53 protein-coding genes (2 of these 53 cut by a window edge) are annotated in these 55,523 nt (G+C 69.0%); 31 read left to right on the forward strand and 22 right to left on the reverse strand.

Going from position 1 to position 55,523, the window contains the following annotated elements; all coding sequences use genetic code 11:
• From E6C70_RS09385 to E6C70_RS09400, 4 genes are all read right to left on the reverse strand, one after another.
• A protein-coding gene (locus E6C70_RS09385; RefSeq protein WP_136424266.1) for a lysophospholipid acyltransferase family protein crosses the window boundary here: on the reverse strand, positions 1–273 show its beginning. The gene continues 522 nt to the left of window position 1, outside the view; the window shows 273 of its 795 coding nt (coding positions 1–273); the start codon lies at positions 271–273; its stop codon lies off the left edge, out of view.
• A 699-nt stretch (positions 274–972) separates the two neighbouring features.
• Positions 973–1,443 carry an NUDIX hydrolase gene (locus E6C70_RS09390; RefSeq protein WP_136424267.1) on the reverse strand — a complete coding sequence of 157 codons (471 nt, stop codon included), beginning with the start codon at positions 1,441–1,443 and terminating at the stop codon, positions 973–975.
• A 572-nt stretch (positions 1,444–2,015) separates the two neighbouring features.
• Positions 2,016–2,648 (reverse strand): alpha/beta hydrolase family protein, encoded by a 633-nt coding sequence (locus E6C70_RS09395; RefSeq protein ID WP_136424402.1) that lies wholly within the window; start codon positions 2,646–2,648, stop codon positions 2,016–2,018.
• Between the two features lie 101 nt (positions 2,649–2,749).
• Positions 2,750–3,034 carry a DUF1905 domain-containing protein gene (locus E6C70_RS09400; protein WP_136424268.1) on the reverse strand — a complete coding sequence of 95 codons (285 nt, stop codon included), beginning with the start codon at positions 3,032–3,034 and terminating at the stop codon, positions 2,750–2,752.
• Positions 3,035–3,171: 137 nt separating this feature from the next.
• On the opposite strand from E6C70_RS09400, the gene E6C70_RS09405 reads away from it, so the two are divergent.
• The 5 genes from E6C70_RS09405 (at position 3,172) to E6C70_RS09425 (ending at position 7,877) form a co-directional block, all read left to right on the forward strand.
• Positions 3,172–3,966 (forward strand): transglutaminase-like domain-containing protein, encoded by a 795-nt coding sequence (locus E6C70_RS09405; protein WP_136424269.1) that lies wholly within the window; start codon positions 3,172–3,174, stop codon positions 3,964–3,966.
• A 217-nt stretch (positions 3,967–4,183) separates the two neighbouring features.
• A complete protein-coding gene (locus tag E6C70_RS09410; RefSeq protein ID WP_235833368.1) occupies positions 4,184–5,200 on the forward strand; it encodes a Gfo/Idh/MocA family protein in 1,017 nt (338 codons plus the stop codon).
• 391 nt (positions 5,201–5,591) lie between these two features.
• Positions 5,592–6,053: an SRPBCC family protein gene (locus E6C70_RS09415; RefSeq protein WP_207670083.1), complete on the forward strand. Its 462-nt coding sequence runs from the start codon at positions 5,592–5,594 to the stop codon at positions 6,051–6,053.
• Positions 6,046–7,509 (forward strand): phytoene desaturase family protein, encoded by a 1,464-nt coding sequence (locus E6C70_RS09420; RefSeq protein ID WP_136424272.1) that lies wholly within the window; start codon positions 6,046–6,048, stop codon positions 7,507–7,509. Before E6C70_RS09415 ends, E6C70_RS09420 begins: the two co-directional genes overlap by 8 nt.
• Positions 7,510–7,577: 68 nt before the next feature.
• Positions 7,578–7,877 (forward strand): DUF4190 domain-containing protein, encoded by a 300-nt coding sequence (locus E6C70_RS09425; RefSeq protein ID WP_168770903.1) that lies wholly within the window; start codon positions 7,578–7,580, stop codon positions 7,875–7,877.
• 60 nt (positions 7,878–7,937) lie between these two features.
• On the opposite strand, the gene E6C70_RS09430 is transcribed toward E6C70_RS09425, so the two are convergent.
• Together E6C70_RS09430 and E6C70_RS09435 are read right to left on the reverse strand one after the other, a co-directional pair.
• Positions 7,938–8,447 (reverse strand): hypothetical protein, encoded by a 510-nt coding sequence (locus tag E6C70_RS09430; protein ID WP_136424274.1) that lies wholly within the window; start codon positions 8,445–8,447, stop codon positions 7,938–7,940.
• Between the two features lie 119 nt (positions 8,448–8,566).
• Positions 8,567–9,124 (reverse strand): YceI family protein, encoded by a 558-nt coding sequence (locus E6C70_RS09435; RefSeq protein WP_136424275.1) that lies wholly within the window; start codon positions 9,122–9,124, stop codon positions 8,567–8,569.
• A gap of 146 nt (positions 9,125–9,270) precedes the next feature.
• Here E6C70_RS09435 and E6C70_RS09440 point away from each other — a divergent pair, with 146 nt between their 5' ends.
• Complete coding sequence (locus E6C70_RS09440) at positions 9,271–9,840, forward strand: arsenate reductase/protein-tyrosine-phosphatase family protein (protein WP_136424276.1); 570 nt, start codon at positions 9,271–9,273, stop codon at positions 9,838–9,840.
• 32 nt (positions 9,841–9,872) lie between these two features.
• On the opposite strand, the gene E6C70_RS09445 is transcribed toward E6C70_RS09440, so the two are convergent.
• Positions 9,873–10,718, reverse strand: a complete 846-nt coding sequence (locus tag E6C70_RS09445) for an NAD-dependent epimerase/dehydratase family protein (protein WP_136424277.1) — start codon at positions 10,716–10,718, stop codon at positions 9,873–9,875.
• A gap of 109 nt (positions 10,719–10,827) precedes the next feature.
• On the opposite strand from E6C70_RS09445, the gene E6C70_RS09450 reads away from it, so the two are divergent.
• Positions 10,828–11,691 carry a phytanoyl-CoA dioxygenase family protein gene (locus tag E6C70_RS09450; RefSeq protein WP_207670084.1) on the forward strand — a complete coding sequence of 288 codons (864 nt, stop codon included), beginning with the start codon at positions 10,828–10,830 and terminating at the stop codon, positions 11,689–11,691.
• 37 nt (positions 11,692–11,728) lie between these two features.
• On the opposite strand, the gene E6C70_RS09455 is transcribed toward E6C70_RS09450, so the two are convergent.
• The 3 genes from E6C70_RS09455 to E6C70_RS09465 are packed head-to-tail and all read right to left on the reverse strand — an operon-like array spanning position 11,729 to position 15,462.
• Complete coding sequence (locus E6C70_RS09455) at positions 11,729–12,271, reverse strand: hypothetical protein (protein ID WP_136424278.1); 543 nt, start codon at positions 12,269–12,271, stop codon at positions 11,729–11,731.
• Positions 12,272–12,274: 3 nt separating this feature from the next.
• Positions 12,275–13,789, reverse strand: coding sequence for a leucyl aminopeptidase family protein (locus tag E6C70_RS09460; RefSeq protein ID WP_136424279.1), 1,515 nt, complete (start codon positions 13,787–13,789; stop codon positions 12,275–12,277).
• Positions 13,786–15,462: an MFS transporter gene (locus tag E6C70_RS09465; protein WP_136424280.1), complete on the reverse strand. Its 1,677-nt coding sequence runs from the start codon at positions 15,460–15,462 to the stop codon at positions 13,786–13,788. The genes E6C70_RS09460 and E6C70_RS09465 overlap by 4 nt, the downstream gene beginning before the upstream one ends.
• A gap of 102 nt (positions 15,463–15,564) precedes the next feature.
• Between E6C70_RS09465 and E6C70_RS09470 the strand changes: the two genes are divergently transcribed.
• From E6C70_RS09470 to E6C70_RS09495, 6 genes are all read left to right on the forward strand, one after another.
• The gene (locus E6C70_RS09470) at positions 15,565–17,151 is read left to right on the forward strand and encodes an SLC13 family permease (protein WP_268895951.1); all 1,587 of its coding nucleotides are present in this window, start codon (positions 15,565–15,567) and stop codon (positions 17,149–17,151) included.
• 60 nt (positions 17,152–17,211) lie between these two features.
• Positions 17,212–18,681: a phosphatase PAP2 family protein gene (locus E6C70_RS09475; RefSeq protein WP_207670085.1), complete on the forward strand. Its 1,470-nt coding sequence runs from the start codon at positions 17,212–17,214 to the stop codon at positions 18,679–18,681.
• 440 nt (positions 18,682–19,121) lie between these two features.
• Positions 19,122–19,511 carry an ArsR/SmtB family transcription factor gene (locus E6C70_RS09480; protein WP_136424406.1) on the forward strand — a complete coding sequence of 130 codons (390 nt, stop codon included), beginning with the start codon at positions 19,122–19,124 and terminating at the stop codon, positions 19,509–19,511.
• Entirely contained in the window at positions 19,508–19,987 is a 480-nt protein-coding gene (locus tag E6C70_RS09485) for an SRPBCC family protein (protein WP_136424281.1), read from the forward strand. Before E6C70_RS09480 ends, E6C70_RS09485 begins: the two co-directional genes overlap by 4 nt.
• 328 nt (positions 19,988–20,315) lie before the next feature.
• Complete coding sequence (locus tag E6C70_RS09490) at positions 20,316–20,756, forward strand: VOC family protein (RefSeq protein WP_136424282.1); 441 nt, start codon at positions 20,316–20,318, stop codon at positions 20,754–20,756.
• Between the two features lie 42 nt (positions 20,757–20,798).
• Positions 20,799–21,683, forward strand: coding sequence for a PhzF family phenazine biosynthesis protein (locus E6C70_RS09495; RefSeq protein WP_136424283.1), 885 nt, complete (start codon positions 20,799–20,801; stop codon positions 21,681–21,683).
• Positions 21,684–21,868: 185 nt separating this feature from the next.
• Here the strand turns inward: E6C70_RS09495 and E6C70_RS09500 are convergent, their stop codons facing one another.
• Positions 21,869–24,358, reverse strand: a complete 2,490-nt coding sequence (locus tag E6C70_RS09500; RefSeq protein WP_136424284.1) for a phosphoketolase family protein — start codon at positions 24,356–24,358, stop codon at positions 21,869–21,871.
• 191 nt (positions 24,359–24,549) lie between these two features.
• Here E6C70_RS09500 and E6C70_RS09505 point away from each other — a divergent pair, with 191 nt between their 5' ends.
• Both E6C70_RS09505 and E6C70_RS09510 read left to right on the forward strand, forming a co-directional pair.
• Positions 24,550–25,284 (forward strand): DUF1353 domain-containing protein, encoded by a 735-nt coding sequence (locus E6C70_RS09505; RefSeq protein ID WP_168770904.1) that lies wholly within the window; start codon positions 24,550–24,552, stop codon positions 25,282–25,284.
• A gap of 59 nt (positions 25,285–25,343) precedes the next feature.
• Positions 25,344–25,562 carry a hypothetical protein gene (locus E6C70_RS09510; protein WP_136424286.1) on the forward strand — a complete coding sequence of 73 codons (219 nt, stop codon included), beginning with the start codon at positions 25,344–25,346 and terminating at the stop codon, positions 25,560–25,562.
• A gap of 28 nt (positions 25,563–25,590) precedes the next feature.
• Here the strand turns inward: E6C70_RS09510 and E6C70_RS09515 are convergent, their stop codons facing one another.
• The gene (locus E6C70_RS09515; protein ID WP_136424287.1) at positions 25,591–26,568 is read right to left on the reverse strand and encodes an EamA family transporter; all 978 of its coding nucleotides are present in this window, start codon (positions 26,566–26,568) and stop codon (positions 25,591–25,593) included.
• A 289-nt stretch (positions 26,569–26,857) separates the two neighbouring features.
• Here E6C70_RS09515 and E6C70_RS09520 point away from each other — a divergent pair, with 289 nt between their 5' ends.
• From E6C70_RS09520 to E6C70_RS09545, 6 genes are all read left to right on the forward strand, one after another.
• Entirely contained in the window at positions 26,858–30,901 is a 4,044-nt protein-coding gene (locus tag E6C70_RS09520; protein ID WP_235833370.1) for an ExeM/NucH family extracellular endonuclease, read from the forward strand.
• A 389-nt stretch (positions 30,902–31,290) separates the two neighbouring features.
• The gene (locus E6C70_RS09525) at positions 31,291–31,893 is read left to right on the forward strand and encodes a hypothetical protein (protein ID WP_136424289.1); all 603 of its coding nucleotides are present in this window, start codon (positions 31,291–31,293) and stop codon (positions 31,891–31,893) included.
• Positions 31,894–31,979: 86 nt separating this feature from the next.
• Positions 31,980–32,690, forward strand: a complete 711-nt coding sequence (locus E6C70_RS09530; RefSeq protein WP_136424290.1) for a YcnI family copper-binding membrane protein — start codon at positions 31,980–31,982, stop codon at positions 32,688–32,690.
• A gap of 3 nt (positions 32,691–32,693) precedes the next feature.
• A complete protein-coding gene (locus E6C70_RS09535; RefSeq protein WP_136424291.1) occupies positions 32,694–33,404 on the forward strand; it encodes a copper resistance CopC family protein in 711 nt (236 codons plus the stop codon).
• 9 nt (positions 33,405–33,413) lie between these two features.
• On the forward strand, positions 33,414–34,049 hold the full coding sequence (locus E6C70_RS09540; protein ID WP_136424292.1) for a GNAT family N-acetyltransferase: 636 nt from the start codon (positions 33,414–33,416) through the stop codon (positions 34,047–34,049).
• Positions 34,050–34,083: 34 nt separating this feature from the next.
• A complete protein-coding gene (locus E6C70_RS09545; protein WP_136424293.1) occupies positions 34,084–35,586 on the forward strand; it encodes a flavin monoamine oxidase family protein in 1,503 nt (500 codons plus the stop codon).
• Here the strand turns inward: E6C70_RS09545 and E6C70_RS09550 are convergent.
• Positions 35,525–36,205: a Pr6Pr family membrane protein gene (locus E6C70_RS09550; RefSeq protein WP_136424294.1), complete on the reverse strand. Its 681-nt coding sequence runs from the start codon at positions 36,203–36,205 to the stop codon at positions 35,525–35,527. The genes E6C70_RS09545 and E6C70_RS09550 overlap by 62 nt on opposite strands.
• A 59-nt stretch (positions 36,206–36,264) precedes the next feature.
• Entirely contained in the window at positions 36,265–37,620 is a 1,356-nt protein-coding gene (locus E6C70_RS09555; RefSeq protein ID WP_235833371.1) for an MFS transporter, read from the reverse strand.
• Positions 37,621–37,675: 55 nt separating this feature from the next.
• Between E6C70_RS09555 and E6C70_RS09560 the strand changes: the two genes are divergently transcribed.
• Both E6C70_RS09560 and E6C70_RS09565 read left to right on the forward strand, forming a co-directional pair.
• Positions 37,676–38,662 (forward strand): ArsR/SmtB family transcription factor, encoded by a 987-nt coding sequence (locus E6C70_RS09560; RefSeq protein ID WP_136424296.1) that lies wholly within the window; start codon positions 37,676–37,678, stop codon positions 38,660–38,662.
• Positions 38,659–39,966 (forward strand): low temperature requirement protein A, encoded by a 1,308-nt coding sequence (locus E6C70_RS09565; protein WP_136424297.1) that lies wholly within the window; start codon positions 38,659–38,661, stop codon positions 39,964–39,966. Before E6C70_RS09560 ends, E6C70_RS09565 begins: the two co-directional genes overlap by 4 nt.
• A gap of 27 nt (positions 39,967–39,993) precedes the next feature.
• On the opposite strand, the gene E6C70_RS09570 is transcribed toward E6C70_RS09565, so the two are convergent.
• The gene (locus E6C70_RS09570) at positions 39,994–41,382 is read right to left on the reverse strand and encodes a cryptochrome/photolyase family protein (RefSeq protein WP_136424298.1); all 1,389 of its coding nucleotides are present in this window, start codon (positions 41,380–41,382) and stop codon (positions 39,994–39,996) included.
• A complete protein-coding gene (locus E6C70_RS09575) occupies positions 41,375–42,394 on the reverse strand; it encodes an NADP-dependent oxidoreductase (RefSeq protein WP_235833372.1) in 1,020 nt (339 codons plus the stop codon). The genes E6C70_RS09570 and E6C70_RS09575 overlap by 8 nt, the downstream gene beginning before the upstream one ends.
• Before the next feature lie 91 nt (positions 42,395–42,485).
• On the opposite strand from E6C70_RS09575, the gene E6C70_RS09580 reads away from it, so the two are divergent.
• Complete coding sequence (locus tag E6C70_RS09580; RefSeq protein WP_168770905.1) at positions 42,486–43,160, forward strand: Pr6Pr family membrane protein; 675 nt, start codon at positions 42,486–42,488, stop codon at positions 43,158–43,160.
• Here E6C70_RS09580 and E6C70_RS09585 read toward each other — a convergent pair.
• A complete protein-coding gene (locus E6C70_RS09585; protein WP_136424299.1) occupies positions 43,103–43,948 on the reverse strand; it encodes an alpha/beta fold hydrolase in 846 nt (281 codons plus the stop codon). The genes E6C70_RS09580 and E6C70_RS09585 overlap by 58 nt on opposite strands.
• A gap of 32 nt (positions 43,949–43,980) precedes the next feature.
• Positions 43,981–44,541: a YqaJ viral recombinase family protein gene (locus E6C70_RS09590; protein WP_235833385.1), complete on the reverse strand. Its 561-nt coding sequence runs from the start codon at positions 44,539–44,541 to the stop codon at positions 43,981–43,983.
• 372 nt (positions 44,542–44,913) lie between these two features.
• Here E6C70_RS09590 and E6C70_RS09595 point away from each other — a divergent pair, with 372 nt between their 5' ends.
• Positions 44,914–45,222, forward strand: coding sequence for a DUF3311 domain-containing protein (locus tag E6C70_RS09595; RefSeq protein ID WP_136424300.1), 309 nt, complete (start codon positions 44,914–44,916; stop codon positions 45,220–45,222).
• On the forward strand, positions 45,219–46,919 hold the full coding sequence (gene mctP, locus E6C70_RS09600) for a monocarboxylate uptake permease MctP (RefSeq protein ID WP_136424301.1): 1,701 nt from the start codon (positions 45,219–45,221) through the stop codon (positions 46,917–46,919). The genes E6C70_RS09595 and mctP overlap by 4 nt, the downstream gene beginning before the upstream one ends.
• Before the next feature lie 134 nt (positions 46,920–47,053).
• Here mctP and E6C70_RS09605 read toward each other — a convergent pair whose 3' ends face one another.
• Complete coding sequence (locus E6C70_RS09605) at positions 47,054–47,722, reverse strand: ABC transporter ATP-binding protein (RefSeq protein WP_136424302.1); 669 nt, start codon at positions 47,720–47,722, stop codon at positions 47,054–47,056.
• A 29-nt stretch (positions 47,723–47,751) separates the two neighbouring features.
• Positions 47,752–49,305, reverse strand: coding sequence for an ABC transporter permease (locus E6C70_RS09610; protein ID WP_136424303.1), 1,554 nt, complete (start codon positions 49,303–49,305; stop codon positions 47,752–47,754).
• Between the two features lie 164 nt (positions 49,306–49,469).
• Here E6C70_RS09610 and E6C70_RS09615 point away from each other — a divergent pair, with 164 nt between their 5' ends.
• From E6C70_RS09615 to E6C70_RS09625, 3 genes are all read left to right on the forward strand, one after another.
• Entirely contained in the window at positions 49,470–50,012 is a 543-nt protein-coding gene (locus tag E6C70_RS09615; RefSeq protein WP_207670086.1) for a DoxX family protein, read from the forward strand.
• A gap of 84 nt (positions 50,013–50,096) precedes the next feature.
• Positions 50,097–50,846, forward strand: a complete 750-nt coding sequence (locus E6C70_RS09620; RefSeq protein WP_136424305.1) for a response regulator transcription factor — start codon at positions 50,097–50,099, stop codon at positions 50,844–50,846.
• The gene (locus tag E6C70_RS09625) at positions 50,846–52,354 is read left to right on the forward strand and encodes a sensor histidine kinase (RefSeq protein ID WP_136424306.1); all 1,509 of its coding nucleotides are present in this window, start codon (positions 50,846–50,848) and stop codon (positions 52,352–52,354) included. Before E6C70_RS09620 ends, E6C70_RS09625 begins: the two co-directional genes overlap by 1 nt.
• A 72-nt stretch (positions 52,355–52,426) precedes the next feature.
• On the opposite strand, the gene E6C70_RS09630 is transcribed toward E6C70_RS09625, so the two are convergent.
• Together E6C70_RS09630 and E6C70_RS09635 are read right to left on the reverse strand one after the other, a co-directional pair.
• On the reverse strand, positions 52,427–52,870 hold the full coding sequence (locus E6C70_RS09630) for a MarR family winged helix-turn-helix transcriptional regulator (RefSeq protein ID WP_168770906.1): 444 nt from the start codon (positions 52,868–52,870) through the stop codon (positions 52,427–52,429).
• A 10-nt stretch (positions 52,871–52,880) separates the two neighbouring features.
• Positions 52,881–54,575 carry an MDR family MFS transporter gene (locus E6C70_RS09635; protein ID WP_136424409.1) on the reverse strand — a complete coding sequence of 565 codons (1,695 nt, stop codon included), beginning with the start codon at positions 54,573–54,575 and terminating at the stop codon, positions 52,881–52,883.
• 300 nt (positions 54,576–54,875) lie between these two features.
• Between E6C70_RS09635 and E6C70_RS09640 the strand changes: the two genes are divergently transcribed.
• Positions 54,876–55,415 carry an RNA polymerase sigma factor gene (locus tag E6C70_RS09640; protein ID WP_136424308.1) on the forward strand — a complete coding sequence of 180 codons (540 nt, stop codon included), beginning with the start codon at positions 54,876–54,878 and terminating at the stop codon, positions 55,413–55,415.
• Positions 55,412–55,523, forward strand: the 5' portion of a protein-coding gene (locus tag E6C70_RS09645) for a hypothetical protein (protein ID WP_136424309.1). The gene runs 656 nt beyond the window's last position; 112 of the gene's 768 nt are visible here — the first part of the coding sequence; its start codon is at positions 55,412–55,414; its stop codon lies beyond the right edge, outside the window. The genes E6C70_RS09640 and E6C70_RS09645 overlap by 4 nt, the downstream gene beginning before the upstream one ends.

Genomic DNA, 55,523 nt, shown 5'->3' on the forward strand with positions numbered 1-55,523 from the left:
GTGCATCCCGCGCATGAGCGAGCCGACCACGGGCTTGTCGAACACGCTCTTCTTGGCCATGAAGCGCACGCGACGCTTGTTGGCGAGCCACGTCGTCCACTCCACGAGGGCGAAGTCCCAGTACCCGAAGTGCGTCATCGCGAGCACGGCCCCGCCGGTGGTCGGGATGTTCTCGACGCCGGTCACCGAGCGCTTGAGGCGCAACGAGCCGAACAGGGTTCGGCCGGCGACGATGGCCGTGCTATAGACGGGCTCGCTTCTGCGGGTCTTCATGGCATCAGGGTAAAGGGAGCGCCTGCACAGGAACTGCATATATCCCGCGCGATGACCGCATGCGCCCGGGGTGAGGGGGAGCGCGTCGGATGCCGTCGCCCGCCGGGGGTGCCTTGCGGTCGCGGGGTGCGCCCCGGCCGGGTGGGAGCAGATCCGACTCGGTCGCTCACCGGGTGTGCCTTGTGCGCCCCGGCTACGAGGGTGCAGACCCGACTCCGTCGCTCGCCGGGTGTGCCTTGCGGTGGCGGGGTGCGCCCCGGCCGGGTGGCACCCGAAGGTGAGGGCGCGAGCGGAAGGGCCAGCTGCCTACGATCGGAGTGCACGAGCGCGGCGCCCTGGGCTGCGCTCGTGCGCTCTATTTTCGGGAGTGCGGTTCCGGTTGGTGACCCGTCGGCTCGGCCGTCCGGGTCGCTCGGGTCCATCCGTTCGCCGTTCAGTCGAGTCGTACGGTCGGATCGACCTGTAGGTCGATCCTGTCGTTCGCGGGGCAGGGCGCTCAGCCCGTCGGGTCGGTGAGCGCCGCGTGCCTCCGTGCGCCCAGGCCGAGTGCTCAGTCCACGTCCGTGCGCCGAGGCCGTGTGCTCAGTCCGCATCCGTGCGCCGAGGCCGTGTGCTCAGTCCGCATCCGTGCGCCGAGGCCGTTTGCTCAGTCCGGTTGGTCGGTGAGGCGGCGTGCATCCGTTCAGCGAGGCCGTGAGCTCAGTCCGCTCGGTCGGTGAGCGCGGCCTGCAGTGCCGCCAGGATCGCGACCTGCCCGGCGACCAGCTTCTCGGATGCCACCTCGATCGGGAACCAGTCGGCCCGATCCACCTCGGGAAAGCTCTGCATCCGTCCGCTGCGTGGGGGCCATTCCGTCTCGAACGTGTTGCTCGAGACGGGCGGGAGGACGGCATCCGTCTCGCCCGCGAACGCGATGACCGTCTTGCCCGACGCATAGCGGAAGCCGCCGAGCTCTGTCAGTTCGATCGGGGGGAGGGGAGAGCCGGTCTCCTCGGCGAACTCGCGCAGGGCGGCGTCGCGGGGATACTCGCCCTCCTCGATGATTCCCTTGGGGATCGACCAGGCCCGAGCATCCTTGCGCGCCCAGAACGGCCCGCCCATGTGGGCGAGGTAGACCTCGAGCTGGGGTTCTTGGCGATACAGGAGGATCCCAGCGCTCACGACGGCCATGATGCGACGTTACGCCACACGGTGCGGGTGGGTTCGTCGCCCCCGATGCGCGTTATGGCACTGTTCCGCGCCAGGATGCGCGTTATCGCACTGATGCGGATGAGCGTGCGCGGGTCTCCCTTCTCCGGATGTGCGTTATGGCACTGTTCGGCGACGAGATGCGCGTTATGGCACTGTTCGGCGACGGGATGCGCGTTATGGCACTGGTCCGGTCGGCATGCTGTACGACACCGTTCCGGTCAGGCGCCCGCAAGGCTCATTCCTCCGGATGCGCGCTACGGCACTGTTCCAGTCGGGCGGTCGCGGGCCTCGCGTCTCGGGATGCGCGTTGTGGCACTGTTCGGCGCCGGGATGCGCGTTATGGCACGGATGCGGATGAGCGTGCGCGGGTCTCCCTTCTCCGGATGCGCGTTATGGCACTGTTCGGCGCCGGGATGCGCATTATGGCACGGTCGCGGCTGAGCCTCCGGAAGGTTCACCTCTCCGGATGCGCGTTTTGGCACTGTTCGGCGACGGGATGCGCGTTATGGCACTGTTCCCGGGGGGCTCGTAGCAGCGGCAGCGCGGCCGGGTCAGTGGGCGCGCACGTAGGCCGCCACCCGGGGTGCGAGGGACGCGCCGTTGACATCCGCCGGTCGGCGCGCGCCCGCGATGGCGAACGAGTGGTCGCCGCCCTCGATCCAGTCCAGGCGCGCGTTCGATCCGATACGGGAGACGACATGATCGAGCAGGGTCCCGGTCGCGAACGTGTCGTTCCGGCCCTGCAGGAACAGCATCGGCACCGTGATGCCGTAGAGGTGCTCGTCGCGGATCTTCTCGGGCCTGCCCGGCGGGTGCAACGGGTATCCGAGAAGCACGATTCCGGCTGCCGGCATCCCCTCCGCGACGGCCATGGTCGCCATCCGCCCGCCGAACGACTTGCCCGCCGCCCAGACGGGCCCGGAGCTGCGAGCGGACGCCGCCTGCATCGCCGCACGCCACGCGGCGATCGCGGCGGGCGGACGATCGGGCATCCGCCGTCCGGCCTCGGTGTAGGAGAAGTTGAACCGCAGAGACGACACACCCTCGTCGGCGACGGCCTCGGTGAATCCCACGAGGAACGGATGCCGCATGCCCGCGCCGGCGCCGTGCGCCACGACGATCGTCGGGGTCGCCATACCTTCAGGCCGTGCAGGCCCGCGCGCTGCCGTCCACTCGCCGGTGATCGTGCCCGCGCTCGCCGGTTCGGCGCCAGCAGCACCGGGCGCGTTGGATCCGTCGAGCTCGATCGAGATCACCTCGGCGGTGTCGACCACCCTCTCTGAGCTCACTCCAGCACGTCCAACACGACTGTGACCGTGTCGCTCTCGGAGATGCCTTCCGCGACGCGCACCGCCTTCTTCAGCGGAAGCACGTAGCTCTCGCCCGACGGGAAGATCGACGTCGTCCACGTGGTGGAACCGATGCGCGCCCGCACCTTGACGGCCCCGAATCCACGCCGCATGCGCGGGACTTCGGCGACATCCGCAGCCAGCTCCTCGGGCATCGAGACGAAGAACCAATTGGCCTGAGCCTCCCACTCGAACAGCTCGGCGTCGAAGGTGAAGTGCATGGCTGGAATGCTATTCCTCACCACCCACCCGCGGAGTGATAACGTCGCCGCATCGCGACTCGGCGTCGAGGTCTGCCTGCGCGAGGCATCCGTCATCTGGAGTCGCTCATGAGGCGTCCATCCCGAGGAGAACCCCCATGCAACGACACGTCAGCGCCCACCTCGAGCTGACCGTGAGCGGCCCGGCTCAGCTCGCGTTCATCGTCGAGGTGGCGCGCGGCTACGCCGTCACCGAGTCGCTCTCGATCACCCGCGATGGGCGGGCCGTCACCGTCCCGGAGTGGGATGACGTGCACGGCGCCCGCATCCGCTCGCTGGACACGGATGCCGCCAAGGTCGTGCTCGACTACACCGCGACGGTCACCGACTTCGCCGAGACGGTTCCGGCGACGGATGTCGAACTGCTCACCTACCTGCGCCCGAGCCGATACTGCGAGGCCGATTCCCTCTTCCCCACGGCCCGTGCGGAATTCGCCGGGCTCGCGGCGGGTCCCGAGTTGCTCGCGGCCGTGAGCTCATGGGTGGGGACCGAGCTCAGCTACGTTCCGGGGTCGTCGCTGCCCACGGACGGGGCCGTCAACACGCTGCTCGCGCGCCAAGGCGTCTGCCGGGACTACGCGCACCTGGTGATCGCGTTGCTGCGAGCGCTCGACGTTCCCGCGCGGCTCGCCGCCGTCTACGCGCCCGGGCTCGACCCGATGGACTTCCACGCCGTCGCCGAGGCCTGGGTGGAGGGGGCGTGGCACGTGGTCGACGCGACGACCCTCGCGCCGCGATCCACCCTCGTGCGCATCGCGACGGGACGGGATGCCGCCGACACCGCCTTCCTCTCGAACTACGGGGCGAACGTGCGACTGGACAACCTGTGGGTGACCGCGGTCGCCGACGAGCTCCCCGGCGACGACGTGACGCAGCTGGCGCGCATCCACTGAGCACGCATCCGCTGAGTACGTTCGCTCGGCTGACACGTCGGCCAGGCCCCGGATGCCGCATCCGTTGGGCAGTTGATGTCGAGCGGAGGCGCGCCCGAGGACATCTACTGCCCAACGGACTGGGGGGTCGGGAGTCCGTTGGTCAGTTGTTGTCGCGCGGAGGCGCGCCGAGGACATCTACTGCCCAACGGCGAGAATGAACGGGCAGACTGGGCGGATGAGCGCCATCCGCACCGCCGTCATCGGATTCGGAACGTCCGGCCGGGTGTTCCATGCCCCGTTCGTCGCGGCGGACCCCGACTTCCGCCTCGACGTCATCGTCACCGCCAACCCCGAGCGCGCCGCCGAGGCGAGACGCCTCCACCCGGACGCCCGGGTCGTCGACAGTGCCGAGGACGCGATCGCCGCCGACGTGGACCTCGTCGTGGTCGGCTCACCACCGGCCACCCACGCTCCGTTGGCTCACGCCGCCCTCGACGCCGGGCACGCGGTGCTGGTCGACAAGCCCTTCGCCGTCACGAGCGCCGAGGGCCGTGAACTCGTCGAGAAGGCCGATCGTCTCGGCCATCCGCTCACCGTCTTCCAGAACCGACGCTGGGACGGGGACTACCTCACCCTGCAGCGGCTCGTGCGCGACGGCGCGCTCGGCGAGGTGCGGCGGTTCGAGTCGCGATTCGAGTGGTGGAAGCCGTCGCCGCCTGCGAGTTGGAAGGCGGAGAGCCCCGTGGGTGAGGGCGGCGGGATCCTGTTCGACCTCGGTGCCCACCTGATCGACCAGGCCCTGAAACTGTTCGGCCCGATCGACGACCTCTACTCCGAGGTGCGCACGTTGCGGCCGGGAGCGGCGGCGGATGACGACGCCTTCCTCGCGCTCCGGCACACCTCGGGCACCATCTCGCATCTGTGGATGAACTCGCTCGCGCCGCAGTTCGGCCCGCGCTTCCACGTGCTCGGATCGGCTGCCGGCTACACGAGCTGGGGCCTCGATCCGCAGGAGGCGGCGCTGAAGGGCGGGGGCCTCCCCTCCGACCCGGGTTTCGGTGAGAAGCCGGCGGATGAGTGGGGCGAGTTCGGCCTGCAGGGTTCGCTCGAGCGTGTGCAGACTGATCGCGGCGATTACGCCGGGTTCTACCGGGCGCTCGCGGGCGCGCTGCTGCGCGGACAGCCGGTTCCGGTCGATCCGCGCGACGCGGTGACGGTGCTCGAGATCATCGAGCGGGTGCGAGCCCGCTGAGCGTCAGGCAGGCGCGCTCGCACCGAGCGCTGCCTGATCCGCCGCAGAACGCAGGACCACAGCGCCGATGGCTGCGATATGCGGCTATGCGCGATCTCATCCTGCGTTCTGCGTTTACCGAACGCTGACGGTTGCGCGGCGGCTGGCGCCCCATCGGCGTCCAGTCGGCGGACGCCACGAGCGACACGCCGTGCGCTGAAGGCCGGGCACGGCGCGTCGGCTACCGCCATCCGCCGACTCGGTTGCCGGCATGCCGCTAGGGCCGGCGCATCGCTGTAATCCCGCGCGCCGACGGACCCAGACCGGCGACGCGTATGCGTCGCGACCCGTCAAGCCCTCGTGCCGGGATGCGGTCGACCTCTACGCTCGGAAGCGACGATCGGAGGCACCTGTGTCGCTCAATGTGCGCGCGTTCCACTGCCCGCCGGCTGCGGTGTTCGAGGTCCTCGCTGACGGCTGGCTCTATCCGGTCTGGGTGGTCGGAGCATCGCGGATGCGCGACGTCGACGACGCCTGGCCCGAGGCCGGGGCCGTGCTGCAGCATTCGGTGGGCGCATGGCCCGCCCTCCTCAATGACGAGACCGTGAGCCTCGAGTGGGAACCCCCGCATCGGATGGCGATGCAGGCGAAGGGCTGGCCGATCGGGGAGGCCCGCGTCGTGCTCGACGTCAAGCCGCGAGGGAACGAATGCGTCGTGCGCATCCAGGAGCAGGCGCAAGAAGGTCCGGGCCGGTGGTGGATGCCGCGGCTCGTCCGTGAGCTGATCCTCTACGCCCGCAACCGGGAGACCCTGCAGCGTCTGGCGTTCCTCGCGGAGGGTCGTTGGCGCAACGGGGAGCGAACGATTGGCTGAACTCGACGCGGTCGTCGTCGGGGCCGGACCGAACGGGCTGGCCGCCGCCATCACTCTCGCCCGGGCGGGCCTGCACGTCCGCGTGTACGAGGGCGAGCCGACCATCGGAGGGGGCGCGCGCACCGCCGAGCTCACTCTTCCCGGGTTCTTCCACGACGTCTGCTCCGCTGTGCATCCGATGGCGCTCGCCTCCGCCTTCTTCCGCGAGTTCCAGCTCGAGCGCCGCATCGAGCTCCGGCAGCCCGAGGCATCGTTCGGGCATCCGCTCGACGGCGGCCGCTCGGGCATCGCCTACCCGTCGCTCGATCGCACGGTTTCCGAGCTCGGCATCGATGGCGCAGCGTACGACCGCATCATGCGGCCGCTCGTCGACCACACGGATGCCGTCGCGTCGCTCACCGGCCACCAGCTGTTGCGTGTGCCGGAGCATCCCGTCGCAGCGCTGCACTTCGCCCTCATGGTCGCCGAGCAGGGCACGGCGGCCTGGAACTCGCGATTCGACGACGACCTCGCGCCCGCCATGATCACGGGCGTCGGAGCGCACGCCATCCTGCCGATGCCGAGTCTCGCCACGGCCGGCGTCGCGCTTACCCTCGGCAGCTTCGCGCACGCGCGGGGGTGGCCCATCCCGGTCGGTGGCAGTCAGGCGATCGTCGACGCGTTGGCCGCCGAGATCATCGCGTGCGGCGGCGAGATCGTGACGGATGCACCGATCGCCTCGCTCGACGAGCTGCCGAGTGCTACCGCGACACTGCTCGACGTCACTCCCCGCGCGCTCGTTGCGCTGGCGGGCGACCGCCTGCCGCCGGCCTACCGTCGCCGACTCGAGGCATTCCGCTACGGGAATGCGGTCGCGAAAGTGGACTTCGCCCTCTCCGAGCCGGTGCCGTGGACGGATGCGCGACTCGCCTCAGCGGGGACCGTCCACGTGGGCGGCACCCGAGCCGAGATCGCGCACGCCGAGAACACGGTCGCAGCCGGCCGCCACGCCGATGCGCCCTACGTCCTCACCGCGCAGCCGACCGTCGTCGACGCGAGCCGAGCACCGGATGGGCGGCACGTCCTGTGGGCCTACACGCATGTGCCGCGGGGATCGCGCATCGACCAGACCGAGGTGGTCACCCGAGCCATCGAGCGCTTCGCACCCGGCTTCCGCGACGTGGTGCTCGCGACTGCGAGCCGCACCGCCATCGAGGTCGAGGCGCACAACCCGAACTACGTGCTCGGAGACATCGCGTCGGGAACCCCCGACCTCGCCCAGCTGCTGCGCCGACCGGTGCTCTCGACCGACCCGTGGAGTACGCCGCTCGCCGGCGTCTACCTCGCGGGCGCGTCCACGCCTCCCGGGCCGGGGGTTACGGGCCTGCCGGGATGGTTCGCCGCCCTCAGCGCCCTGCGACACGAATTCGGCACGCGCATCCGCCCCGACCTGTCGTGGCGCCCGCCAGCGGAGTGAGCGCTGCGGCACCGGTTCCTAACGTCACAATCCGGCTCGAGTCGCTCGCCGGCCGCTACTCTGCGTTCATGACCAGCACACCGCCTCCTGCACCCGTCCCCTCCTACGACCAGCCGGCTGCCGGCGCCAAGACGAACGTCTTCGCGATCGTCTCCATCATCACCGTGTGGTTCGGCGCCATCTTCGGGCTCATCTTCGGGTACGTCGCCCTCTCGCAGATCAAGCGCACCGGCGAGGGTGGTCGCGGCCTCGCGCTCGCTTCGGTGATCATCGCCTGGATCGCCATCGGCCTCGGCATCATCGCCACGGTCATCGCGTTCATCGTGATCGGCATCGCCGCGAGCAACGGCCAGATCAGCACCAACTGACACGCGGTGCCTGACGCTGCCGCTGGTGCCGAGCGGCGCGTGCCGAGCGGCGGCCGCCGCTCAGGCGCCCTGCGGCGGATGCACGAGCAGGTCGACCCGGTCGCGCAGGTAGTCGGCGAGCGGAACGAGGGCGTCGGATGCCGCGCTCCAGCGCACCATCGGCTCGTCGTCGCGCAGCACGATCGGGCCGGACGCGTTGGCCAACGTCTCGTCGAGGGGGATCGGCGTCGCGTCGAAGTTGACCGCCTCACCCTCGACGAATCGGCCACGGTGGGCGGCCGCCCGATAGTCACGGCGCTCCTCGGCGGAAAGCGACTGGAATGCGGGACGCCCCGGCGGAAGGGCGCGGGTGAGCGCACCCGTCGCGAAAACCGAGCCATCGCGAGCGACCAGCAGGGTGCCGAGCCGCCAGACTCGTCCGATGGACTCCATCCGCGGGGCCCGACGGATGCCGAGCGTGCGTCTATCGCCCACGTACCGGGCGAGGGCCTCGTCCCGGGCGCCCGCGTCGCTCAGTCGGGCGACGGCATCCGTCACAGCTTGGCGAGCCCGCTCGACTCCGGCATCCATGGATCGAGGCTAGGGCAGCGTCGTCCCCGGAACGAAAATCAGGCATCCGCGCGCCCGTCAGGCTCGAATCCGTGGATCCAGCCTGACCAGCGCACGAATGCCTGAATCAGGGTCGAAGACTACGCAGCGGGCTGCAGGACCAGCTGAACCTCGCCGGAGACGGTGACGTCGTCGCCGAGGGTCATCCCGCCGGCCTCGAGGGCGGCGTTCCAGTTGACGCCGAAGTCCTTGCGGTTGATCTTGGTGGTGAACGACGCGCCGGCCTTCTTCTGGCCGTAGCCGTCGGTCACGACACCGCCGAGCTCGCCCGTGAGGGTGATGCTCTTGGTGACACCGCGGAGGGTCAGGTCGCCCACGATGGTGAAGTCGTCGCCGTCGACCGAGACATCCGTCGAGGTGAAGGTGGCCGTCGGGAACTCGTCGACCTTGAAGAAGTCGCTCGTGCGCAGGTGGTCATCGCGCTGCGCCTGGTTGGTGTCGACGGATGCGACATCGATGCTCGCCTGAACACTTAGGCCGGCCTCGTTGGTCTCGGCGGTGACGTCGAAGGTCTTGAACGCTCCACGCACCTTGCTGATGGCGAGGTGGCGCACGGTGAAGCCGAGCTCGGAGTGGGTCGCGTCGAGCTTCCAGGTGCCGGTGGTGAAGTGAGGGTGGGTGAGGGTGTCGTTGGTCATGTGTGTATGCAACCGCATGGAGCTGGCCCGGTATTCCCGATCGGCTGAAGAAGTTCCTCCCGGGGCGCGGCGGCGCTCCTGCGGGCCTGTGCGAGACTGACAGCCGGTGCGAACAGGCGGTTCCCGCCGCGGGTGCGGAGGTGTCGATGCGTGTTCTCGCCGTGTGCACCGGCAACGTCTGCCGGTCGCCGCTTGCGCAACTGGTTCTCGCCTCCGAGCTGCGCGAGCATCCGCAGGTCACGGTGCTCAGCGCGGGAACGCACGCGCTCGTCGGGGAACCGATGACGGAACGGATGCGCTCCGTCGCGACCGGTCTCGGCCTCGAGGGCGCCGCGGCGCATCGCGCTCGCCAGCTGACGCGCGAACTCATCGCGGAGGCGGACCTCATTCTCGGCCTCACGCGCGAGCACCGTCGGCGCATCGTCGAGCTCGACCCGCTGGCGCTGCGCCGTACGTTCACCCTGCGCGAGTTCGCCCGGCTCTCTGGCGGCCTCAAGGGCGAAGCAGCGGGAACGGATGTCGGCGACGCGGCCTTGGCCGTAGCTGTCGGCGGCATGCGCGGTCGCGTCGCTCCCCCCACGCGGCCCGAGGATGACGACGTGATCGACCCCTACCGCCGATCGGCGGCGGTCTACGCCCGATCGGCCGGCCAGCTGGTGCCAGCGGCACGCACGACGGCGGACGTGCTGCGCCGGTTCGTCACCGCGTCCGACTGAGCGCGGCGCCGGCGCTCAACCGCCCCGACCGCTCACGCCTCGTCGCGCCAGGAGTGCTCCGGTTCGTAGCCGAGCACCCGGCGCGCCTTGTCGATCGAGAGCAGCGTGTCGTTGACGCCCAGCTCGCCGCGCAGCGGGACATCCGGGAACACCTCCGCCACGAGCTCGGCGTTCGGTCGTGCCATGACGGTGTCGGCCGCGGCGATGATGAAGCGATCGAAGCCGGGTGCGGCGTTCTCGAGCGCGCGCTCGATCGCCTGGGCGCCGTCGCGGGCATCGATGTAGCCCCAGAGGTTCCATTTGCGGGAGCGCGCGTCCGCGTCGAAGGACGGGAACTCGGCATAGTCGGCGGGGTCCATCACGTTGGAGAAGCGCAGCGCTGTGATCGACAGTTGGGGGTCTCGCCGCACCAGCTCGATCGCCATCGTCTCCTCGAGGTGCTTCACGAGAGAGTACGTCGACTCCGGCCGCGCCGGGTAGTCCTCGTCGACGGGGATGTACGGCGGCGGAACGTCGAACGGCAGCCCCAGCACCGTCTCGCTCGAGGCGTAGACGATGCGACGGATGTCCAGCCGCTTCGCGGCCTGGAACACGTTGTAGGTGGCGAGCATGTTGTTGTGGAAGGTCGCTGCGTCGCTCGCCATGCCGGGAGCGGGAATGGCGGCCAGGTGCACGATGGCATCCACGCCGTCATGGCGGTCGTCGATGCCCGCGAGCGCGTCGATGACCTGGCCGTAGTCGGTGAGGTCGACGCGTGTGAAGGCGGCGCTGCGCTCGCCGTGCTGGTCGAGGTTGTGCACGTGGTGGCCGTGTTCCCCGAGGATGCGCACGACGGTGCGCCCGAGCTTTCCACTGCCGCCGGTGACCGCGATTCTCATGGTGTCGAGTCTGTCACGAGGTGCCCGCGATACGTGCGGATGGCGCTGACGTGAGCGTAGGCTCGGCATGCCGGCGGCCCGCGCGCCGGTGTTCGATGAGGAGCAGCAGATGACCGACACCGTTTCACGCGCGCACCCGATGACCCCGTCGACCATCGGGACCGATCCCGACATCGCCGAGGCGGTCGCCACGCTGTACACCGACGGCATCATCGGCCGGAAGGCGGCTTTCAGCGCCGAATGGGCCGACGCGATGCGAGAGGACATCGAGGTCGCCTTCGAGGAGGCGCGTTCCCGCCCGGACGGCGCGGTCGGACGCGGGCCGAAGCGCTATTACGTCGAGATGCACCCCGAGCAGATGCGCGGGTGGCTCGAGCTCGTCGACCATCCGTGGGTGAGGGGTGTGTGCGAGGCCGTCCTCGGCCCGAACTACCAGATCGTCGAACTCGGCTTCGACGTGCCCGGTCCTGGCGCGAAGAACCAGCCGTGGCACCGCGATTTCCCGATGCCCGACGAGACGCGCAGCGCCGGCCGGCTGACCTCGCTCGCGTTCAACGCGACGGCGGTCGACACCGAGGAGAACATGGGTCCGTTCGAGATCGCTCCGACGACGCAGTGGGACCTGCCGGAGGGCTTCGAGCACGAGATGTTCCCCGACAAGGCGTTGTACTCCCGATTCGAGGCCCTCGCCGTGCGCAAGTACCCGCGGCGCGGCGACATCTCAGCCCGCTCCGCCCTCACGCTGCACCGCGGAACCGCCAACGAGTCCGACAAGTCTCGACCCGTGCTCGTCCTCGGGGTGGACTCCCCCGGTGCCGGGAACGCGGAGCACCACGACATGGCGGTGACCCGGGGCTTCTACGACTCGCTGCCGGATCGCGTGAAGGCGCACCTCGTCTGCCCCGTCGTGGACGAGTTGACCCCCATCTCCCAGAAGCACTCCATCGAGGGCCTGATGATGGGCGAGGCGTAGCCGCTCGTCGCCGCCGCGTAGTGGACGAACCCTCGAGTCAGTGGACGGAGGCCTTCAGTACGACGATCAGGATCCCGAGGAGGGCCGCACCCGCGGCCGCCGCCCACCGCACCCACATCCGCGAACCACGCCGGGTCAGGCCGATGTAGGCGAGCACCGCCAGCAGCGTCACGTTCACCCACAGCGCGGCCCACTCCGCGCTGTTGTTGCTGACCACTCGAAGGGCTCCGAGAAGGATGATCACCAAGGGAACCAAGGCAGCGAGCAGCATGCCCGAGGTCTCGCTGATGCCGTGCGCCAGGGCCGTCGTGGGCCGGAAGTCGTCGCTCCGGCCGATCGAGGAGAGCAGGTTGGCGAACACATGCGCGACCCAGAAGATCACCACCGTCGCCGCCACCCGAAGCAGGACCTGCCATCCGTCCTGCCCTCGTCCCGTGACGACGATCAGGGCAGACACGAGCAGGATGCCGTAGATCGCCGACTCCGAGAAGATCCCGTCGGCGATCGAGAAGCGGCGTGGCCGGGCACCCGAGTCGGGCAATCGCTCCGTCGAGTCGCTGGGATGCTCGGGCGCGTCCACCCGCTAGGCGTCCGCCGCTGTCGCGGGCACCGTGAACGACTGCGCGAGCGCCAGCAGCAGGCGCGCGCCGTACCCGGTGGCACCGGCGGTGAGCCAGCGGTCGGGGGAATCCGCCTGCATCGTTCCGGCGATGTCGACATGCGCCCACGGGATGCCGGCAACGAACTCCTCGAGGAAGAGGGCTGCCGTGGTCGAGCCCGCGAACCGACCGCCGAGGTTGGAGATGTCGGCAACGTCGGAGTCGAGCTGCTTGCGATATGCACGCTCGAGGGGGAGCTGCCAGACCTGCTCGTCGGTCGTCTCGGACGCGCTCTTCACCTGGTCGAGGAGGGCCTGGTCGTTGCCGAACAGGGCGGCTCGCAGCTGGCCGAGGGCCATCAGGGCGGCACCGGTCAGGGTCGCGATGTCGACGATCGCGTCCGGCTTCTCCTCGGCCGCGAGCGCGAGCCCGTCCATCATGGCCAGCCGGCCCTCGGCATCCGTGTTCTTGACCTCGACCGTCTTACCGCCGCGCGCGGTGAGCACGTCGCCGAGCTTGTAGGCAGAGCCCGAGGGCATGTTGTCGGTACACATGAGCCACGCGGAGACGGATGCCGTAACGCCGGTGTCGCGCAGCGCCGTGAAGGCGCCGAGCACCGCTGCGGCACCACCCATGTCCATCTTCATCAGCAGATGCATCGGGTCCGACGGCTTGAGGCTGATGCCGCCGGAGTCGTACATGATGCCCTTCCCCACCATCGCTAGCGAGGGACCACCATCGCCCGCGTAGCGCAGCACGATCATGCGCGGCTCCTCGACGCTTCCGGCATTGACTCCGAGGAGGCCGCCGCACCCGAGCTCGATGAGCGCCTCCTTGTCGAAGGACTCGACCTCGAAGCCCAGGTCGGGGCCGAGCTCGACGGCGATGTCGGCCAGGTCGCTCGCGGTGAGGTGTCCGGGAGGGGTGTTGGCGAGGTCGCGGGTGATCACCGTCGCGCGAGCAGCCACGCGGGCGCGTTCCATGCCGGCCCCGGCTGCCGCACGATCCCCGACATCGAGGTCGAATGCCTCGAGGGCGGGGGACGATGACACCGTCTTGAGCGGCACGAACGCGTAGCGCGCGAGGATGACGCCCTCGGTGATGGCCTGAGCCGCGTGCTCGACGTCCCCGACGTCGAGCGTGACCCGCAGGCCGATGTGCGCTGCTCGTACCGCCGCCCGCGCGAAGCTGGCTCCCGCGTTGCGGAGCGCGGGCGCATCCGTCTCGTCGCCGGTTCCCACGAGCACGAGGAGGGGGCCGCTCGGTTGCGGCAGCACCAGGGTCTGGCCGACCGATCCCGCGAACCCTGCGCGGTCGAGGGCGGCGCGGTCGAGCGGAACGCCGGCGGGCAGGTCTCCGGATGCCGCGATCGTGATGCCGAGCGCGCCCGCCGACTCGTCGAGTTCGTCGAGCGCCGTGAGTCGGAGGCCGTCGACCCAGGCGCGGGAGGGGATGGCGGTGAAGTCCGCCGGGATGAGCTTCTCGGGGCTGCGGGTCATGCGCGTCCTCCTCGGGGGATGAGTTCGTCGTCAGCATCGGTGTCGTCGATCGCGTCGTTGTCGTCGGGTTCCAGCTTCTCGGGCAGCTCGTCGCGCAGGCGACCAGGCATCCGCGTCGCCGGCACGATCGCCAATACGGAAAGACCCGCGAGCACGAGCAGCGCGATCTGGAGGGCGTGCAGGCGCGCCTCCTCGTTGATGCGCACGGCCTTGTCGACCTGCGCCGGTGTTGCACTCGTCGCACTCAGCACGTCTTTCAGGTGGCTGTTGGTGATGAAGTTCGCGTTGTCGAAGTTGACCTCGGCGATGAGCTGCTCGGTGATGACCGGGCTGTCCTTGGCCGATCCGAGCAGCAGGGTGCCGAGAACCCCGATCGCGAACACCGAGATGACCGCGATGCCGACGCTGCCGGAGAGGTTGTGCACCAGGCCCCGCCAGGCTCCGACATCTCCCGCGAGTTCCTTGGGCGCCGAGGAGAGCAGAGTGTTGAACACCAGCGCGACGATGGAGCCCTGGCCGAGGCCCAGCAGGATGAGTCCGACGACGATGAAGAACTGGCCCCACTCGCCCCGGATGGTGAACGTCAACAGCGTGAGGGCCGCGGCGACCACGACGAAGCCGACGATCGCGATCTGCTTCGGCGCGAACCGCGAGTACAGCGTCGCGACGAACGTGGAGGCCAGGAAGATCGACAGGGTGTACGGGATGATCGAGAAGCTCGTCTCGATGCCGGTGAGGCCCTGCACCACCTGCATGTAGAGGGGGAGCAGGAAGTTCGCCGCCGTCCCCACGAACAGCATGATGGCCATGCATGCCACGATCGCCCGCTCGGACCCGGAACGCAGCACGCGCAGGTCGAAGATGCGCGGTCTCTTCTCGCGCTGGCGTCGCCGGATCCACATGAAGAAGATTTGTCCGCCGACGAGGCCGAGCAGGACCAGGATGGGCGCGGGCGAGACGCCGAGGATGTCGAACGGCGCGCCATCCGTCGCCAGGAGAACACCCCAGGGGGCCAGCCCGCTGAACCCGAAGCTCAACAGGATGATCGAGACCGCCGCGATGATGGCGCCCGTCCAGTCGATGGCCAGCGCCGACTGTGCGGCGACCTTCGTGAGCCGGAAGCTGAGCAGCAGGTTGATGACGGCGAGAGCGACGACCAGTGCGAAGGAGTAGCGCCATCCGATCGTCGTCGCGAACGTGCCGGCGATGAGGAGCGCCAGCACACCGGCGGCGGGAATCGCGGCCGCTAGCAGGCCGATGGCGGTCGCCTGCTGCTTGCCGGAGTAGTTCGTGGCGATGAACACGGTCAGGGCGGGTGCGATGAGGGCGATGACGGCACCGGATGCAGCCTGCGCCACGAACAGCATGCCCGGGCTGACCGCGAGCATCACCCCGGCCATCGCCACCCCGTGGATGACGAGCGCGATCTGGAACACTCTCCGCGTGCCGAACCGTGCGCCCACCTTGGCGCCGAGCAGGATGAACGCCGCCATCGCGAACGTGCCCGCGGTGATCGCCGTTCCGACCGAGGTGGCCGGAGTGTCGAGGTCGTGCGTGATGCCGGCCATCGACACCGTCAGCGCGTTGACCGCGAACGAGGCCTGGATCTGCGTCAGGACCACGACGATGAGGGGGAGCCATGACGTGCGTGGCGCGGCTGTGGGGGCGGACATCGCGACTCTCTCTCCGGGCGCGCGTGCGCCGAGTACCGTCAGTCTGGCCGAGCGGGGGGCGATTCTCCATACCCATTCGGGGGAGATCACTGGTCACGCGGCGTGCAGCTGGCTACGCTCGCCCCTGTGACCGACTCCGGCGTGACGCTTCTGATCCTGGCGCTCGCCGTGATCGCGTTCATCAGCGGCCGGGTTCCCACGGGAATCGTGGCCATCGGGGTCTCGCTCGCGCTGCTCGCCACGCGCATCATCGACCTCCCGCAGGCCTTCGCCGGGTTCGCCGATCCCGCCGTAATCCTCATCGCCGCACTCTTCGTCGTGGCCGAGGGGCTCGACTCCTCTGGTCTCACATCGTGGACGGGTCAGCAGCTGGTTCGACGAGGCGGCTCGCCGCGTGCGCTCACGGCATTGGTCATGCTGGTCGTCGGCATCCTCTCGGCCCTCATCAGTGTCAACGGCGCCGTCGCAGCGCTCCTGCCGGTGGTGGTCGTCATTGCCGCACGCAGCGCCATCACACCGTCGCGACTGCTGCTGCCGCTGGCCTTCGGGGCGCACAGCGGCGCGCTGCTCACGCTCACCGGAAGCCCCGTCAACGTGCTCGCCTCCGAGTTCGCCGCCGAAGCAGGTGGCGGTCCGTTCGGATTCTTCTCCTTCGCGGTCGCCGGCATCCCGCTCGTGATCGGATCGATCGTCATCGTCGTGTTCTTCGGCCACCGCCTCGTGCCCGAGCGCACGCCGGCCACCCTGCCACGCGACCTCAGCGCGCAGGCCGGTGTCCTGCTCCGCGACTATCCGAGCATCGAGGGCGGCGGCCGTCCCGTCATCGAGGCGGAGGACGGCGTCGCCGAGGTGATGGTGCCTCCCCGGTCGGCGTTCATCGACGAGCACGTGTTCCCCGGCATGCTCACCGACAGTGGCGACTTGGTGATCCTCGCTATCAAACGGGACGGAGAGGAGCTGGAAGGCGACGTGTCACTGCGCGCGGGAGACCTCCTCCTGCTGCGCGGACGGTGGGACGCGCTCGAGACCCGGCTGCCCGACCCGGCGGTGGTGGTGGTGGACGACCCCGATGCGGTCCGCCGGCAGGCCGCCCCGCTGGGATGGCGGGCCTGGACGGCTCTCGGCATCCTGGTCGCCATGGTGATCGCGCTGGCGACCGGAATCGTGCCGCCTGCCGTCGCCGGTCTCGTCGCCGCGGTCGCCATGGTCCTCTCCCGCGTCGTGCCGGTGGAGCGGGCCCACCGCTCCATCTCGTGGACCACCCTGCTGCTCGTAGCCGGGATGATCCCGCTGTCGACGGCGATCACGCAGACAGGCACCGCAGACCTCATCGCGCAGGGGCTGGTCGACCTGGTCGGCGGGCTCGGGCCGCTCGCCATCCTCGCCGCCCTGTGCGTGGTCGCACTCGTGTTCGGACAGCTGATCAGCAACACCGCCACAGCTCTCATCCTGCTGCCGATCGCCGTTTCCGTTGCGGGTGAACTCTCGCTCTCGCCTCTGCCGTTCATCATGGCCGTCGCGGTGGTCAGTGCGGCCGCCCTCCTCACGCCGGTCGCGACGCCCGCGAACCTGATGGTGCAGGCACCGTCCGGCCTTCGCTTCGGCGACTACTGGAAGCTCGGGCTTCCGCTGATGCTGTTCTACCTGGCGGTCGCCCTGGTCATCGTGCCGCTGGTCTGGCCGTTCTGATTCATCAGACGGTGGTGTGCGGTTCGCCCGCAGTACACGATGCGCTCGTAGCCTCGTCGGGTGACCCGTTCTCGGACTTCCTCGGCCTCATCCCGCGCGCGTCTCATCGGCGGCGTCGCTCTCGCGACCGTCATCCTGATGTCGGTGCCCATCGCAGCTGTCGCTGCTGCTCCCTACCCCAGCGATACGACGCGCCCCGACATCGTTCCCCTCCTCTCCGGCTATTCGAGCTACTGGACACCGAGCGGGCTCAATGACCTGCACGGAACGGTCGACGATGCCGCGACAGTCCAGCGTGACGACGCCCTCACCGTGTGGATCAACCAGCACGCCACGAGCGCGGAGAAGTTCCTCGCCATCCAGGACTCGGAGTACCAGAACGCCACATCGACGGCGTACGACCAGTCGTTGACGGTCTCAACCGGACTCGGTTCTCAGTTGAGCAGCCTCTACGTGAAGGGGCGCAACTCCGGTGCACTGCCGTTGACGAGCGCCCTCATCAACAGCTCGACGGGCAGCACGGGCGCCTACGTCTCGACGGGAGCAGCCAAGGCGGCCTACAGCCACCCCCGCCCCTACCTGCCGAGCGACCCCGCCGCGTCACCGGTCGCCGGAGATGCGGCCGGATGTGTGCCGGCCATCGCCAACGCCTCGTCGCAGCAGGCCATCCGGGTGGGCACCTCGTGGGCCGATGCGCAGGGAAACCTGCTCATCACCCGCGTCGCACCCGTCGTCGACACGACGCACCAGTTCTCACCGAACGACGTGAGCCTCGACGCCGGATACGCGTCGGCCGGCATCTGCCTCGGCGGGTCGTTCCCGAGCGGTCACACGACAACCGCCTACGAGGCGGGCATCACCCTCGCCACGCTGCTCCCCGAGTTGGCGCCCGAGATCTTGGCGCGCGCCTCCGAGGCCGGAAACAGTCGCATCGTCCTGGGCGTGCACTATCCGCTCGACATCATGGGCGGCCGCATCGACGGCGAGGCCGCGCTGGCCGCACGCTGGTCAGACGCGCAATTCCGCGACGAGGTGCTCCAGCCCGCTCGTGCCGAACTGCTCGCCTACTTCCAGAAGACCACCGGTCACGACCTCGACTGGGCGATCGCACACCAGAAGCCGTATACGTCCAACCCGTACGAAGGCCAGAAGATGCCCGGCGGAAGCGCCCAGATCGTCTCGGGTCGCCAGAGCGCAGTCGCGGTGTACAGCGAGCGGATGACCTACGGGTTCGCGCAGACGGGCAACAAGGGCGCTCCCGCGTCGGTTCCTGATGGCGCCTCGAACCTGCTCCTGACGACCTTCCCCCGGCTCACCGAAGCGCAGCGCACCAGCGTCCTGGCCCAGACGGAGATCGCATCGGGCTACCCGCTCGACCGGTCGGGCACCAGCGCCGGCTCGTGGGAGCGGCTCAACCTCGCGAAGGCGATGAGCGCGACCGTCCTGGTGACTCCGGCCGGGTCGGCCTACGTGCTCCTCACCGGCGGCAAGGCTCGCGTGATCGACCTGGGTTCGCTCTTCCACCATTGACTGAGTTCTTCACGAAGGATCGTCGCGCTGAGGTTCCCGCGCGACGATCCTTCGCACGCCGGCGCGCGCCAGCATGAGGACGATGACGAGACGTCACCTGCAGAAGTTGCCGAGGTGCACGTCGCCGGAAGATCAGCGCGCGGTCGCCTCCAGCACCAGGATCGTGCTGCGGGAAGCACGAGCCGGAGGGGGGGCCGCGCCGCACAGGACACGCCGCCACGGCTTACCCTCCCGAATGCCGCGCAGAAGCGTCGACCTGACCTGGACGACGAGCGAGACGGCGTAGACGAACGCATCCACGACGTCGAGCGCCCGCAGACGTGGCCTGGTACGGCTGTTCTCCGTCGTCCCGCCACTGTGGCAGCGGATCCACCCTTGCCGCCGAAGCCGATGCGAGCTATGGTATTCAATGTAGACATTGAACAAGCGATCGGTTGAGTATGAATGATGAGACGGATGACGACGAACTGCTCGACCGTGCGTTCATGGCGCTGTCGGACCCGATCCGTCGTCGTATCGTCGCCCGTCTCAGCCGTGACGCGGCGACGGTGAACGAACTCGCCGAGCCGTTCACCATCAGCCTGCAGGCCGTCTCCAAGCACATCCAAGTGCTCGAGCAGGCGGGTCTCGTCACCCGCACGCGCGACGCGCAACGCCGGCCCGTGCACCTTGACGCTGCCGGGCTGGAACGGATGACCAGTTGGATCGATCGCTACCGTCTCGTTCGCGAACAGCGGTACCGCACGCTCGACGCCCTCCTCGGCGCCGGCGCATCACCCGGGCTGGAGCATCCGGCCGCATCAGAATCGGAAGAAGAGGTAGAGAAATGAGCACCACCACCAACGCCCTCACCGTCACCGCGCCGGAGGGAGCCCAGTACGTCGAGTTCGTGCGCGAATTCGACCACCCCGTCGCAGCGGTCTTCGCGGCGCACGGGGACCCCGAGCTCATCAAGCACTGGCTCGGCCCGCGCGGCCTCGAGATGGAGGTCGAGGAGTACGACTTCACCACCGGAGGCTCGTACAGCTACGTCCACTCGCGCGGCGACGAGCATTACCGCTTCCGCGGCGTGTTCCACGTGGTGCGTGAGAACGAGTTCGCCGTGCAGACCTTCGAGTTCGAGGGCTTTCCCGACGTGGTCTCGATCGAAACGATCCGCTTCGAGGATCTCGGCGACGGTCGCACCCGGCTCAGTGGGCACGCCACCTATCCGACGCTGGAAGCCCGCGACGGCATGGTTCAGTCGGGCATGGAGACGGGCATGAGTGAGGGGTACGACCGGCTCGAGGAGCTGCTCGCCCGCTGAGTTGTGGTGCGAGGGTCTCGATACGCGGAGCCGCTGGCGCGTCTGCGCTACTCGACCGGCAGCAGTGCTGGTTGAGTAGCCCGTGACGAAGGAGCAGGCGTATCGAAACCCGGTCGCAGGTGCGAGGGTCTCGATACGCGGAGCCGCTACGCGTCTGCGCTACTCGACCGGCGCTGTTGCTGGTTGAGTAGGCCGTGACGAAGGAGCGGGCGTATCGAAACCCGCGGTCGCGCGTGCGAGGGTCTCGATACGCGGAGCCGCTGCGCGTCTGCGCTACTCGACCGGCAATGAACAAGAGCCAGCAGTGAACAAGACAAGGAGCAACACCATGGACTGGACCCTCGAGGTCGTCATCGTCCCCGTCAGCGATCTGGCGGCATCCATCGCGTTCTACCGCGACCAGGTCGGCTTCGCCCTCGACCACGACACGACCAACGAGCACATGCACGTCGTTCAGTTCACGCCGCACGGCTCGGGATGCTCGATCGTCATCGGCACCATGCCATCGCAGAACGAGATGGCGCCGGGATCGCTCAAGGGAGTTCAGCTGGTGGTCGCGGATGCCGCCGCCGCCCGCGAGGAGCTCGTGGGCCGGGGAGTGGAATGCTCCGAGCTGATGGCGTTCGACGAACGCGACGGCGGAACGTTCTTCGGCTTCTCGGACCCCGACGGCAACTCGTGGGCCGTGCAGCAGATCCGCGCTCGCGCCCACACGCCCCTGATTCCGTTGGAGGCCCGCGGTCGCTTCGGCGAAGGCGTCGAGCTGTAGCCGCACCTTGAGGATGTCGGTGCGGTGGGCGACCATCGAAGGGTGACCCCCGACATCCTCCGTTACGCCGCCTTCACCGCTGACCCCGACGGAGGAAACCCCGCCGGGGTAGTCCTCGATGCGACACATCTCGACGACGAGCAGATGCAGCGCATCGCCGCCGAGGTCGACTTCTCCGAGACTGCCTTCGTGACGGGCGAGCGGGACGGAGCGCGAATCGTGCGGTACTTCTCGCCGATTTCAGAGGTGCCTTTCTGCGGTCATGCCACGATCGCCGCCGCGGTCGCACTCGCCGAGCGGGAAGGGTCCGGAGAGAAGCGTTTCGCGACGCGTGTCGGTGAGATCCGCATCACCACGGTGACGGATGCCGACGGCGCCTTCACCGCGTCGTTCACGAGCGTCGAGCCCGCCGTCGCCGACTTCCCGCCCGGCGTGCTCGACCAGCTGTTGACGGCGCTCGGGCTCACGACCGCCCAGCTCGACGATCGCCCACCGAAGGTCGCCTTCGCAGGCAACTGGCATCCGGTGCTCGCGATAACGGATGCGGAGGACTTCGACGGCTTCACCTTCGACCCCGCCGTCATCCGCCGCATGATGGACGACAACGGCTGGTCGGGAACCGTCACGGTCGTGCGCGCGCTCGACAGCGGGTCTGACTCCGACGACAGCGGTCCCGATCGAGGGCGCTTCAGCCTGTTCGAGACGCGCAACCTCTTTCCCGTCGGTCGCATCACGGAGGACCCGGCGACAGGATCCGCGGGGGCGTCGCTCGGCGGCTACCTGCGTGAGCTCGCACTCGTCGAGCCACCAGCACGCGTGCTCATCCGGCAGGGAAGGCATGTCGACCGGCCGAGCGAGTTGACCGTCGACGTGCCGGCATCCGGTGGTGTGACCGTGAGTGGACGAGCTGTTCCGATGGCCGGTTGAGGGTCGTCGCGAGAAATCCTCCAATCCACCCGAACGGGGGCTCCGAAGTACTCAATAGCGTCGGGCCAAGGCCCTCGACGCCCGAGTCATCCGGTGGCCATGATTGAGGGATCCGGCCAACCCCGAGCGGATGACTGAAAGGGCCCCGCACCTCCTGCGGGGCCCTTTCGATCGTTCGGCCCGGATCAGCCGTGGAACTCCCAGTCGGTGATCCAGTCGGGGTCTTCGCCATAGCGGTAAGCGTGCTCCCGGGCATCCTCCCGCGCGCGCCTCCATTCCTCGGCGAGTTCCGGCATCCCCTCCGCCGATGCCAGGCCGGGAACGCGGTGCAGCACGTCGAGGGCCAGCCGGTAGCGATCCAGGTCGTTCAGGTGCACCATGTCGAACGGCGTCGTGGTCGTGCCCATCTCCTTGAACCCGCGCACGTGGATGTTGCCGTGGTTGGTTCGCCGGTAGGTCAGCTGGTGGATCAGTGCCGGATATCCGTGGAAAGCGAACACGACGGGCCGATCTGTCGTGAACACCGCGTCGAACGCGTCAGAGGTCAGCCCGTGCGGGTGTTCCTTGGCGTCCTGCAGGCGCATGAGGTCGACGACGTTGACGAAGCGGATGCGCAAGCCGGGGATGCGCTCCCGCAGCAGTTGCGCTGCGGCCATCGCCTCCAGGGTCGGCACATCGCCTGCGGCTGCGATGACGACGTCGGGATCGAGGCCTGGATCGTCCTCGCTGCCGGCCCATTCCCAGATGCCGAGGCCCGCCTCGCCGTGACGCCGTGCCTCCTCGATGCTCAGCCACTGCGGCTGCGGCTGCTTGCCGGCCACCACGACGTTGACGTGGTCGACGGTCTGGAAGCAGTGCTCCATCGTGACGAGCAGGGTGTTGGCGTCCGGCGGAAGGTAGACGCGCACGACCGCCGCCTTCTTGTTGACCACGATGTTGAGAAATCCCGGGTCCTGGTGCGAGAAGCCGTTGTGGTCCTGACGCCACACGTGCGAGGAGAGCAGGTAGGTGAGCGAGGAGATCGGCCCTCGCCACGGCACGTGGGACGCGGACTCGATCCACTTGGCGAACTGGTTGAACATCGAGTCGACGATGTGCACGAAGGCCTCGTAGGACGTGATGAGTCCGTGCCTGCCCGTGAGCAGGTAACCCTCGAGCATGCCCTGCATGAGGTGCTCGCTGAGCGCTTCGACGACACGGCCGTTCCTGCCGAGGTGCACATCGCCGTCCACGAGCGATTCCGCCCACACGCGGGGAGTGACCTCGAACACCGCGTCGAGCCGGTTGGACGCGACCTCGTCGGGGCCGAACAGGCGGAAGTCGTCGGGATTGGCGATCATGACGTCGCGCAGCCATCGGCCGAACACCCGCGTGGATTCGCCCTCGACCCAGCGCGAGTCCGGCACATCGACCGCCTGGTCCTCGATGGGCGGCAGGACGAGTGCCGAACGTACGCCGTCGTTCGCGTGCGTGCTCGCGCTCATCCGCGTCCGAGCCGGCGGTTGGAGCGCCGCGAGCGACTCGACGGGTCTGCCCTCGTCGTCGAAGAGTTCCTCGGCGTGATAGCTGCGCAGCCAGGTATCGAGCAGGGCGAGGTGCTCGGGGTTGTCGCGGACCTCCGCGAGAGGAACCTGGTGAGCGCGGAAGGTGCCCTCGACCGGCACCCCGTCGACGAAGCGCGGGCCGGTCCATCCCTTGGGCGTGCGCAGGACGATGAGCGGCCACGTCGGATCGGCGTCGGCACTCGGGTCCGAGCCTGCTCCACCCGCCGTCACGTCCGGGGTCTGCGGCGCCGCGGCATCCGTCGGCAGGTCGCTCGCGCGGGCAGCGCGCTGGATCTCCGCGATCCGGTCGTAGGCCTCGCCGACGGCCGCGGCCATGCGCTCGTGCACGCGCATCGGATCCTCCCCGTCGAACCCGCCGGTGACGAGCAGCGGCTCGTAGCCCTGTCCCCGGAAGAACTGAACCAGCTCCTCCTCGGGGATGCGGGCGAGCAGCGTCGGGCCGGCGATCTTGTAGCCGTTGAGGTTGAGGATGGGCAGCACGGCGCCATCCGTCGCCGGGTCGAGGAAGGCGTGCCCGCGCCAGCTCGCCGCGAGCGGCCCCGTCTCGGCCTCGCCATCGCCGATGACGCAGGCGACCACGAGGTGGGGGTTGTCGAACGCCGCCCCGAAGGCGTGCATGAGTGAGTAACCGAGCTCGCCGCCCTCGTTGATCGAGCCGGGCGTCTCGGGCGCGGCGTGCGAGGGAATGCCCCCGGGAAAGGAGAACTGCCGGAACAGGCGCTGCATGCCGGCTCCGTCGCGCGTGATGTCGGGGAACAGCTCCGAGTAGGTGCCCTCGAGCCACGTGTTGGCGACCATCGCCGGGCCGCCGTGACCCGGGCCGCAGACGTAGAGGGTGGGCGTGCCGCGCTCGACGATCACCTTGTTGAGGTGAGCGTAGATGAGACTGAGCGCCGGCGAGGTGCCCCAGTGGCCGAGCAGCCGCGGCTTGATCTGATCGGCCGCGAGCGGGCGTGCGAGCAGCGGGTTGTCGAGCAGGTAGATCTGGCCGACGGTGAGGTAGTTGGCTGCGCGCCACCAGGCATCGACCGTGTCGAGGCCGACGGATGTCGCGGGTGCGGCGTCCTGAGGCGTGGTGTGCGATGCCGAAGCATCCGGGGAAGCTGACATGAGGTACCTCCGGCGCGATCGTGGGTCCTCTTGGAGCCTACGGATGGCGCCCCCGTCGTGGGAAGGGCTGGCGACCGTCGAGCTGGCGACCGCCGAGCATGGTGGTCAGCGCGCCTCGGGGGGATGGATCGCGCGTTCGAGGCAGGATGGAGCCACGCCCGGTCGCAGCGGGACGCGAAGCGAGGAGTGCGATGCCGTACACGAATGCCGACGGAGAGCCGCTGGCGAGCATCGAGTTGGCGCAGGTCCCACCCGACGACTACCGGTTCCAACTGCGCTCGGCGATCCACTACCGGGAGCCCGGGGGCACCGTCGAGTACACGGCGCCCGCGCACACGCCGAGCGATCATCCCCAGGACGGTCAGCGGACCGACCTGGCCTCCGTTCCGCAGTTCCTCTGGAGTTTCGTCGCCTCCTACGGCCGGCAGTCGGCTGCGGCGATCGTGCACGACGCCCGGTCGGATGCCGCCGACCTGCTGGGCGACCCCGCTGCGGCGCTCGGGCAGCGTCGCACCGACGACCGCGTCTTCCGCGTCGGGCTGCGGGAACAGCGCGTTCCGTTGGTGCGCGCATGGCTGATGTGGTCGTGGGTGTCGGTCGGGCGCTACGTCGCCTTCAAGCCGTGGGTCGCCGTGCTGATGATCGCGCAGGCCGTGGTGGCGCTCGCGGTGGTGGTGCTGGCATCCGTTCTGGCGTTCTCGAATCCGCTCTGGCTGCTGCTGCTGTTGGTTCCGGCGGCGCTGGCGCTGCCGTGGGGGCGCGACGCCGGACTCATGCTCGTGCTCAGCTACGGCGGCGCCTTCACGGCTCCGCTCATCGCGCTGCACCTGCTCTCGCTGCTGCCGTTCCGGCTCGTGGAGTTCGTCGGAGAGCTCGTGACGGGGGGCGAGCCGACCAAGGTCTTCCGGCCGACCGTCCGCGGTTGAGTGCCATAACGCGCATGCGGGCGCGCGGGCGCGGTTCCGGCAGAAACCATAATGGGCACATGACGCAAACCCCCGAGCCCCGTCCGAGCGGCCGCGCTGGCCGCAAGCACATGAGCGCGCCGGTCGCCTGGGTGCTCGGCATCATCGTCGGCGCGCTGCTCGGGGTGGCGCTCGGCTACACGCTGAGCAGTGTCATCGCGGGGGTGCTCATCGGCATCGTGATCGCGGTCGGATTCGGGCTGCTGTTCTCCCCACCGCGCGTCCAGCGCGGTCGCTGACGAGCCGCGCCGGCGTTCACGACCGCCCTCAGGCCACCGCCAGCATCCCCGCGGCGGTGAGCGCTAGCACGAGTCCGACCCACTGGACCGGAGCTATCCGTTCGCGCAGCACGATCGCGGCCAGCAGGATCGTGCCGGCCGGGTAGAGCGCCGTCAGCACGCTCATGACGCTGAGATCGCCGACACGGATGCCGAACAGCAGCAGCGTGTTGGCCACCGCGTCGACGACGCCGCAGGCGATGGCGAAACGGATGCCGGCACGCACCACCGCCCGGCGGTCGGCGACGGCCACGACGACGGTGCCGCCATCCGCCTCGCCGCCGACGTCCGCCACGCTCGCGCCCGCATCCGCCCCGCTCGCGCCGGCATCCGCCCCGCCCCCGCCGGTCTCCTGCCCACCCCTCGGCCGCCGCCCGACAACCCACAGGACGCCGAGGGTGACCAGCATGATGGAGCCGTTGACGGCCCGGTTCATCACGAGCGGTGCGAGCCCGCTGTCGTCGGGCGACAGGTCGATGAGAACGAGGAAGATGCCGATGGCGGCGCCGGATCCGATCGCCATGAGGATGCCGCGGAGGCTCGGCCGCACCGCACCCTTCTCGGGAACGAAGCCCACCAGCACGACAGCGACGAGGGCGATGCCGAGAGCCCAGTATCCGAGCGATCCGAGGCGCTCGCCGCCGATCAGGGCCACGGCGAGCGGAACGACGGCCGAGACGACAGCGGTGAGCGGGGAGAGGATGCTCATCGGCCCGATCGCGAGGCACGCATAGAGCAGCGAGATAGCCACCGCGCCGCTGACGCCCGAGAGTCCTCCCCAAAGCACCGCGCCGGACGAGAACTCACCGCCGATGACGGGGAGCGCGACCAGCAGCAGCACGAGACCGGTGAGAGCCGCCACGGCGGTGGCGACGAGCGGGCTCACCCGCTTGGACGCGAGGCCACCGAGGAAGTCGGCGGAACCGAAGATGAGGGCGCCGGTCACCCCGAGAATCGCTGTGAGCATCGCGGTACAGCCTAGGGCTGAGTGCGGATGTGCGAGATCGGATGGTCCCTCGGCGCGGGTGAGCAACGGCCGGTGCCCGGCAACTTAAGAGCACATGACGAACAGGTTTCGCCTCTTGGCAGTGTCAGGGGCAACTCATAGGCTGCCACCTGACCCCTCATCGGGTGCTACCCCTTCGGGGTCGGGCGCCGAGGCGTCGTTGTTCGCGGCCAGTGGCAGTTCGAGCGCCGGTCGCGCCTGCATTCTGCATGTCCGTCACGAGCGCCGTCACCGCGAGGAGAGCAACAGCATGAGTCAGCGATCGGGCATTCAGGCCCCGTCAGAGTCCGTCTTCCGAGGTGCACGTCGTGCCGCCGTCGCGGTTGCAGCTGCCGGCGCGCTCGCCCTCGGAGCGTTCACCGCAACTCCCGCGTTCGCGGCGACGCTCACGATCGCCGAGGTTCAGGGAACGGGCAGCGCGAGCCCCTACGCGGGTGCACCAGACGCCGTCACGGTCGACGGCATCGTCACGGCCGACGAGCGCACGGGCGGCTACAACGGCGTCTACATTCAGACCGCCGGAAGCGGCGGGGAGACGGATGCCACGCCCGGCGCATCCGACGGCATCTTCGTGTTCCTCGGCAGCCAGAAGCCGAGCCTCGCCATCGGCGACGCCGTGAGCGTCACGGGCAAGGTGAGCGAGTACTTCGGACTCACCCAGATCAGCGCCTCGACGGCCGGCGCGCTCACGGTCACGCAGCCCGGAGCCGGACTTCCGGCGGTCACACCGCTGCCCGACTCGGTACGCGGCGCGGACCGCGAGGCCTACGAGGGCATGTTGGTCGCACCGACCGGCACGTACCGGCTCTCCTCCAGCCACCAGCTCTACAACTTCGGAACGTTATGGCTATCGGCGGGAGCCGACCAGCTCGTGACCGCGACCGAGCAGGCAACACCCGGGGCGGATGCGCAAGCCATCGCCGCCGCGAACCGCGCCGACCGCGTCCTCCTCGACGACGGATGGAACTCCCAGGTCACGAGCGCCGCGCACCTCGGCGACCAGCCGTACTTCACGACCGACACCGTCGTGCGGAACGGCGACGTTGTCGACTTCCCGGTCAAGCCGTACGTGCTGAGCTACGGCTTCGACGACTGGCGCCTGCAGCCGCAGATCCCCATCACGGATGCCAGCAGCGCCGACTACAAGCCGACCTTCGAGCAGACGAACCCCCGCCCGGCTGCGCCGCCGGAGGTGGGCGGCGACATCCGACTGGCCTCCTTCAACGTCTACAACTACTTCACGACCCTCACGAGCGAGAACTCCAACGCGCGCGGCGCGGCCACGGCCGAGCAGTTCGCCAAGCAGCAGGCCAAGATCGTCGCGGCCATCAACGGCCTCGACGCCGACGTCGTCTCGCTCGAGGAGATCGAGAACTCGGTCAAGCTCGGCGAGCCCGAGGACGAGGCGCTCGGTGAACTCGTCGACGCGCTCAACGCCGCCGCCGGATCCGACGTCTGGGCGTTCGTGCCGACGCCCGACGCCCTGAACGACGCGTCGATCACCGACTACATCACGACCGCGCTCATCTACAAGCCGGCATCCGTCACCCGCGTGGGCGACAGCAAGACCGTGCCGATCGACGAGACCGTGTGGGGCAACGCCCGCGAGCCCATCGCGCAGACCTTCTCCTTCCAGGGCAAGACCATCACGGTCGCCGCCAACCACCTCAAGTCCAAGACGCCGCCGAGCGGTGCGACGGGGGAGCCGGCCGACGGCCAGGGCTACTTCAACGCCGACCGCGTCAAGCAGGCGCAGGCGACGCTCGCCTGGACCGAACAGCTCCGTGCCGAGGCGCACAGCGATGACGTGTTCCTCATCGGCGACTTCAACGCGTACGCGAAGGAGGACCCGATCCAGGTGTTCGTCCAGGCCGGGTGGACCGACCTCGTGCCGACCAAGGCGGCCGGTCAGTACACCTACTCCTTCAACGGCGAGCTCGGCTCGCTCGACCACGTGCTCGCGAGCCCGTCGGTCGCGCCCACCGTCACAGGAGTCGGCGTCTGGAACATCAACTCGCCTGAGTGGAGCGACCGCGGCTACGCCTTCGGTGCGACGGATGGAACCTCTCCCTACCGCTCCAGCGACCACGACCCGATCGTCGTCGGTGTCTCGAACGCCGTCGCCCCGGTCGACATCGACCTCGTGACCGTGAACGACTTCCACGGACGCATCGAGAACGAGTCGGGATCGGCCGCCGCCGGCATCGCCGCGCTCTCGACGGCGGTCAAGCAGGTGCGCGCGTCGAACCCGAACACGGTGTTCGCCGCTGCAGGCGACATGATCGGCGCTTCGACGTTCACGTCCTTCATCCAGCAGGACAAGCCGACCATCGACGCGCTCAACGCCGCCGGCCTCGACGTCAGCTCGGTCGGCAACCACGAGTTCGACAAGGGCTGGGCCGACCTCCGCGACCGGGTCATCCCGGCCGCGTCGTGGGACTACCTCGGCGCCAACGTGTTCCTCAAGAACGGACAGCGCGCACTCCCGGCGTACTCGACGGAGACCTTCAACGGCGTCACCGTCGGCTTCATCGGAGCCGTCACCAACGAGCTGCCCTCGCTGGTGAGCCCGGCCGGCATCGCGGATCTCGACATCCGCGACGTCACCGCATCCGTCAACGAGGTCGCCGCTGAGCTGAAGGATGGCGATCCGTCCAACGGCGAGGCGGATGTGCTCGTGCTCCTCGTGCACGAAGGCGCGGCGACGACCGACATCTCGTCGGCGACCGACCCGAACAGTCCGTTCGGCAAGATCGTCAACGGCGTGGTGCCGTCGGTGAACGCGATCGTCTCCGGCCACACCCACCTGGCGTACAACCACGTGATCAACGGGCGACCGGTCATCTCCTCCGGCCAGTACGGCGAGAAGTTCAGCGTCATGGACATCCAGGTGAACCCGCAGACGAAGCAGCTGCTCTCGGCGGCCAACCAGACCTTCGACTTGAAGACCAAGGTCGTCAACGGCAGCACGACCACCTACACGCCCAACTACGCCGACGACCCGGCCGTGGCGCCGATCGTCGCGGATGCCGTGGCTAAGGCGAACGTGCTCGGCGCCGTGAAGCTCGGCGACATCACCGCCGACTTCAACCGGGCGAAGCAGTCCAACGGCTCTGAGAACCGCGGAGGGGAGTCGACGCTCGGCAACTTCGTCGCCGACGTGCAGCTGTGGAGCGCTCAGCGCGACGCGGCCGACATCCAGGTGGCCCTGATGAACCCGGGCGGACTGCGTGCCGACCTCACGTTCGCCTCGACCGGGCCGAACGATCCCGACGGCAACCTCACCTATAAGGAGGCGGCGGTCGTCCAGCCCTTCGCCAACACCCTCGTGACGGAGACGCTCACGGGCGCCCAGCTCAAGCAGGTGCTCGAGCAGCAGTGGCAGCCGGCCACCGCCGCCCGGCCGTTCCTCAAGCTCGGCGTCTCGAAGGGGCTGACCTACACCGAGGACCCGACGGCCCCTGCCGGATCGCACATCACCCACCTGATGCTGGGCGGCGTGCCGGTGACGGATGGCCAGTCGATCCGGGTGGTCGTCAACTCGTTCCTCGCGTCCGGTGGAGACAACTTCACCACCTTGGCGCAGGGCGCGAACAAGGCGGACTCCGGCAAGGTCGACCTCTCGTCGATGGTCGACTACATGGCGGCGAACTCTCCGGCATCGCCCGACTACGCCCAGCGCGCCGTGGGGCTGAAGCTGACCGCTCCGGCCTCCGGAACCGCGTACGCAGCGGTAGAATCCGTGACGGCCGATCTGTCGTCGCTCGCCTTCAGCGCGGGGGAGCCCGCTGCGACGGAGGTGCAACTCTCCATCGGCGGGACGGTGGTGGGCACCGCGCCCATCGATCCGACGATCGTCGACACGACGGATGAGGTGGGTCGTGCATCCGTCACCTTCACGGTGCCGGCCGGGGTGTCGGGCGCGCAGCAGCTGACGATCGCGGTGCCGTCGACCGGGACATCGATCTCGGTGCCGATCGCGATCACACAGCCGGTTCCGGCCGTGGCGTCGACCACCGTCGGGTACGCCAGCACCGTGCTCGCCAGCCACAACACGTCGGTGAAGTACACCGTCATCGTCGTTGCGCGGGGCACCGAACCGACCGGCGAGGTGTCGATCTTCGACGGCTCGAAGAAGATCGCCAGCGTGACGCTCAACGCGGGAGACAAGGGCCGGGCGACGGTCACGCTGCCGAAGCTGAAGGCCGGCGTCCACCTGATCCGGTCGTCGTACGCGGGCTCCGACACGGTGAAGCCGTCGACGAGCCTCCCGTTCCCGGTCATCCTCTGGTGACCCCATCACTGATCGAGTAGCCCGCGAGCGCAGCGAGCAGGCGAATCGAGGCCGGCCACTTCGCACGTGCGAGGGTCTCGATACGCGGAGCCGCTGCGCGTCTGCGCTACTCGACCGGCGGCGTTGCTCGTCGAGTAGCCCGCGAGCGCAGCGAGCAGGCGTATCGAGGCTCGCCACTCGCACGTGCGGGAGTCCACATCGAAGCCCTCACTCATCCTCGATTCAGGCAATAGCGCGTTGGTCAGGCAGTAATCGGCCGCTATGGCCTGCGCTGGCGACTATTGCCTGACTGGCGTTCGGAGTGAACCGCCAGGGTCTCGATACGCGGAGCCGCTGGCACGTCTGCGCTACTCGACCGGCAGCGCAGCATGCCGCGTAGGCTGGTGGGCATGAGTTCCCGGGGCGTGCGCGTCGGTCGTGGTGTCGCCGCGGCATCCGTCGCCACGCTGCTCGCCGGTCTCTCGCACACCATCGGTGGCGGCGCCGTGCCGCTAGGCCCGGGCGCCGCCCTCGCGTACACGTTCGCCGTGCTCGTCTGCATCGGCCTCGCCGGCAGAGGATTCTCGACGTGGCGCCTGGGCGCATCCGTCGTGGTCAGTCAACTCGCCTATCACGCGCTGTTCGCCGTCACCGGCGGAAGCGCCGCTGGATCCGCCGCGCCAGAGCACCATCTCTCGTCCGCGGCGATGTCGGCCGACCTCGTCCACGTCATGCCCACCATGACGGGCGGCGACTCGGCGATGTGGATCGCCCATGGGGCGGCGGCGGCGGTCACCATCCTCGCCCTCCGCCGCGGGGAGCTCGCCGTGCGTGCGATCGCCGGGGTCGTCATCGCCGTCGTTCGCACGCTGTCGCTCGAACTTGCACGCGTCGTGCCCGTCGTTCTCGTGCGGCTGGGCGCATCCGTCATCCGGGTCGTCTCGCACGATGCCGAGGTGCTGCTGTCCTCCATGAGGCATCGAGGTCCGCCGGTGGCCGGCGCGTTCGCCTAGAACCCGCTCCCAACCGCATTCCCCTCCGCGCCGAACACTCACTGACGCGACATCGCGTCCCAGGCGCCCCTCACCTGAAGGACATCATGAAACTCCGCACCCCTGCCATCGCCGCATCCGCCCTCGGTGCCGGCCTGCTCCTCGCCGTCGCCGTCCCCCTCTCGGCCAGCGCCCACATCGAGGTCACCCCCGACAGCACCGCCGCGGGCAGCTACTCCGACCTCACCTTCTCGGTCCCCCACGGCTGCGACGGATCGCCCACCACCAAGATCGCCATCGACATCCCCGAGAGCGTCGTCTCGGTCACCCCGACGGTCAACCCGAACTGGACCATCGAGAAGGTGAGCGTCAAGCTCGCCAAGCCCATCACCGACTCGGAGGGCAACTCCATCACCGAGCGCGTCGGCCAGGTCGTCTACACCGCCACCACGCCACTGGCACCAGACGAGCGCGACACCTTCACGCTGTCGGTGCCGCTGCCCGAGGATGCCGCGGGCAAGACCCTCGAGTTCCCCGTGACGCAGACCTGCGAGGCGGGTTCCACCGAGTGGAACCAGAAGACGCCGGCCGGCGGCGAGGAGCCCGAGCACCCCGCCCCCGCCATCACCGTGACCGCCGCGACGGCCGAGGGTCACGACCACGCCGCCGAGACGGTCTCGACGACGGATGCGGCAGCCTCGTCCACCCAGGCCGGCCCCGACGTGCTCGCTCGCGTGCTCGGCGTCGCCGGGCTCATCGTGGGCGTCGTCGGCATCGTCATCGCCGTCGTGAGTCGTCGCCGCGGTAGCCGGGCCTAGCCCATGCGCACCCGCACCGGATCCCGTCTCGGCCGCTTCGCCGCGGTCGGGGCGGGAGCCGCGCTCGTCGTCGGCTCCCTGCTCGCGGCCGGGCCGGCATCCGCCCACAACTACCCCGTCTCGTCGAGCCCGGCAGAAGGCTCGACCGTCACGGAGCAGCCGGGAACCATCAGCCTGACCACGAACGACAACCTCCTCGGCTTCGGGAACGGCTCGACGATGGAGGTCTCGGGTCCGTCCGACGATCCGCGCTACTACGGCGACGGATGCTCGCAGCTGCTCGGGCCCACCATCGAACTCGACGCCCAGCTCGGAAAGCCGGGCACCTACACGGTGACCTGGCAGGTCGTGTCGACGGATGGCCACCCGGTCTCGGGCAGCTACACGTTCGAGTGGCAACCGGCAGCGGGCCAGACCCTCGCCGACGGCAGCGCGAAGCCGCCGACCTGTGCGACAGCCGCTCCCGGCGCATCGACGGAGGCCCCGGCCGCGACGACGAAGACTGTCGCGTCCAACGACGCCGCGCTCGGCGACATCCTCTGGATCGGCGTCGCACTGGCCGCCATCATCGTCGCAGCAGGCGTCACGCTGCTCGTCCTGCGCCGACGCACCCCGCGGGAGGGCGAAGGCGACGACAGTGACGACGACGCGGACGGTGGCGAATCGACAGCATCCGAAGACCCGCGGACGGATGACGATACGCCCACTCGGTAGGCTCGCGAGGTGAGCCTCACCACCCGCATCGCCACCACGCTCGACGCTGCCGTGCTGTCGGAGCTGGCCGGCGCGACCTTCGCGCTGGCCTGTCCTCCGCACACGACGCCGGAGGCCATCGACGCCTTCATCGCCGAGCACTTCACCCAGGAGCGATTCGCGGAGCACCTCGCCGACCCCGACTGCGTCATCCTGATCGCCGAGAGCGGTACCGACAGCGGTACCGACAGCGGCACCGAGGGCGGCACCGAGAGGGGCACCGAGGGCGAGAGCGGGAGTGCCCCCGACAGCGCGGCCGGGACCGGGTCCGGGCGCCCACCCGTCGGCTACTCGCTCCTCCTCTACGGCGAACCGACGGACGCCGACGTCGCGTCATCCATCTCGCTGCGCCCGACCGTCCAGCTCAGCAAGTTCTACACGCGGGCCGAGGCCCACGGCACCGGCGTCGCCGCACCGCTCATGCAGGCAACGCTGGCCGAGGCTGCTCGACGACCGGTGACCGGCATCTGGCTGGGCGTGAACGAGGAGAACACGCGCGCCATCCGGTTCTACGAGAAGAGCGGATTCGCCAAGGTGGGCCGCAAGCACTTCCTCGTCGGGGACCGCCAAGAGGACGACGACGTGCTCGAACGACCGCTCGGCTGAGAGCGAGTTCACCGCGCTCGGGCAGAATGGGAGCGTGGGAGGCTCAAGCGGGGGCGGCGCAGTGGGGCGCAGGACGTTCCTCGCGGGCGCCGTCGGCCTGGTCACCGCCGCCACCCTCTCCGCCTGCACGTTCGAAGCCGGTCCCACTCCGACCACCAAGACGCCGACGGCCACGCCCACCCCGACCGGAACGCCGACCCCGGTGCCGTCCCCCCGATCGATGATGCGATCGCGCTGGAGCCACGATCCGTTCGCGCGCGGTGCCGCCAGCTTCACCGCCGTCGGCGCGACCGACCAGAACCGCATCGACCTCGCAGCGCCCGTCGGCGACCGTTTGTTCTTCGCCGGGGAGGCGTGCTCGGTAGAGCAACCGGGGACCGTGGACGGCGCGATCGCCTCGGGAGCGGATGCCGCGCGCGCCCTTCGCGACGTCGCCGTCGGCGGTGAACGCATCGCGGTCATCGGGGCCGGCGCCTCCGGCCTCACGGCGGCGCGTGCACTCATCGAGGCGGGCTTCACGGTGCGCGTCATCGAGGCGCGCGACCGTGCGGGCGGCCGCATCGCGAGCCGTAGCAGCGACTCCTGGCCGGTTCCCGTCGAGCTCGGGCCGTGGACCATCGCCGAGGGCGACGACGCCTTCCGCCAGCAGCTCGACCAGGCCGGAGTCGGGTACACCACCTTCGACCGCATCGACGACGTGCGGACGTCAACCGGGTCCACCGTGACGGCGTCGCCGGTCGGGGCCGACGCCGTCACCTCCGCCGTCGAATGGTCGAGCGGCGGCCCGCACGACGTCACGGTCGATCGGGCGCTCGCGGCATCCGGTGCCGGCGCCCTCTCCACCGAGAAGGACGCCGACGGCGTGAGCCCAGCCGACTGGCTGGCGTACGACCTGAACGCCCGGGTGGCGCCTCGTACGGGCGCATCATCGGACCGGCTGTCGGCGTGGAACGGGGGAGCGGCGGAGTCGGGCGACGGCATCGGCGACTTCATCCCCACAGACGGCTTCTCGGAGATGGTCGAGAAGCTCGCCGACGGAATCGACGTGCTCACGAAGAGCGCGGTCACCCAGGTGAGCTACACCGACACGCGCGTGGGCATCCGTCTCGCGACAGGGGAGTCGTTGACGGTCGACCGGGCGATCGTCACGGTGCCGCTCGGCGTGCTCAAGGGCGATGCCCTCTCGTTCATCCCGGAGTTGCCGCTGACGAAGGCCCGGGCCATCTCGATCCTCGGCATGGGAACGGTCGACCGCATCTGGCTGCGCTATGACGAGCCGTTCTGGTCGAGCACCGCCACCGTGTTCAGCACGGTGGGAACGGATGCCGCCGTCGCCCGCTGGGTCAACCTCCAGCCGGTGACCGGAGACGCCGTCCTGGTCGGCACCATTGCGGCCGGCCACGCGTCGGCCATCGCCGAACTCGGCGACGATGCAGCCCTCGCCGCGGTGCTGCCGTCGCTGGAGCCCTTCCTGGCTACGCCGGCCGAAGGCACCGGGCCCGGCTCGCCCACACCAACGCCCCCGTCATCGACATGATGATGACGAGGACGGCCGCGCAATACATCGCGATCTCCCACGGCCCGCTCACCTGCGCCGGGTCGAGGAAGAAGTAGGGGTACCAGCCGACCGCCTGCCCGCGCCACAGGGTGAACGCCAGCCACACGGTGGGGAACGGGATCGCCCAGAGCACCGTCCGCCAGGGCAGCGCGACCGCGAGCGGCCCGGCGAAGCGGTCGACGAGCCAGTCGGCCAGCACCAGGACCGGGATCAGGAAGTGCAGCAGTTGGTCTGACCACGGCACCTCGATGCGATAGTCGCGGGTGGAGGCCTGCGAGACGATGATGCCGAAGACGAGCCCCGACAGCAGCAGGTGCGTGAGCACGACGGTGCGGAGCATCGCCAGGGCTCGCGGCTCGGCCGGTCGGCGCAGGGCGAAGACGCCGCCGGCGACGAGCGTCGGCACCGTGGCGATCGCCGTCATGATGGTGAAGTAACAGAAGAAGTTCGAGACGCCGAAGGCCGAGAATCCGAGCACGTAGGTGAAGTTGGCGACGATGGCCACGACCTCGACGATGGCCAGTGCCAGTCGCCATCCGCCCAGAACAGTCCGCACGACCCTGGCGCGGGTGCGAGGGCGCCGCTCACTCTCGCGCATCCCACAACGCTACGCCAGCCCGGATGGGCGTCGCCTCGGAGCGCGCCGGGATGCCGTACTCAGACCGCAACGCTCTGCGCAGCCGCCCGCCAGGCGATAGCGGTCGTGCCCAGCGCCGATGCGAGGAACACCGCGGCCATCGCGGCCCAGCCTCCGACGCCCCACGCCAGGGCGGCCGTGATCGCCAGCGGCGCGACCATCGATCCCACGTTGTAGCCCATTGCGAACAGGCCCTGGTACGCGCCTGGGGCCGCGGGATCCGCCAGCTCGAAGCTCAGCCCCCATCCGCCCGCCTGCGAGAACACCTCGGCGAAGGCGTGAGCGAGCGCGGCGACCACGAGCAGCGCCGTGCCCACCCACGCGATCGGAACGGATGCCGCGAAGTACAGCCCGCAGGCCGCGACCATGAGCATTCCGGCCCACGCGGTGACCGTTCCCGCCCGTCGCACATCATGCGTGCCACGGGAGAGAGGCACCTGGAAGATCACCACGACGATGGTGTTGAGAATGAGCAGCGCCGAGACGACGGCTGTCGGAGCAACGGTGTCGTGTGCGATCCAGATGGGCACGCCCACCTCGAAGAGGGCGAACTGCATGCCGAAGATCGCGCTCAGTGCCGTGATCGCGAGGAAGCGCGGGTCGCGCCACGGGGAGTGTGCGCGGCGGGCGACGGATGCCGTGGGCCGGGTCTCGGTGGCCACGAACGGCTCCCGCGGTGGGGCGTCGACCCGACGCGGTAGGCGTGCGGCGACGAACACGCTGCTGAGGAAGACGATGCCCGCCCCGATCATCACGCCCCGGTACGCCTCGGGTGTGCCGATGACGAGCGCGATGCCTCCGATCGCCGATCCGGCGGCGATCGACACGTTGGTGATGGTCCGCAGGATGGCACGCGCGTTCACCCGCGCCGGACCCTCGAACGCACGGGCGATGATCGCCATCCGGGTGGCATTGGACGCAGCGTCGACGCCGCCGACCAGGGCACCGATGACGAGCGCAGCGGGGAACGACGTAGCGAAGACGTAGGCGATGAGTCCGACGCCCTGCAGCGCCATGCATACGACCAGCTGTCGACGGGCGCTGACGCGGTCGGCCAGCTGGCCGCCGATCGCCGAGGATGCGACGCCCACCGCGCTCGCCACCGTCAGCACGATGGCCACCTGCACCGGCGAGAGCCCGACGATGAGGGTGAAATAGAGCACGGTGATGGTGAGGAACACCCCGCGGCCGATGCGCCCGATAGCCGTGGAGATGACCAGTATGCGCAGCACCGGGTCCGCGACGGATGCGGCCAGCCGCGCGCGCAGCCCCTGTGCCGTCGGCTCAGTAGCGGCGGACCCCTCCAGCTGGCGCGCCCCGTCGACGGCCGGTTCGACGACCGGCACGGCGTCGGTGTCCGGGTTCCTGTCGCTCACGCGTCGATCATCCGCCGCCGTCGCCGACCGCGATATGGATGTAGCGTGATGCTTCATGGTGAGCTACCAGCTGACAGATGCGGACCTCGGCGGCGTGCGGTTCGGACTCTCCCCGCTCTGCGAACTGGGCCTCTCGCTGCGCGCCATCAAGGATCCGTCGAGGTTCCCGCTTCAGCTCCCGTGGCTGCGTCGCACCGAGGACGCTCGGGCGCTGCTGGACACCCCGACCCTGATGGCGCTCATCGACGAGCGGTTCTGGACCCCGGAGTTCCTGAACCCGCGCCCGACCTCGCCGCTCACGCGCATCGACGACGAATTCGCCGTGCTCTCCCGCACCCGCACCTCCATCTTCCTCCGCGACCTCGACGCGTTGCACGGCGGCATCCCGCCTGCTCTGCTAGGCGATCCCCGCCTCGCGCTCCGCCGCGTGGTCGACGCCCTCCGAGCGCTCTGGGACTCCTGCTTCGCCCCGTACTGGCCGCGGATGCGCACCGTGCTGGAGGCCGACGTGGCCTATCGCGGGCGGCAGATCGCCCAGTCCGGTCTCGGCCCCATGCTCAACGGGCTGTCGGAGACCGTGAGCTTCTCGGGCGACCTCGTGTCGGTGAGGCTCGCCAGCGCGTCTGAACGCCTGCAGCGGACCGACGGACAGGGGCTCACGCTCGTCCCCACCATGTTCACCCGCCGCGGGTCGGCACCCGTCGGCGACGGACCGCCCATGATCATGTACCCGGCTCGAGGGCAGGGTGCCCTGTGGGAGACCGAGCGCGTCGCCAGCCCCGCCGCCGTGGAGGGCGTGCTCGGGCGCGTGCGCACGAGCCTGCTCACCGCGCTGGCGGAACCCGCAACGTCGACGGAGCTCGGGGTGAGGTTCGACGTGACTACCTCGGCCGTCAACCAGCACCTGCGGGCGCTGCGGGATGCCGGACTGCTCACGTCGACCCGCTACGGGCGGAGCGTGCTGTACTTCCGCAGCGAACTCGGCTCGAGCCTGCTCGGTGCCGGCCATCGAAGCGACGCCCATCACGGGAGGACGGCATGACATCCGACACGGCCCAGACGCGCTCCCGGCTCCGCGACGAGCTGCGCCATCGCATCCGTCCCATGACCGGGCGGGACCCTCGGGAACGCGGCCGCACGACGACGCCTCTGGAGTTGCTCTACGACCTCACCTACGTGATCGCCTTCGCAGCGGCAGCCGAGCAGCTCGCCCACTACATCGGCGACGGCCACGCCCTTCCGGCGATCGGCGCATACGCCTTCGCGATCTTCGCGGTGAGCTGGGCGTGGATGAACTACACCTGGTTCACCTCGGCTTACGGAAACGACGACGCCCTCTTCCGAGTGGCGACCATCGTGCAGATGATCGGCGTGATCATCCTGACCTTCGGGCTGCCGGTCAGCTTCTCCTCGGCGGTGCACGGGGACAGCCCCAACAACCTCCTCATGGTCGTCGGCTACATCATCATGCGCGTGCCCCTGATCGGGCTCTGGCTCCGCGCCGCCCGGCAGGATGCCGCGCATCGCCGCGTCGACATCGCCTACGCCATCATGATCGGCGTCGCCCAGACGGGGTGGGCGCTCACGGCCATCATCCCGATGCCCGCTGCGGTCACGATCGGCATCCTCATCGCCCTGGGCGTCGTGGAACTGGCCGCGCCGATCGTCGTCGAGAAGCGCCTCGGCCCACCGCCGTGGAACGCCGGGCACATCGCCGAGCGCTTCAGCCTGCTCACCCTCATCACGATCGGAGAGGTGGTGGCCGCCGTGACAACCGCCGTCGGCTCCCTGGTGGATGAACAGGGTTGGTCGGCCGGCGCGGCGCTCATCGCGGCCTCGGGGCTCGTGATCGCGGCGAGCCTGTGGTGGGCCTACTTCCTCATCCCGTCCGCGATCATCCTCGAGAAGTGGCCCGACCGTATCTACGCCTGGCGCTACGCTCACCTGCCGATCTTCGGCGCGATCGCGGCGGTCGGAGCGGGCCTGAGGGTGGCGGCGGACGCGATCGCTCACGAGAGCCTCTCCCTCCTCCAGGTCGCGCTCGCGTTGGCGATCCCGCTCGCCGCACTCGTGCTCATGATCTACGCGACCTGGATGGTGCTTCTGCGCTCCTACGACCTCAGCCACATCCCGCTGCTGCTGGGATGTCTGCTGCCGCTGGCCGCCGCGGTCGTCGTCGCCGCCCTCGCGGGTGGTGATCCGATCGACCTCGCCCAACCGCAGGATCTCGCGACGCTCGTGATCGTCGTCGGGCTGGTGGCCTGTGCAGGAATCGTCGAGGTCGTGGGTCACGAGGTGGTGGGCTATCGGCACACCGTTCGCGCCTTCGAGGGCGCCGAGCCCTGATCCGCCCGGGCGATCGCGCTCGGACCCTCAGCGGCTCCGCTTGACCACGTCGTAGGCCGCCAGCGCCGCTCGCCGGGTCTCGGCGAGGTCGACGATCGGCTCGGGGTAGTCATCCGTCCCGATCTCGGGAATCCAGCGACGCACGTACTCGCCGTGCGGGTCGAACTTCTTGGCCTGCAACTCGGGGTTGAAGACCCGGAAGTACGGAGCGGCGTCGGCACCCGATCCGGCCACCCACTGCCAGTTGAACGGGTTGGATGCGCCATCGCCGTCGACCAGCGTGTCCCAGAACCATTGCTCTCCAAGGCGCCAGTCGATCAGGAGATTCTTCGTCAGGAATGAGGCGGTGATCATGCGTACGCGGTTATGCATATATCCGGTGGCCCATAGTTCCCGCATGCCCGCGTCGACCATCGGGTAGCCCGTGCGGCCCTGCTGCCACGCCTCCAGCGCGGAGCGGTGCAGAGGAGGCCACGGGAAGGCGTCGAATTCACTACGCCAGTTCTTCGTTGCGAGGTCGGGTGCGTGGAAGAGCACGTGGGCTGCGAACTCTCGCCAGCCGAGCTCGGAGACGAAGCGGCTGATGCCGGTCGCCGTCGAACCGCGGGCTCCCTTCCGACGCTCCTGTGCAGCCGCGAAGACAGCGTTCGGCGAGATCTCGCCCCAACGCAGGTGGGGGGAGAGCTTCGAGGTCGAGTCCTGGGCTGGCTCGTCGCGGCCCTCGTCGTAATCGCCGACGTCTTCCGCCAGGAATCGCTTGAGCGATCGATGAGCCGACGCCTCACCCGGCTCCCACTCGTCACGGATGCCGCCCGCCCAGTCGGGATGCGTCGGCTCGAGCTGCCAGTCGGCCAGGTCGTTGCATGCCGCTCGCCCCCGCCATCCGTCGATCGTGCGCGGCCGCGGCAACGGCTCGCGCGGAGGCGGCGCGGCCAGACAGGCGCGCCAGAACGGGGTGTAGACGGAGTAGGGGTCGCCGGCTCCGGTCTGGATGGTCCAAGGCTCGAACAGCAGCGACGCCGCGAAGCTCGCCACCTCGACGCCTCGATCACGAAGCGTCGTCTTGATGGTCGTGTCGATGGCCCGCTCGGCGCCGCCGTAGCGACGGTTCCAGAACACCGCCGATGCGTCCAGCTCATCGGCGAGCTCTGTCACCACCTCTTCAGCCGGGCCGCGGCGCAGCAGCAGATGCACGCCGAGGTCCTCCAGGTCGGTGGTGAGGGAGGCGAGGCTCCCGTGCAGCCACCAGTGAGCGGCGCCGCCGAGCGGACGGATGCCAGCGCTCTCCTCGTCGAGGACGTACAGGGCGACCACGGGCCGGTCGTGCTCGCGGGCGGCAAGCAGGGCAGGGTTGTCGCCGACCCGCAGGTCCTCACGGAACCAGACGATCGAAGGGCCGCTGCGCTCATCACTCATCGTCGTCGTCCTCACGTTCGTTGGAGTCGTGCTCGTCGGCCACCCGGATGACGACCTTGCCGCGCACGTGGCCGCCCTCGACGATGCGTTGCGCCTCGGCGCCGGCATCGAGGTCGTAGACCGCGTCCACGTGGACCCGGATGGCGCCCGCGTCGATCAGGGCGCCGATGCCGGCGAGCACCAGCGCGTCGGCGGCGACGTTGAACCCGGTCGCACGCATCCCGCGAGCGGCCGCATCCTCGTGCATCGTGGGCCAGCTGCCCGTCGGCGCGTTCACCAGCAGGCCGCCGGACGCGAGCACGTCGAGCGAGCGGGTTCCGGTGTCATCCTTGACGTTGCCGATGAGGTCGATCACCACGTCGACGCTTCCGGCGACGTCCTCGAAGCGCTGGGAGGCGTAATCGACGGTCTCATCGGCGCCGAGCTCGCGGAGGAAGTCCGCATTCCGTGCCGAGCCGGTGGCGATCACGTGGGCTCCGAAGTGGGAGGCGAACTGAACGGCGAAGTGGCCGACGCCGCCGGCGCCAGCGTGAACGAGCACCCGCATCCCCGGTTCGACCCTGGCCTGCGTGACCACCATGCCCCACGCCGTCATCGCGGCGATCGGGACGGCGGCGGCCTCGACGTGCGTGAGCGTCTCCGGCTTCGGGGTGAGCGCGGTCGACGCGACACTGATGAACTCCGCGAAGCTGCCGCCGACACGCGGCACGCGACCCATGCCGAACACGGCCGTCCCCGGGGGAAGCGGATGCTGGGCGTAGGCGACCTCCTCGACGACCCCCGAGAAGTCGCCTCCCCCGACGAACGGCCAGGCGGTGATGGCACGGGCGACGCCCTTCCCGGCGCGGGTCTTGACGTCGATCGGGTTCACGCCCGCGGCCACCACGCGCACGAGCACCTCGTCGCTGATGCGCAGCGGCCTCGGCACCCGGGCGACGTGGAGCTCGTCAGCATCGCCCGTTCGATCGATCGCGAGCGCCCGCATCAGGGGCGTGTCTGGGCTCTCCGGCATCCGGTATCCTCCCTGCTTCGCGGGCTGCGTTCCTGCGATCCATTCTCCGACACCGCTAATCTGCGAGAGCGGGCTTGACGAAGGGATACCCATGAAGCCGCTGTTCGCGATCCTGCGCCTGCTCGCGGGCGCCGCCATCATCACGGCGGTCGTCGGCCAGTTCGCGAAGAGCTGGTCGCTCGTGCCCGACCGGGCGTTCTTCTTCGTCAACTTCTTCAGCTACTTCACGATCCTCTCCAACGCGCTGTCGGCGATCGTGCTGCTGGTGGGCGCGGTCATCCTGTTCCGCGGTCGCGGCGAGCCGGTCTGGTTCAGTGTCGCCCACGGATCGGTGACGACCTACATGGCGACGACCTTCGTGGTGTACAACCTGCTGCTGCGCAACATCTCGCTCGACCAGGCGACGACGGTTCCGTGGTCGAACGAGATCCTGCACGTCTGGGCGCCGCTCTACGTGGTGCTGGACTGGGTGTTCGCACCCGGCCGCCGCCGCATCACCTGGCGTCAGTTCTGGGTCATCCCGGCCGTCCCGTTGGTCTGGGCCGTCTACACGCTGATCCGTGGCCCGATCGCGGGCTGGTACCCCTATCCGTTCCTCAACCCGGCCAACGGCGGTTACGGAGCCGTCACGGTCTACGTGCTCGCCATCGCCGCCTTCATCGGCGGCATGGGGGTGGCCGTCCGCGCGCTCAGCACGACCCGTTGGCCCTACCGGTCCGATGACGCGAACCAGGAGCCTGTCGCCGCCCGGAGCTCCGCGAGCTGAGCCGGCACGCCGTCGTCGCGTGCCGGCAACCGTGTGAGCGGAGCCCCCAGGCCGGCCGACCACTGCTCGGCGATTTCGAGCGGATGCACGGGGTCGCGGCGCGCACCGACCACCGCCGTGGGCAGGTCGAGCGCCGCGAGTTCCGCCGCACTCCCGAACGCTCGGTTGCGCGGCACCTCGACGAGCCGCACGGCCCGCTCCACGGCGAGCGGGTAGCGGAACTGCGCCAGCAGTCCGGATGCGCCGAGCGGTGACGCCGCGCGCACGTCGGCGTACAGCCCGCTCTCGCGGAAACGCTCGACTCCCTCGAGGCCGCCGACATCCGAGAGAAGTTGTCCGATCACGGGGAACGAGCGCAGGTTCTGGGGCAGCGGCGTGTCGGTGAACGACGGGCGCACGAACAGGGCCCGGCGCACGGGCAGAAGTTTCCGCAGGGCGATCCTCAGGGCGATAGCGGCGCCCATTGAGACGCCGATGACGGTGATGGGGTCGAAACCTCTACCCCCTCCCGCGTCGCCTTCCCTGCGCCCTCCCGCGTCGCCGCGTCCGCCTCTTCCCGTCGAGTTGACGAATTCTGTCGGGTCGCGCGGGACGTCGGCGACAGTTTTCGCCACCTCGGCGGCGAGGGCGTCGAGGGCGAAGTACTCGGGCCCGCCGACGAGGGTCGATTGACCGTGAGCGCGGACATCCGGCGCGATAACCCGCTCCCCGGCCGGGAGCGCCGGACCGAAGACATCGAGCATGTACTGCCGATCGGACCCGAGCCCGTGGATGAGAACGATCGTCATAGGCCCAGTCTGCCCCGCATCGTCGCGCCGAGTCAGCGCGTCGTGATGGCGTGCAGTTCGTCGATCAGGGCGTTGGCCAGCGACACCAGGATGGCGATCTGGTCCTCGTCGCGATCGACCCAGCGGCACATCGGTTCAGCGCCGACGGGCACGAAATCCTCGTGCTGCTCCCACACCACGAGGGTGCGCTCGGCTCCGAGCACGTACTGCTGCCACCACACCTGGCGGAGGTAGGGACGCGGGATCGACCGCCACGGCTTCGAGGTCGTCTTGATCTCGCAGAGCTCGAGGTCTCCGCTCGGCCGCACGATCAGCCCGTCGGGCGTCGCCAGGTGCCTCTTCTCGGCCTCCGCGTGGTAGAGCGTGCTGCTCGAGATGATTCCGTGCTCCCGAAGCACCCACTTGGCGATCTCGGGCTCGCGCACCCGCCCGTGGTCGGTGTAGGTGTTTCCGCTGAAGCCGGTGCCGTGGAGCTTCTGCCACGCGGCGTTGCGAATCGAGCTCAGGGATGCCAGCGCAGCGACATCCGTTGCCGTTATCCCCCGCGATCGCGCCTTCAACCACGCCACGCGATTGCTCGAGTCGGCCACCATCCGACGCAGATGCGGGTGGACGGATGCCGCCAGCCGTGCCTGCACGGCGGGGTCATGGGCGGCCGAGAACTGCATCGCGACGGATGCCGACCCGTGCCCCGGTGCCTCGTGCACCGCGGGGGCGGTGTCGAAGAGGTCGAGCAGGGTGTCGGTCACCCGTCCATTCTGCCTCGCACCGCCGCTGGCGTCTCCCGTCGATCGGCGAGCCGCGGGATCCCATCGTGTCGGACGACATCCGCCTCGGATGAGAGCAGTCGCGACACGCTGTGGACAAGAGTCCCCCATCCGGGGGCCAGTGGGAGTAGCGTCATCGTGCTCGACAGTGGCGTCCGGCGGAGAGCCCGTCCCTCGGCTGTCAGGAGGCGGTATCGCATGCCCAGCACACCCACCCGCGGACCGGCGCGACCCGCGCCGTACGTCATCGCGGGCACCCTGCTCGTGATCGCCATCGTGATGCCGCTGATGGTGCCGACCTACGCGTTCGCTCAGCCGGCGCTGTTCGGCATCCCGTTCTTCTACTGGTACCAGATGATGTGGGTGCTGATCGATGCCGGCCTGCTCTGGATCTGCTACGTCGTGGTCACCCGTGAGGATCGCCGCCGACGCGAAGTGGCTCGCGAGCAGCGGGCCGCGGCGGCGGTCGCGGGCTCAACCACGGGCTCCGACGGGGTCGCCGAATGAGCGCCGCAGTGGTGGCCGCCGCGGGGAGCCGCCCGGTCGACGGAGTAGCGCTCACTGTCGTGATCGTGCTGTTCGCCGTGGTCGCCGTCCTCGGCTTCGTGGCCGTGCGCTGGCGCCGCACCCCGAACGCCGACGGCCTCAAGACGCTCGACGAGTGGGGCCTCGGCGGTCGCGGATTCGGCAGCTGGATCACCTGGTTCCTGCTCGGCGGCGACCTCTACACCGCCTACACCTTCATCGCCGTTCCCGCAGCGATGTACAGCACCGGAGCGGTCAGCGGGTTCTTCGCCGTGCCGTACACGATCGTGCTCTACCCCATCGTCTTCCTGCTGATGGCGCGGCTGTGGTCGGTGTCGCACCGGCACGGCTACGTGACACCGGCCGACTTCGTGGGCGGTCGCTACGGCAGCAAGACCCTCTCCACCGCGATCGCCGTGACGGGCATCGTCGCGACCATGCCCTACATCGCGTTGCAGCTCGTGGGCATCAAGTCGGTGCTGACCGTGCTCGGACTCGGCGGCGGCAGCAACTGGTTCCTCCAAGACCTGCCGCTCATCATCGCGTTCGTCGTGCTCGCCGCCTACACCTACACGGCCGGCTTGCGTGCTCCGGCCGCCATCGCTGTCGTGAAGGACCTGCTGATCTACCTCGCGATCATCGTGGCGATCATCGTCCTGCCGAACGCGTTCGGCGGATGGGGCCACATCTTCGAGGCGGCCGAGACCAAGATGGCGACGGTCAACCCGGCGACCAACCTCCCGACGGGCTCCGTCATCCCGGGTTCCCAGAGCTTCAACGCCTACTGGACGCTCGCGCTCGGATCGGCGATGGCCCTGTTCATGTACCCGCACTCCATCACCGGCGTTCTGTCCACCAAGAGTCGCAACACCATCCGCCGGAACGCGGTGGTGCTGCCGATCTACTCCCTCATGCTGGGCTTCCTCGCCCTCCTCGGCTACGTGGCGATCGCCGCGGGCACCAAGCCCGTCGACCTCAACGGGGTTGTGAATCCGCAGCTCGTGGTTCCCCAGCTCTTCCTCGACAACTTCCCGTCGTGGTTCGCGGGCATCGCCCTCGCGGCGATCGCCGTCGGAGCGCTGGTGCCCGCGGCGATCATGTCCATCGCCGCGTCGAACCTGTTCACCCGCAACATCTACCGCGACCTGTTCCGCCCGAAGGCGACGCCCGCGACCGAGGCCAAGGTCTCGAAGCTGGTCTCGCTCATCGTCAAGTTCGGCGCGCTGCTGTTCGTGCTGCTCATGGACCAGTCGGCCGCCATCAACATGCAGCTGCTCGGCGGCGTGTGGATCCTGCAGACCTTCCCCGCGATCGTGGCCGGGCTGTACACCCGGTGGTTCCACCGCTGGGCTCTTCTCATCGGATGGGCGGTGGGCATTCTCTACGGAACGATCGCGGCCTACAACGTGGTCAATCCGGTCACGCACGCTCACTTCGGCGGCTCGATCGCCCCGATCCCGTTCACGACCATCCCGATCTACATCGCCATCACGGCGTTCGTCATCAACGCGATCGTCTCGGTGCTGCTGACCCTGTTGTTCCGCGCCCTCAAGGTGAAGGATGGCATCGACAAGACGACCGAGGCCGACTACGGCGCCGACGAGACCGAAAAGACGGTGCGCCAACTCGAGGAGACCGCCGACCCCACCCGCCCGGGAGCGGGGGCGGCCACGGTCTGACCCGCTGGTCGAGGAGCGCAGATGCGAAGCGGCTCCGCGTATCGAGGCCCTCGCGCGTGCGACCGGCTGGTTTCTATACGCGTGCTCCTCCGTCGCTCGCTACTCAACCAGCGGCACCACGTCCAGCGGTGCCGCTAGACCTCCTTCACCGCCCCGTGCTTGATCACCAGGCGCCGCTCTGCTCGACGGGCGATCGACGAGTCGTGCGTCACGACGACGAGCGTGAGCCCGCGGTCGCGGTGCATGCCCTCGAGAAGCTCCATGATCTCGTCGCGCGTCTCCTCGTCGAGGTTGCCGGTCGGCTCGTCCGCGAGCAGCACGTCGGGCTCCTTGACGAGCGCCCGGGCGATCGCCACCCGCTGCTGCTGTCCACCAGAGAGCTCGCTCGGCAGGTGAGAGCCGCGGTCGGCGAGACCGACGGATGCCAGCGCATCCGCCGCCCGCTTCGATCGCTGCTCGCCCGAGATGCCGAGCGGCTCGAGCGCCGTCTCCACGTTCTGCTGCGCGGTGAGCGTCGGAATCAGGTTGAAGCCCTGGAAGACGAACCCGATCTCCTTCGCCCTGATGCCCGCCAACCTGCGGTCGGGCAACCGCGACAACTCCGCGTCACCGAGCATCACGGTGCCGGACGACGGCCGGTCGAGGCCGCCGAGCATCTGCAGCAGCGTGGACTTTCCGCCGCCGGTGGGCCCCTGGATGGCCACGTGCTGGCCGTCGCCGATCGACAGGTTCACGTCCGTGAGGGCGTGCACCGTCCTGCTGGACTGCTTATAGGTCTTGCTGACATTGCTGAGGGTGTACATGACGTGTCCTTGCTCTCGTGAACGGATGCCTACGCGACGCTTCGCAGCGCCTCGGCGGGGCGCAGGCGAGCCGCCCGCCATCCGCCGAACGCCCCGGCCAGCAGCCCGCCGAGCACGGCCAGCGCCACCGCGATGACGAGGATGCTGAGGGTGACGGGCGCATTGAGCACCACGTTCGTCGTCGCTGCGGCGGCTCGAGCGGCCTCCCCGAAGCCGCGTCCGGAGAATCCGCCGCCGGTTCCGCGGGTGGACTCGCCGGTGCTTCCGGTTCCGGCCGCCGCCCCCGTGCCGCCAGCGCCTCCGCGCCCGCCTGCGAACGACGACTGGCTCGCGCCGCCAGTGAGGGTCGGCTGGATGACGTTGATGATGACGACGCCGACGATGCCGATGACGATGCCGAGCACTCCGCCGATGAGGCCCTGCACCACCGACTCGCCGGCCACCTGGCCGACCACCCGTCGGTTCGACCAGCCGATGGCCTTGAGCGTTCCGAACTCGCGGGTGCGCCGCGTGACACCCGAGATCGTGAACAGGATGGCGATGAGGAACGCGGCAGCGAGCACGGCGATCGAGAGCCAGAGACCCAGACCGGCGACGAGGCTGGATGCCGTGGCGAGCGAACCGGAGACGCTCGAAGCCAGGTCGGCCTGCGTCGACACCGTGCTGTTGGGCACCGCCTTCTGGATGTCGGCCTGCACCTGGTCGATGTCGGTCGAGGATGCCGCCTTGACGTAGACGGTCGAGACCTTGCCCGTCTCACCCGACAGGCTCTGCGCCATGTCGAGCGGGATGTACACGTTCGAGGCGCTCGCCGAGTCGGCCGTGTTCGAGGCCACGGTGCCGACGATCGTGAACGTCGTCCCTCCGATGTCGATGGTGCCGCCGACGGCGAGACTCGCGCTCGTGGCGTAATCGGCGTCGAGCACCGCGACGGCCTTTCCATCGTCGCTCTTCGCGAGGCTCCGGCCATCCGCGAGGGTCACGGCCGAGAGCGGGCCGATGGCATCGGCAGCCGGATCGAGGCCGAGCACTGTGAACGAGTTCACGTCGAAGGCGCTACCTCCGGCGCCGTCGGGACCGCCCTGGGGTGCCTGGGTGCCATCCGTCGGCGCGGTCTGCCCACCGGTCGCGCCCGTGTCGGTTCCGCTCTGCCGCCGCTGCGGCAGCTGACCGCTGAACGTGACGTTGCGCAACGAGAGCGTCGCGGCCGCCGCCGAGACGTTCTTCACGCCGCTGACGGTCGCCAGCTCGGTCGCGTCGAAGGTCGCCGTCCCGGGACCCGACGTCAACCGGGACCTGCTGACCGTGGTCGTCCCATCGGTGGTCTGGCCCTCTCCCGAACCGAACTGGAACTGCTGGCGTCCCCCGTTCGCCGTCGTCGGCGCGGTGGGTGTCTGCGTCACGGTGATGTCCGTTCCGACGCCGTAGACCGACTCGAGCACCTTCGCCTGCGCGTTCTTCACCCCGGCGGAGATGGACGTGACGATGATGACGAGCGCGATCGCCAGGGCCATGCCGGTGGCGATGATGGCGGTCTGCCTGCGCCGTCCGGCGAGCTCGCGCCGGAGGTAGGTGAAGAACATGAGGCTCCTTCTCTGGGGTAGACCCGACGGTAGGCAGCCGATCTTCGACGATTCATGGGGGAGGCTATGCGCTTGCACAGAGGCGATCGCCGCACTGCTGAGCAGAACGACGGGTCGGAGGCAAGCCCTTCTGGGAGGAATCGCGGATGCGTAGCGTGGCCGACATGGATAGCGGAAAGTTGGTTCTGCGCCTCTTCACCGGCGGCGTGATCATGGCCCACGGGCTCCAGAAGCTCAAGGGCTGGTACGGCGGACCGGGCATCGAGGGCACCGCCGGAATGATGGCGAGCATGCAGATGCTCCCTCCGAAGCGGAACGCCTGGGCGGTGGCCCTCGCCGAGACCGTCGGCGGAGCCGGCATAGCGCTCGGAGCGGGCACCCCGGCGGCGACCGCAGCGGTGACGTCGGCGATGCTGACCGCCATCCGCAAGGTCCACTGGAAGAACGGCTTCTTCAACCACGAGGGCGGATGGGAGTTCAACGGGCTGCTGATCGCGTCGGCCATCGCCATAACGGCCGACGGGCCCGGAAAGCTCTCGCTCGATGCCGCCATCGGCAAGTCCCGCTGGGGCGCCGGCTGGGCTCTCGCCGCACTCGCGGCTGGTATCGCCGGGTCGATCGGGGCCGTCGAACTGGCTCGGCGCGAGGTCGAATCGTTGGGCGCGGGCGGCTCCGACGTCTCCGGAAGCGACTCCTCCGGCGCATAGCCTTCAGACTTCGGTCGTCATTTCACAGCGTGCGTCGTGCTCGCACATAGGTTGTTCATAGCCAGGAGCGAATACTGGAGAGCTATGACGAGCAATCTCACCGAGGCGCGCAGTGTCGCCGCGCCCAGCATCCGCCGCGCCGATGGAACGCCCGTGAGGGTGCTCGTCGTCGATGACGAGTCGACCCTCACCGACCTCCTGCAGATGGCCCTCCGCTATGAGGGCTGGGAAGTGCGCACCGCGCCGGACGGACGGACGGCCGTCACTGCCGCGCGCGAGTTCCGGCCCGACGCCGTCGTGCTCGACATCATGCTTCCCGACATCGATGGACTGCAGGTGCTGCAGCGCATCCGTGCCGATCGTCCCGACGCCCCCGTCCTGTTCCTCACCGCGAAGGACTCGCTCGACGACCGTCTGAAGGGACTCACAGCGGGCGGCGACGACTACGTCACGAAGCCGTTCAGCCTCGAGGAGGTCGTCGCACGTCTGCGGGGGCTGGTTCGACGCTCGACGCTCACCACCGCCGTCGCATCCGACCCCACCATCGAGGTGGGCGACCTCGTGCTCGACGAGGACAGCCACGAGGTCACCCGTGCGGGAGAGAACATCGAGCTCACGGCCACCGAATTCGAACTGCTCCGCTACCTCATGCGCAACCCGCGCCGCGTGCTCAGCAAGGCCCAGATCCTCGATCGAGTGTGGAGCTACGACTTCGGCGGTCGGTCCAGTGTCGTCGAGATCTACATCTCCTACCTGCGCAAGAAGATCGACGCCGGTCGCGACCCCATGATCCACACTGTGCGCGGTGCGGGATACATGATCAAATCCGCCTGATGGCCGCGCGGGCGCCGTGGACACTCAACCGACGGCTGGTCTTGACCGTCGTCGCGGTGCTCACGGTCGTCAGCGCGATCATCGGAGTCGTCAGCGTACTGGTGCTCCAGACGTCCCTGATGCAACGGACGGATGCCGAACTGGCATCCACCATCCAGCGCGGTAGCGCAGCGGTGGGGTTCCGGGTGGACCAGGGCTACGGGCCCGACTCGCTGCCGCGGGCGTTCGACATCGTCCGCACCCCGGGTCAGTCCGTCGGCACGCTGGCAGCCGTGGTGGACTCATCGGGCGACGTCCAGGACGCGCTCTACATCAACACGGCGGCGGAGATCCGCGGGCTGACGAACGCCCAGCAGAACCGCGTGGCCCAAGTGCCCGTGGACGGTCACCCGCATTCGGTCGACCTCGGCGGCTCTGTCGGCTCGTACAGGCTGTTCTCTCTGTACTACCCGACGGGCGGCACGATCGTCATCGGCGTTCCGCTCGCCGGCGTCTACGCCACGGTCGCGCAACTCGGCGTCACCATCACGCTCGTCGCACTCGTCGGTATCGTGATCGTCGCCGTGCTGGGTTCCTACATCGTCCGCATCGCGTTGCGGCCGCTCACCCGGGTGACGCAGACGGCCCAGCGCGTCTCGCGGATGAAGCTGGACCGGGGCGACGTCGCCATCGCGGAGCGCGTTCCCACAACCGATGCCGACGAGCGTACCGAGGTCGGGCAGGTGGGCGCGGCGCTCAACTCGATGCTCGACCACGTCGGCGCAGCACTGCAGTCCCGGCAGGAGAGCGAACAGAAGGTGCGCCAGTTCGTCGCGGATGCCTCGCACGAGTTGCGCACGCCGCTCGCCAGCATCCGTGGATACTCCGAACTGACCCGTCGCTCGGGCCAAGAGGTGCCGCCCGACATCGCCCACGCCCTCTCCCGCATCGAGAGCGAGAGCGTGCGGATGACGGCCCTCGTCGAGGACCTGCTGCTGCTCGCCCGCCTCGACGAGGGTCGCGAGCTGGCCCGCGAGCCGGTGGACCTCACCCTGCTGCTCGTCGACGCCGTCGGAGACGCGCACGCATCCGGCTCCGATCACGTCTGGGAGCTCGACCTGCCCGAGGAGCCACTAGAGGTGCTCGGCGACGCACCCCGACTCCAGCAGGTGTTCATCAACCTGCTCGCCAACGCGCGAGTGCACACGCCGGCGGGAACGGTCGTGCGGGTCGGCCTGGAGGACGACGGCGACTCCGCCATCGTCACGGTGACGGATGACGGGCCGGGCATCGACCCGTCCGTCGCGGCGACCCTGTTCGAGCGCTTCGCCCGCGGTGACAGCTCGCGCAACCGGGCGACCGGAAGCACGGGCCTCGGGCTCGCTATCGTGCGCGGAGTCGTCACCGCCCAGGGCGGGTCGGTCTCGGTGGCGAGCGAACCTGGTGCCACGACGTTCACCGTCATCCTGCCCAAGGCACCCGTGGCCACCCCCGCCGCCGTCCCGGCCGCCCCGGTCCCGACGCCCTGATACGCGTCGATCCCGCAGTCTTTGCGGGTGCAGCGGCGGCGGCACCCGCAAGAACTGCGGGATCGAGATGGCTCAGAAGGTGAGGCGACCGAGTAGCTCGGCGAACTTCTCCACGTCGTCGGCATCCCAGGTGCGCAGGATGTCGCGCAGCCGCTCGCGATTGGAGGTTCGGATCGTCGCGATCTTCTCCAGCGCGAGCGGCGTCGCCTCGATGACCCGCAGGCGTCCGTCGGCCGGATCCGTGTGCGACGAGACCAGCCCGAGCGCATCCATGCTGCGCAACTGACGGCTCATCACGCTCTTGTCCGTGTGCAGCATCTCGCCGATCGCGCCGGCGTGAGCCGCACCCGTGTGGGCGAGCGTCACCAGGATCTTGTAGCCGACCGGCTGCAGCTCGGGATGCACGCGGGCAGCCGAGTCCTTCCATCCGGCCTGCACCCGGCTGAACAGCATGCTCAGCTGCGACTCGACGTCGGCGATGGCCTCGTCCGTGTCGGCGCGCTCTGCGGTCATCATGACGGTGATCCTATTGCCGAGTGATCGAACCGGTCGCGGCGACGGGCTCCCGCCGGCGACTCTCATCGTCGATGGGGTGGGCCTCGCCGACCGCGGGCAGTGCGGCCGTGGCCGCGGCGACCTCGATGAGAACGTCCTCGGTGTCCTCGACCTCGCGCTCCACGATGTCGGCGGCGGTTCCGCCTCCACGCTTGGCGAGCTCGATGGCGGTGACCGTGCCGAGCTTGTTGTTCGGCAGGAACGCGATGGCGATGAGGGTGATCAGGGCCAGCGGGACGGCGTAGAGGAAGATCGAGCCGACCGCCGATCCGTATGCCGACTCCACCAGGACGCGGATGGCGTCGGGCAGCTGGTTCACGTGGGGGATCGTGCCGCCGCCGAGGGCCTTGGCCGCGACCAGCTGGTCAGCCGGCGGGAGCTTGACGATGCCGTCCTTGATGTGGTTCGCGACGAGCGTGCCGAGAGCCGAACCGAGCACCGAGACGCCGATCGTGCCGCCGAGGCTGCGGAAGAACGTGACGGCGCTGGTAGCGACGCCCATGTTCTTCGCCTCGGTGGTGTTCTGCACGACGAGGGTGAGGTTCTGCATGATCATGCCGACGCCGGCGCCGAGCACGAACATCGAGACGCCGACGTAGGTGAGGTTGGTGTCGTAGTGCAGCGTGCTCAGCAGCAGCAGGCCGACGACCGTGAGCGAGGCGCCCGAGACCATGATGGCCTTCCACTTGCCGGTGCGGCTGACGACTTGGCCGAAGAACGCCGAGGCGAGCAGCAGGCCGCCCATCATCGGGATGGTGAGCAGACCCGACTGGGTCGGCGTGGCTCCACGGGAGAGCTGCATGTACTGGCTGAGGAACACCGAGGTGCCGAACATCGCGACGCCGACGGCGATCGAGGCGACCGTCGCGAGGGTGAAGGTGCGGTTCTTGAACATCTTGAGCGGGATGATCGGCTCTGCGACCTTGAACTCGGTGATGATCATGGCGATCAGCAGCGCGGCTGCGCCGCCCACCATCCAGAAGGACTCCCACGAGGCCCACTCGAACTGCGAGCCGGCCAGGCTCACCCAGATGAGCAGCATCGAGATGCCGCCGGCCAGGAGGATGGCGCCGAGGTAGTCGATCTTCACCGCGCGCTTGACGATCTTGGGCAGGTGCAGGGTGACCTGCAACAGGATGATGGCCGCGATGGCGATCGGGAGGGCGAGGTAGAAGTTCCAGCGCCAGCCGAAGGCATCCGTCACCACGCCGCCGAGCAGGGGGCCGCCGACCATGCCGATGGCCATGATGCCGCCGAACAGGCCGGAGTACTTGCCGCGCTCACGCGGGCTGATGATGTCGGCCATGATGATCTGGCTGAGCGCGCCGAGTCCGCCGGCTCCGAGGCCCTGCAGCACGCGGAAGATGATGAGCGTTCCGGTGTCCTGCGAGAAGCCGGCCAGGGCGGAGCCGAGCACGAAGATCACGAGCGCGATCTGGATGAGCAGCTTGCGGCTGAACAGGTCGGCGAGCTTGCCCCAGATGGGCGTCGAGACCGTGGTGGCCAGCAGGGTGGCGGTGACGACCCAGGTGAAGGCGGACTGGTCGCCCTTGAGATCGGAGATGATGAGCGGCAGCGAGCTGCTGACGACGGTCGACGCGAGGATCGACACGAACATGCCGAGCAGCAGGCCGGACAGCGACTGCAGCACCTGGCGGTGGTTCATCGGCGCGTCGGCAGCCGAAGCGGGCTTGGTCACGGCGCCCGGGGCCGATGTTGCGTGAGACATGGAACTCCTGAGAATTATTGACGACGGTCAACTATATAAAAGTAGATGACTTCTGTCAACTATTGCTCGCCGTCAACTATTCCTCGGTTCCAGGCCATTGTTGGGCAGTTGATGTCGCGTCAGCCGCGCGCATCCGACACCTAGTGCCCAGCGGTTGAGGATCCCCCTGCGGGTGCCCTGCGCCTCGAAATGTCATGATCGTCTCGTCGCTGACATTTAGAGGGTGAGGGGGTAGGGATGTTTTCACAGTCAGCGACCGATGGCGAGTTGATCAGTCTCGCTTCGCGCGGTGATCAGCAGGCGTTCGGCACCCTCTTCGACCGTCACGCTGAGGTCGTTGCGCGGTACGCGTGGGCGTTTCGTCCTGATGCCGCTGATGTTCAGGATTTGGTGCAGGAAACGTTCTCGACCGCGTGGGCTAACCGCGCGAGCGTGAGCATCGTCGATTCATCCCTACTGCCGTGGTTGCTGGCGGTGTGCCGCAACCATGCCAGGAACCTCGCGCGTAAGCGGGCGAAGGAGGCTCATCTCGAGTTGCCTGCTGACTTCGCTCATCCCGCAGAGCGGGAGCACCTGGGGGAAAGGGAGCGACTGCGGTGGGTGATGTCTGAGATTGAGAAGCTCGGTGACATCGACCGGCGGATCTGTGAACTGTGTCTGATCGAAGGGGTTCCCTACAACAATGCCGCAGCCTCGGTCGGTGTCAGCCCGGCCGCGTTGGCTAAAAGGGTTGAGCGGATCCGGGTGAAGCTGAGAAGGGCGGTGATGGAGTCATGAACTCTCCGGCGTTTGAAGGGCCGCCGACCGGCGATGAGATGCAACATCTACTCAATGCTGCACGGGCGAATGTCCTCGTCGAGATTTCAGCGAAGCCTAGCGCTCGAA

It is taken from the genome of Orlajensenia flava (assembly GCF_004801905.1).
Classification (GTDB): Bacteria; Actinomycetota; Actinomycetes; order Actinomycetales; family Microbacteriaceae; genus Orlajensenia; species Orlajensenia flava.

What these genes read in the sequence shown, in the direction of transcription:
- E6C70_RS09390 (WP_136424267.1), bottom strand. Translation starts at nt 1,443, where the DNA reads ATGGCCGTCGTGAGCGCTGGGATCCTCCTGTATCGCCAAGAACCCCAG.
- E6C70_RS09400 (WP_136424268.1), bottom strand. Translation starts at nt 3,034, where the DNA reads ATGCACTTCACCTTCGACGCCGAGCTGTTCGAGTGGGAGGCTCAGGCC.
- E6C70_RS09405 (WP_136424269.1), top strand. Translation starts at nt 3,172, where the DNA reads ATGCAACGACACGTCAGCGCCCACCTCGAGCTGACCGTGAGCGGCCCG.
- E6C70_RS09410 (WP_235833368.1), top strand. Translation starts at nt 4,184, where the DNA reads ATGAGCGCCATCCGCACCGCCGTCATCGGATTCGGAACGTCCGGCCGG.
- E6C70_RS09425 (WP_168770903.1), top strand. Translation starts at nt 7,578, where the DNA reads ATGACCAGCACACCGCCTCCTGCACCCGTCCCCTCCTACGACCAGCCG.
- E6C70_RS09430 (WP_136424274.1), bottom strand. Translation starts at nt 8,447, where the DNA reads ATGGATGCCGGAGTCGAGCGGGCTCGCCAAGCTGTGACGGATGCCGTC.
- E6C70_RS09435 (WP_136424275.1), bottom strand. Translation starts at nt 9,124, where the DNA reads ATGACCAACGACACCCTCACCCACCCTCACTTCACCACCGGCACCTGG.
- E6C70_RS09440 (WP_136424276.1), top strand. Translation starts at nt 9,271, where the DNA reads ATGCGTGTTCTCGCCGTGTGCACCGGCAACGTCTGCCGGTCGCCGCTT.
- E6C70_RS09445 (WP_136424277.1), bottom strand. Translation starts at nt 10,718, where the DNA reads ATGAGAATCGCGGTCACCGGCGGCAGTGGAAAGCTCGGGCGCACCGTC.
- E6C70_RS09450 (WP_207670084.1), top strand. Translation starts at nt 10,828, where the DNA reads ATGACCGACACCGTTTCACGCGCGCACCCGATGACCCCGTCGACCATC.
- E6C70_RS09460 (WP_136424279.1), bottom strand. Translation starts at nt 13,789, where the DNA reads ATGACCCGCAGCCCCGAGAAGCTCATCCCGGCGGACTTCACCGCCATC.
- E6C70_RS09465 (WP_136424280.1), bottom strand. Translation starts at nt 15,462, where the DNA reads ATGTCCGCCCCCACAGCCGCGCCACGCACGTCATGGCTCCCCCTCATC.
- E6C70_RS09480 (WP_136424406.1), top strand. Translation starts at nt 19,122, where the DNA reads ATGAATGATGAGACGGATGACGACGAACTGCTCGACCGTGCGTTCATG.
- E6C70_RS09485 (WP_136424281.1), top strand. Translation starts at nt 19,508, where the DNA reads ATGAGCACCACCACCAACGCCCTCACCGTCACCGCGCCGGAGGGAGCC.
- E6C70_RS09490 (WP_136424282.1), top strand. Translation starts at nt 20,316, where the DNA reads ATGGACTGGACCCTCGAGGTCGTCATCGTCCCCGTCAGCGATCTGGCG.
- E6C70_RS09500 (WP_136424284.1), bottom strand. Translation starts at nt 24,358, where the DNA reads ATGTCAGCTTCCCCGGATGCTTCGGCATCGCACACCACGCCTCAGGAC.
- E6C70_RS09505 (WP_168770904.1), top strand. Translation starts at nt 24,550, where the DNA reads ATGCCGTACACGAATGCCGACGGAGAGCCGCTGGCGAGCATCGAGTTG.
- E6C70_RS09510 (WP_136424286.1), top strand. Translation starts at nt 25,344, where the DNA reads ATGACGCAAACCCCCGAGCCCCGTCCGAGCGGCCGCGCTGGCCGCAAG.
- E6C70_RS09515 (WP_136424287.1), bottom strand. Translation starts at nt 26,568, where the DNA reads ATGCTCACAGCGATTCTCGGGGTGACCGGCGCCCTCATCTTCGGTTCC.
- E6C70_RS09520 (WP_235833370.1), top strand. Translation starts at nt 26,858, where the DNA reads ATGAGTCAGCGATCGGGCATTCAGGCCCCGTCAGAGTCCGTCTTCCGA.
- E6C70_RS09525 (WP_136424289.1), top strand. Translation starts at nt 31,291, where the DNA reads ATGAGTTCCCGGGGCGTGCGCGTCGGTCGTGGTGTCGCCGCGGCATCC.
- E6C70_RS09530 (WP_136424290.1), top strand. Translation starts at nt 31,980, where the DNA reads ATGAAACTCCGCACCCCTGCCATCGCCGCATCCGCCCTCGGTGCCGGC.
- E6C70_RS09535 (WP_136424291.1), top strand. Translation starts at nt 32,694, where the DNA reads ATGCGCACCCGCACCGGATCCCGTCTCGGCCGCTTCGCCGCGGTCGGG.
- E6C70_RS09550 (WP_136424294.1), bottom strand. Translation starts at nt 36,205, where the DNA reads ATGCGCGAGAGTGAGCGGCGCCCTCGCACCCGCGCCAGGGTCGTGCGG.
- E6C70_RS09560 (WP_136424296.1), top strand. Translation starts at nt 37,676, where the DNA reads ATGGTGAGCTACCAGCTGACAGATGCGGACCTCGGCGGCGTGCGGTTC.
- E6C70_RS09565 (WP_136424297.1), top strand. Translation starts at nt 38,659, where the DNA reads ATGACATCCGACACGGCCCAGACGCGCTCCCGGCTCCGCGACGAGCTG.
- E6C70_RS09570 (WP_136424298.1), bottom strand. Translation starts at nt 41,382, where the DNA reads ATGAGTGATGAGCGCAGCGGCCCTTCGATCGTCTGGTTCCGTGAGGAC.
- E6C70_RS09575 (WP_235833372.1), bottom strand. Translation starts at nt 42,394, where the DNA reads ATGCCGGAGAGCCCAGACACGCCCCTGATGCGGGCGCTCGCGATCGAT.
- E6C70_RS09580 (WP_168770905.1), top strand. Translation starts at nt 42,486, where the DNA reads ATGAAGCCGCTGTTCGCGATCCTGCGCCTGCTCGCGGGCGCCGCCATC.
- E6C70_RS09585 (WP_136424299.1), bottom strand. Translation starts at nt 43,948, where the DNA reads ATGACGATCGTTCTCATCCACGGGCTCGGGTCCGATCGGCAGTACATG.
- E6C70_RS09590 (WP_235833385.1), bottom strand. Translation starts at nt 44,541, where the DNA reads ATGGTGGCCGACTCGAGCAATCGCGTGGCGTGGTTGAAGGCGCGATCG.
- E6C70_RS09595 (WP_136424300.1), top strand. Translation starts at nt 44,914, where the DNA reads ATGCCCAGCACACCCACCCGCGGACCGGCGCGACCCGCGCCGTACGTC.
- mctP (WP_136424301.1), top strand. Translation starts at nt 45,219, where the DNA reads ATGAGCGCCGCAGTGGTGGCCGCCGCGGGGAGCCGCCCGGTCGACGGA.
- E6C70_RS09605 (WP_136424302.1), bottom strand. Translation starts at nt 47,722, where the DNA reads ATGTACACCCTCAGCAATGTCAGCAAGACCTATAAGCAGTCCAGCAGG.
- E6C70_RS09610 (WP_136424303.1), bottom strand. Translation starts at nt 49,305, where the DNA reads ATGTTCTTCACCTACCTCCGGCGCGAGCTCGCCGGACGGCGCAGGCAG.
- E6C70_RS09615 (WP_207670086.1), top strand. Translation starts at nt 49,470, where the DNA reads ATGGATAGCGGAAAGTTGGTTCTGCGCCTCTTCACCGGCGGCGTGATC.
- E6C70_RS09620 (WP_136424305.1), top strand. Translation starts at nt 50,097, where the DNA reads ATGACGAGCAATCTCACCGAGGCGCGCAGTGTCGCCGCGCCCAGCATC.
- E6C70_RS09625 (WP_136424306.1), top strand. Translation starts at nt 50,846, where the DNA reads ATGGCCGCGCGGGCGCCGTGGACACTCAACCGACGGCTGGTCTTGACC.
- E6C70_RS09630 (WP_168770906.1), bottom strand. Translation starts at nt 52,870, where the DNA reads ATGATGACCGCAGAGCGCGCCGACACGGACGAGGCCATCGCCGACGTC.
- E6C70_RS09635 (WP_136424409.1), bottom strand. Translation starts at nt 54,575, where the DNA reads ATGAACCACCGCCAGGTGCTGCAGTCGCTGTCCGGCCTGCTGCTCGGC.
- E6C70_RS09640 (WP_136424308.1), top strand. Translation starts at nt 54,876, where the DNA reads ATGTTTTCACAGTCAGCGACCGATGGCGAGTTGATCAGTCTCGCTTCG.